Origin of the sequence: Rhizobium sp. IBUN, assembly GCF_000510625.1 — a bacterium.
Classification (GTDB): Bacteria; Pseudomonadota; Alphaproteobacteria; order Rhizobiales; family Rhizobiaceae; genus Rhizobium; species Rhizobium altiplani.
Genome location: NZ_AZNV01000022.1, coordinates 1 through 54,535, shown reverse-complemented (window position 1 = coordinate 54,535; position 54,535 = coordinate 1). Strand labels below are relative to the sequence as shown.

Sequence of the window (54,535 nt, the reverse complement as noted above, 5' to 3'; positions counted from 1 at the left end):
AAGCGTTCGGCTTGGTGTATTGGTCACGAGCGTTTGAAGATTGGGAAATGCCAGCATGAGTGAAGCCGCGCGCCTGATATCGGCCGAGAAACGAGGCGAAGACCTGGATGTGACGCTGCGGCCGCAGTCGCTGGACGAGTTCACCGGCCAGGCGGAAGCGCGCGCAAACCTGAAGGTGTTCATCGAGGCGGCGAAGAACCGTGGTGAGGCGCTGGATCACGTCCTTTTCGTTGGCCCGCCCGGCCTCGGTAAGACGACGCTCGCGCAGATCATGGCGAAGGAACTCGGCGTCAATTTCCGCTCGACGTCCGGTCCGGTTATTGCCAAGGCGGGCGATCTCGCCGCTCTACTGACCAATCTCGAAGAGCGCGACGTTCTCTTCATCGACGAAATTCACCGGCTCAACCCGGCCGTCGAGGAAATCCTCTACCCCGCGATGGAGGATTTCCAGCTCGACCTCATCATCGGCGAAGGACCAGCCGCGCGCTCTGTCAAGATCGACCTGTCGAAATTCACCCTCGTTGCAGCAACGACCCGCCTTGGCCTTTTGACCACGCCGCTTCGCGACCGTTTCGGCATTCCCGTCCGCCTGAGCTTCTATACCGTCGAGGAATTGGAGCTGATCGTTCGACGCGGCGCACGCCTGATGAACCTGCCCATGACCGACGAGGGTGCACGGGAAATCGCCCGGCGCGCTCGTGGAACGCCGCGTATTGCCGGTCGCCTGCTGCGGCGCGTGCGCGATTTCGCGGAAGTGGCGAAGGCTGAAGCCGTCACCCGCGAGATTGCCGATGAGGCGCTGACCCGGCTGCTCGTCGACAACATGGGCCTCGACCAGCTCGACAAGCGCTACCTCAACATGATCGCGGTCAATTTCGGCGGCGGCCCCGTCGGCATCGAAACCATCGCCGCAGGGCTTTCCGAACCACGCGACGCGATCGAGGACATCATCGAGCCCTACATGATTCAGCAGGGTTTCATTCAGCGCACCCCACGCGGCCGCGTCCTGACCGCGACGGCCTGGAAGCACCTCGGCATGCAGCCCCCAAAGGATCTGGAAGCGGCACAGTTTCGCTTGTTCCAGGAAGACGACTGACGCTTGCGGGTTGCCCGTCAAGAAACGGAGTTACCGATGCCGACTTTCGACCCATGCAGGACCACACGGAAGCTTGCGTACAACAATGCGCTTGCGAACTATCGCCTGCATGAAGCCTGCAGCAGGTTGAAGCCGGGAGAATTCGAGGCGGCACGCGCAAGCTTCTTCCCGTCGATCAAGGCAACGCTCAACCATATTCTGACCGTCGACTGGTTCTACGTCGATGCGCTCGAAGGCGGCACGCTTGGCCCTGCCGCCTGGGACGTCGAGGAGCCATTCGACGATATCGCGGCGCTTGCTGCCGAACAGGCGAAAGTCGATCGCAGGCTGGTCGCGCTTTGCGAGGCGGCAACGCCGGAAAAGCTGGCGTCGACGACCGAGATCCATCGTGCGGGGCGCATTCAGCGCGAGCGGATGGAAGACGTTTTGAACCACCTGTTCCAACACCAGACGCATCATCGCGGCCAGATTCATGCGATGTTGGCAGGAACGAGCGTACATCCACCGCAGCTCGATGAATTCATCGTTGCCGATGATGGTCGCTTCCGGAGCGGCGATATCGCCGCTCTCGGCTGGAGTGAAGAGCAGTTGATGCGCTAGCCTGGGGCGGCGCGACGCAGCCTAGTCCTGAAGCCGCGCCTTCAGCCCGTCGATGATCGTCTTGCTCAAGAGCTCATAGTTCTCATCGAAGTGGTGATCGCCGGCAAGGGCAATCACATCGGCACCGCTGTCCTTGAGATCAGGGCAGGCCACCTCGTCGTCATCTTCCTTTCCGTAGATGCACTGGACGATCTTGGGATCGACCTTCTTCAGGTCATCAACCGGATCGCCGCCCGCACCTTCCGTCTTCTGGCCGAGCCAGCCCATGACGGAGATCTGGTAATCGACTTCATGCGACAGGGACAGGAGCGACATCTGCGCGACGGTTGCCTTGGCGGCCGGCTTCAGGCGCGTAAACGCGGCAGGCACGACATCGGCGCCGAAGGAATAGCCGATCAGCAGAACGTGCTTCACCTTCCACTGCTTGCGATAAAGCTCGATAATCTTGCCGAGATCGTCCGCCGTCTGCTGCGGCTGGCGCTCCGACCAGAAGTAATGCAGCGAGTCGATGCCGACGACCGGCACACCCTGCTTCTGCAGCGCCGCACCAACCTCCTTGTCGATATCGCGCCACCCGCCATCACCGGAGTAGATGACCGCCATTGTGTCGAAAGCTGGCTTGGCATCGAGAATGGTGAGCGGGAGGCCGAGCGGATTGTCGGCACTGCCGGAGGCGTCGATCAGGTCCGAGAGCGTGTCGGCAAGCGTCGTCTGGGCATCGTCCCCGGAATCGCGGATATCGATGTCCGAGTGCTGCTTCTTGAGTTCTTCGACATGCGCACGGCCCTCCTTTTGTGCTGCCGCCGTAAACGAGGCGATGATCGGGTCCGGCAGCGATGTTTCGCTGAGCCCATAGATCATGCGGTCGCCGACCGTCTGCTTCTTCGCCGGCGTGCACAGTTCCTTGGTAAGCGGAATCCCGGCAACTGGATCGATCGCCAGCGTCTGGCCGATCGTCGCATCCGGGGTCTGCGCCGCGATCGCCAGCGCCAGCGCACCGCCCTCGCCGACGCCGGCAACGATCGGCAGATGGTATGCACTGTTGCCCGCCGCGCGCTGTACCTGCTGGCTCAGCGATTCAAGATCGGACACCATGTAGATGCAGCCGTCATTCTGGCTGACGTCGTAGTTTCTGAGCGCCTCCATATAGGCCACGAAGTCGATGCCAATGACGACGGCTCCCTGCTCGACGAGACGGTTTGCCTCTGCCTTCTCATTATCGCCCCAGCCGGCGCCATCCGAGATCAGCACAACGGCGCCTTTCACGTCGCCTTCGGGCAGGAAAATATGCGGCGAAGGAATGAGCCCGGTCTCGAAGCTCTGTGTCGTCTCGGTCGCCGCCATTGCCGCCGGAACGGACAGCGACAGGGCGCAGACGGCTGCAAGAAGGTGTCTTTTCATCATTTCCTCACTACCCCTCTCAATCCGCCGCCGATCAGGAATGTTGCGTCCATCAGAGCGATCATCGGATTGCCTCCACCCGAAACCGCAAGATACCGCGGATGCCAGTGCGGATGGAACTTTGATTTGAAGGCCCTGAGGCCCTTGAAGTTATAAAACCGCTCGCCGTGTTCGAAGACGGTGCTGCCGACGCGGTCCCAGACCGGCGCCATCTCGCGCTTCGACATGCCCGAAAGCGGCGCCATGCCGAGATTGAAATGCGCAAACCCCTGGTCGCGCAGATATTCCATGATCTGGACAAAGAGGAAGTCCATCGACCCTTTCGGCGCATCCGGGGAGAACCGCATCAGGTCGATGGTCCCCTCGTCCTTCGCGGCGGTGATCAGGATGTTGGCGAAGGCCACGATCCTGCCTTCCCGCTTCAGGATGCCGACGGGTTGGGCAACGATATAGTCTGGATCGAACGCACCGAGCGAGAAACCCTTCTCCTTGGCATTGTGATCCTCGAGCCACGCATTCGAAACCGAGCCAAGCTCATCCATTGCGGCGGGAACGTCTTCCGGCGCGATAACCTCGAATTCAAGGCCGTCGCGTTGCGCGCGGCTCGCGGTTTGCCGCAGGTTTGCCCACTTGCCGCCCTTCATCTCGAAGGTTTTCAAATCGGCAACGGCAAGCTCGCCGAGCTTGAAGGCACGCAGCCCTGCATCGGCACAATGCGAAAGAAGCGCCGGAGAGATCTGGTAAAAGACTGCGCGGCAGCCGGCGGCGCGTGCGGACTCCACGAAACGCCAGACCAGCTCTGGAATGGCGCTGCGCTCCCCGATCGGATCGAAAAGAGCGATCCAGGAGCGCCCCTGCCTTCCATACATGATGAAAGCGTCGCCTTTCTCCGAGAACATGATGCTCTTGTCGCCCATGCGCACCAGATTGGCGTCGGCAAAGCGCTGCTTCTCGACGATACCGACCGCCCGCTGCAACGCGTCGGTGGAAGCAGGTTCCGGCTTGACCGTCGCCGGACGGAGCAGACTGAAGATCGCAATCGCCGAGGAAATGATCGTAAGGCCGAGCACGGCGCGCAGACCGCGCGGGGCCTCGCCGGCAAATTCGAACTGCCACCAGAGCTCGTTGCTGTATTCGACGTCACGATAGACGAAGAGCAGGATCACGATCGCACCGACGCAGATCACGGCGATCGCCGTCAGCCATGAGGCCGTCAGCGTCTGGTTGAGAAGGGACGCATGTCTGCGAAACAGCCGGCGGCTGACGAACAGGCCGAAGATCAGGAAACCGAGGAAACAGGCCTCGACCAGTGCAATCGCCTTCAGCAGCGACAAGGTCAACGCCGCCGCGGCCGACAGGATCGACACCCACCAGGCACCGTCGAGCTTCTGGCCGAGACCGCGTGCCGCAACGACCAGTGTCAGCCCGAGCAGGCTGGAGAGGAAATGCGCCCCCTCGACGAGCGGCAACGGCAGGTAGTTCGCAAGAAACTCGAGATTCTGGTCCGGCGTCGGCGTCACGCTCGAAAAGATCAACATGACGCCGAGGAGGAGCGATAGGGTCGAAAGCAACTGCGGCATCAGCCGGATGCCGATCCGTCGGATGCCTGACGCAACCGGGTGATCGGCAAACCGGCGAAGCTCGGTTGCCGAGACGGCCAGCACAGCGATCAGCAACGGCAGAACGTGATAGATCAGGCGGTAGAGAACCAACGAACCAAGCACTGCGTCGATGTTCACTGCGCTGCCAAGCGAAGCGATGATAACGGTCTCGAACACACCGAGGCCGGCCGGTACATGGCTCAACACTCCAAGCCCAACCGCAATGGCATAGACAGCCAGGAATACCGGCCAGCTGATCGCGGCCTGTGGCAGCAAGACATAAAGGACGGTCGCCGAGGCGGCGATGTCGAAGGCGGTCACCAGGAACTGCCGCGACCATGTGCGCGAGTCCGGCAATCGGACCGAGACGGGACCGAGGTGGACTGCGCGCCCCTCGCGTCCCAGGAACATGATGACGCCGAGGCCGGCAATGACCACACCGGCCATCAGCCGCAGGGTCAGGCTGCCGACATTGATCAGAGGCGCGATTTCATCGGCGATGATCAGGAGCGAGATAGCGGCAACGCCCGCAAGCCCGAGGCCGAACGACAGCGTCACGAATGCGATGACCCGGCCAATCTCCTCAGGCGTCAGGCCGAGGCGCGAATAGGCGCGATAGCGGATTGCACCGCCGCTCAGCGCCCCGAAGCCCGCCGTATTGCCGACCGCATAGGCGCTGAAGGCGGTCAGCGCCACCTGCGGAAATGGCAGCTTGCGGCCAACATATTCAATGGCATTGACGTCATAGAAAACGAGGGCAAGAAAGCTCATGCCGGTGAACAGGAGGGCCAGAAAAATCGAGCTGACCTTGGTGTCGGCCAGCGCCTGAACGACGTCGTCATATCGCACTTCGTTCGTCAGTTGCACGATTGCGAAGCCGACGAGACAGAACAGCGCGAGCGTCGCCAGTGCTGTCAGGTGCGCACGGTAGCGCCTGAAGAATCCACGTACCGAAGATTCGTCGGCGTCTTCGATTTCTTCTAACTTGCCGTGTCCCGACATCTCGTACCGCCGCAATATTCCAGTTTGGTGGGAATCATGTCCGAAACACGTAACATGCGCGGCACGCAAGCTCTATGAGTGCGCAGCCTGCCCGACCCTGAACCGCCGATCTCGCCTGCTTCATCTCCAATTGGGGCAAATTTGGCGCAGGGCGCGCCGGCGCACATTGCAATTTCGTAACGTTGACAGGGTTGGAGCGGCAAAAAAGCACTGAACGAGGCTAGCCCGCTCCGATAAGCGAGTCCCGGATGCTACGCCGCGGGCTCATCTGAATTCGAGCGTTGCGAAAGATGGCGGGCGGCGGCTGCATGCGCCTCGGACTCGTGCCCTTCGCTCGAAACCTGCACCGTCGGCACAGCAAACTCGATGCCGTTTTCCTTGAAGGCGTTGCGGATCATGGCCAGGGCATTGCGTCGGATGACGAATTGCTCGCCGGGCTTGGTCATCATTGCCAGCCGGATGACAATCGCGAACTCGCCGAACTGTTCCACGCCCTTCATCTTCAGCGTCTCGATGATGTGCGGACTGTAGTCGGGATTATCCAGCAGTTGCTGTCCGATCTGCTTGATCACCTTCTTCGCCTTCACGAGGTCGGTGTCGTAGGTGACGTTCAGGGTAATCTTGTCGATCGTCCAGTCCCGGTTGAGGTTCCTGACCGCGCCGAGTTCGCCGAACGGCACCGTCGTCAGCGGCCCGCGGTGATGCCTCAGCCGCACCGAGCGCAGGCTGAAGGCTTCAACAACGCCCTTGTGGCTACCGCTCTCGATATACTCGCCGACACGGAAGGCATCGTCCCAAAGATAGAACATGCCGCTGATGACATCCTTCACGATGGTCTGTGCGCCGAAGCCCACGGCGACGCCGACCACGCCGGCACCGGCGATCAGCGGGCCAATTTCGACCCCGAGGCCCGACAGCACCATCAGCACAGCAATGACAGCAATGACCACGGCGAGGATATTGCGGAAGATCGGCAACAATGTCTGCAGGCGGGCGCGGCTGGCTTTTTCCTCATCCGTTATCCCGCCTTCGATCCTGGAGTCATCGAGCTTGCCGTTGATGTATGCGCGCGCCAGGTGCCACAACAGATCGGCAGCGAGCAGGATGACGATGCCGCCGATCGCGCCACGGGCAAGCCGATCGAGCATGGTCTCGCCGGCGGCCATGCGATCGGCCGCAAGCCCGATCATGCGGCCAAGCCAGAAAGCCGCGGCCGTGATGATAAGGGCTCGAACGCCACGGTCGAGAAGCACAGTCGCAATCCGGCGCCCGGCGAGAAAGCCCGCCTCGGCCTGGTGCAGGGAACGAACGGCCAGCGTTGCAACCGAGAGAGCACGCGGCAGGAGCACGGCATAGATCCCGAGCCAGAGCAGCAGGTTGAACCCTGAAACCCAGAGAAGCCAAAGGAAAGCGAAATAGAGCGTCAGCCCCCAGGAAACGGTGAAGCTGCGATGCTCTCCCTCCTCCACCGGACGGTGCCAGATCGCCTCCACTGCGATGGCGAAGAGCCCGATGCCGAGAATGTAGCCGACAAAGTAGCGCGCGCCCTCGGAAAAGCCGAGCGGCACCATCAGTTGGATCACCGCCCAGCCGAATGCGAAGTAGATCGCGAAGGTCGCGCAACGCCGGAACCAGAAAAGCCCCCTGGCGCGCGAAATCTGGCGCTCGCCATCCGCACGCGGCAAGGTAACGAGGGCGACCAGGAGCCGCCCGAGCGCGACGGTAAAGCGGGCGACGATGAGTGCGACTGCAATCGCGATGGCCATGGACCGCGTGATCGGAGGCCAGTTGAAAGCGAGCAAAGGCACCAGTGTCGCCATCGCAAAAACGATTGCGGGAACGACGCGATAAAGCAGATTTGCCGCAGCGTGGTGGGCAACGGTGACGACCTCGTCGTCGGTCCGTCGGATTCGCGGTTTCGGCACGATAAGACGGAACAGCAGCTCGACAATCGCTCCGGTGAGAAAAAGGGCAATGACCTCCGTCGTAATCAGCAGCCAGCCCGTCGGCGCGACCTCGCGTTCGACGACTTCAGACGCGGTCTCGACTTCGCCGGGAAACTCCATCGCCGCCCCGGAGACCATTTCGACATGGCGGCGCGCATGACCGACGAGTTCGGAGAGCGCCGACATTTCGCCGGCCTCCGTCAGGGTGGCTGTCGGCGCCGCCTTCATTTGCGTCGCCATCCACTCCTTCACCTGTGGCGTTTGCATCAGCTCGAGTATCTGCCGAACTTCCGCCGGCGGTTGAGCCGCACTAGTCGTGGGCGTGGAAGGCGGCGACGGCGGGTTGGCGGTCTGAGCCGCGGCGCTCGTGGCCACGGCGAGGGCGAATGCCATCGATATCAGTAGTTGCATCATGCCACGCGCGCCCCATTGCCAGACCCGTGATCCCTTGCCCTAAATGCAATCTCTCGACAATGTATCCCGTTGTATAGACAATATATCCCGCTGTATAAAAGGAAAGCCCGCACAGGCGGCGCTGCGCGGGCTTGGAAAACGAAAAGTTTCAGCCTAGCCCTTTGGCTTCTCGACGTGACCGCCGAAGCCCGCACGCATGGCCGACAGCACCTTGTTGGCGAACTCGTCGTTGTCGCGCGAGGAGAAGCGACCATGAAGCGCCGCACTCAGCACCGGCGTCGGGACGCTTTCATCGATCGCCGCCATGATCGTCCAGCGGCCCTCGCCGGAATCGGAAACACGGCCGGCATACTTGGTGAGGACCGGATCGACATGCAGCGCGTCGGCCGTCAGGTCGAGCAGCCAGGAGGTGATGACGCTCCCGCGACGCCACACTTCGGCAATATCAGGCAAGTTGAAATCGTAACGATAGTGTTCGGGATGCGCCAAAGGCGCAGTTTCGGCATCGACCGCATGCGTGGCCGCACCGACATTGGCATGTTTCAGAATATTCAGGCCTTCGGCATAGGCGGCCATCAGGCCATACTCGATGCCGTTGTGCACCATCTTGACGAAATGACCGGCGCCATGCGGACCGCAATGAAGATACCCTTGCTCGGCCGTGCTTTCCGGATGAGCAGTGCGCCCCTCTGAAGGAGCAATGACTCCCTGTCCCGGCGCCAGAGACGCGAAGATGGGCGACAGCGACTGGACGATTCCTTTCTCGCCCCCGATCATCAGGCAATAACCGCGTTCCAGGCCGAAAACGCCGCCGCTGGTACCGACGTCAACGTAGTGAATGCCCTTGGTGATGAGCTCGGCACCTCGCCGGATATCGTCGTGATAGTAGGAATTGCCGCCGTCGATGATGATGTCGTCGTCGTGCAGCAACGGCAGAAGCTGGGCGATGACCTTGTCCGTGATCGCCGCCGGCAGCATCAGCCAAACCGCGCGCGGGCGCGACAGCTTCGAAACAAACTCCTCGAGAGAGGCGCTGCCGACAGCGCCCTTGCCGACGAGATCAGCAACGCTTTCAGGCCTCGCGTCGTAGACGACGCATTCATGGCCATCGCGCATCAATCGCTGGACCATGTAGTTGCCCATGCGGCCCAAACCCACCATGCCAAGCTGCATCTCAAGTCTCCTGGAAATTAAATCGATAAGATGCGGAAACTAGCACTCGCAATACAGCAAGCAAGAGAAGTCTCTGTCACATTCGGAGCAACCGACAGGCATTGTCGTCGGCGGACCGCGGTCCGCCTATTCCATCGAGAATCTTCAATAGCGGATCACCGGAAAGCATTTCAGGATAGAAAGCGTCTACCACAACCGTATACAACCATAACGAGCATTATTGTAATGTTCGTTCAAAAGTTGTGATTCTGCGCTAACTGTGGCAATCTTTACTTTCAAAAGTGCTCCTGGGGAATTGTGGGGTCTGAGCGATGAAGTCTGCTGCCTTGCTGATCGGATTATGCCTCTATCCGGACAGCCTCATGGCGCAGTCATGTCCGCCGCAGGTCGTCTACCAGATGCAAATGCAGGGCGTCCCACCGCAGGGTCCGCGCGCGTGCGTCACGCAGTTTGGAATATGCCCGGGCTTCGGTCCGCCCTCCGCCTACTGCACCTGCAACGTCTATGGGCCCGGTCCAGGGAATACTTCAGTGAGGTGAGGGACATCGATCTGATCAAACTAAAGGAACTTATAGATCAACCGGAACACGCGACGATCACTGCCGAGAAATACGGCCCGTTTTTCTTCGCACTCGTCTTCATGTGTGTTATTCCGACCGGTCTCGTCTTCTTGTATCGATACCTGTTCTCCGCGACGAGCAACAGCGAGATCAAGAAGGTGCTCTACACCGATTTCGGATCTATTTTCATGTCGCAGTGGCGTGCGGAGTAATCTGCACCGTTCTCAGCACTGCTTGGTGGATCTATGCGAGTTATCGCTACAACGAACAGAGCCGCGAAGCCTTTGAGGGCCTGCGAAGCAACATTACCGCGCAGGAAACAGCTATAAACAATATGAAGAAAGAAGATGCGCTCCAAAGCTAAACCGCGATTGGCAGCATCGAGGATAATCCAGACCCCGATCTGCAATTCGACAACGTTTTGTTCGACCGCAAATCTACTTCACCAAATCGCCTTACGGAAGGAATAGCTGGATTTTTCTGATCATATCGAAAACGCCGCTAGTGGATCAGCAGATCAATAACTTCATGATCAAGCGACAGACGGCGGCCATGACCCCACCTGATTACTTATACGCCAGACTTCGCCTGGGACCTGGGGCCGGGATCGGGATGTACAAGATTGAGAAAGCAGACGGAAAGATATCCATCGTGCCCCAACAGCAGTAAGCGTGTACGGATTTTTGGGAAGTGCGATCCACGACAACCGATGGATGTTTACGATCCTGGGCGCCTACAAACGTAGGTGGGCACCGTGTGTCCAGGCCCACGAGCCTGGTCAGGGACAGCTCCCTTTGGATCGAGTATGGCCCCAGGGATTGTGGTTCCTGTCGAGAGGCGCAGACCGCACTCCGCTATATAAGGCCGATTTGGGCGCTGCGCCAGAGGGCCGGCGACGCCGCCCCTATTTAATTGAGTTCGGCGGGCGCACGGCCGTTCAGCTTGTCGGTGATGCTGCGGATACGGCTCGTCACCTCACCCAAGGCCGCCGCAAGGCCCTCCTCGGTGCGGGCGTTTGCCGCGAGAACGCTATCACTGCTGTTCCGCAACGAATCGAGTTCGGATTCAAGCCCGGCGACGCGGCGGGTGAGCTCCGAAATTTCGTCCATGACCATGATGCCAGCCATGACGGTGATGCGGAGGTCACCGATTTCGCCGAACTGCCCCTTGAGGTGCCCGACATAATTGTCGAAGCGCGTCGCGAGGTCCGTCAGGTGGTCTTCCTGACCCTCCTCGCAGGCCATGCGATAGGCCTTGCCGTCGATCGTTACCGTTACCTGCGCCATGTATCGCGCCTTTCTATCGGTCCAGAACCGCGCGGATCGTCTCCATGGCCGTCACCAGCCGCCGCGAGACCTCGCGATTGACTTCCTCGAGCCGGTTCGCACGGAATTCGGCCTGGTCCAGTTCCTGGGCAAGCTTCGAGCGATCGGCATGAATACGACGTACCTCGCCTTCGATTTCGCCCTGCTCCCGCTGGTGCTCGATGCGCATCTCGACTGCGTTTTCAAGCCCAGAGATGGCTTGCCTGAGCTCGTTGAGTGCTGCTTCCATTTTGCCTGTAGGCGTCATGTCTCTACCGGTTCCCCGCACAAGACCCGCGAATCGGCGCCCGAGACCGATCCAGTATTTCCAAAAGGATACGCACCTCGCCAACGGCACGTCAATAAAGCTGGCCCTGCGGCTGCAGACCTATTCTGTGGATGACGAAAATCAACTGCCGCCTCAGCGCCTATTCAACTTTTGTAAAAATCGATGATCAAATGTCTAAAATCGATTGGAGAGGCCTCCGGAGGGCCTTCCATTTGTTGACTTGGCCGTTCCAACTGCTATGTGTCACCCGCTCTCATGATGGTCTCCACAGGCTCGAGGCCATCCCCCGACACCCGGAACCCGTGGAATAGCCATGACCTCTCCTGAACAAAACGACCGGATGGCAAATGCGATCCGTTTCCTCGCCATGGATGCAGTCGAAAAGGCAAATTCGGGGCATCCCGGCATGCCGATGGGCATGGCTGACGTAGCGACGATTCTCTTCACGAAGTATCTGCGGTTCGACCCGAAGAAGCCGCATTGGCCGAACCGCGACCGCTTCGTGCTGTCGGCCGGCCACGGCTCGATGCTGCTTTACTCGCTGCTCTATTTGACCGGCTACCCCGACATGACGATCGAGGACCTGAAGCAGTTCCGCCAGCTCGGTTCGAAGACCGCCGGCCATCCCGAATACGGTCATGCGACCGGCATCGAAACGACGACCGGCCCGCTCGGCCAGGGCATTGCCAATGCCGTCGGCATGGCGATCGCCGAACGCAAGCTGCGCGACGAGTTCGGCTCTGAGCTTCAGGACCACTACACCTATGCCATCTGCGGCGACGGCTGCCTGATGGAAGGCATCAGCCACGAGGCGATCGCACTTGCCGGTCATCTGAAGCTGAACAAGCTCGTTCTCTTCTGGGATAACAACTCGATCACCATCGACGGCGCCGTCTCCCTGTCGGATTCCACCGATCAGGTTGCTCGCTTCAAGGCTGTTCATTGGAACACGATCGAAATCGACGGCCACGACCAGGCTGCCATTGCCGCCGCCATCGAAGCCGCTCACAAGTCCGACCGTCCGACCTTCATCGCCTGCAAGACGATCATCGGCTTCGGCGCTCCGAACAAGCAGGGCACTCATAAGGTTCACGGCAACCCGCTCGGCGCCGATGAAATCGCGGCGACCCGCAAGGCGCTGAACTGGGAATACGAACCCTTCGTCGTTCCTTCCGACGTTCTCGACGCATGGCGCGCAGCCGGCAGCCGCTCGGCCGAAACAGTCAAGACCTGGGAAGACGGCCTCGCCAAGTCCGCGCACAAGGCTGAGTTCACCCGCCGCTTCGCCGGCGACCTGCCGGAAGGCTTCGACGCCGCGATCAGCGCCTACAAGAAGAAGCTGATCGAAACCAAGCCGACGATTGCGACCCGCAAGGCATCGGAAGACGCGCTTGAGGTCATCAACGGCTTCCTGCCGGAAACGCTGGGCGGCTCCGCCGACCTGACGCCGTCGAACAATACCAAGACCAGCCAGATGCATTCGATCACGCCGACCGATTTCGCCGGCCGCTACATGCACTGGGGAATCCGCGAGCACGGCATGGCTTCGGCCATGAATGGTGTCGCGCTGCACGGCGGCCTTATCCCCTACGGCGGCGGCTTCCTGATCTTCTCGGACTATTGCCGACCGCCGATCCGCCTGGCCGCCCTCATGGGCATCCGCGTTGTCCACGTCCTAACGCACGACTCGATCGGCGTCGGTGAAGACGGCCCGACGCACCAGCCGGTCGAGCAGATCGCCGGCCTGCGCGCCGTTCCGAATCTACGGGTCTTCCGCCCGGCAGACCCGACTGAAACTGCCGAATGCTGGCAGATCGCCGTCAAGTCGAAGACACACCCGTCCGCGCTCGCGCTGACCCGCCAGAACCTGACGCCAGTGCGTACCGAGTACAGCGAAAAGAACCTTTGCGAACTCGGCGCCTACACGCTCGCCGGCAAAGCCGACGCCAAGGTGACGATCTTCGCTTCCGGCTCTGAAGTCGAGCTCGCCGTTGCCGCCCGTGCAACGCTCGAAGCCAAGGGCGTCAGCGTCCGTGTCGTTTCCGTTCCCTGCACCGAACTGTTCTTTGAGCAGCCGGAAGCATACCGCAAGGAAGTCATCGGCAACTCGCCAGTCAAGATCGCCGTGGAAGCCGCCGTCCGCGAAGGCTGGGATGCCTTCATCGGTCCGGAAGGCACGTTCGTCGGCATGAAGGGCTTCGGCGCGTCCGGTCCGGCAAAGAAGGTATTCGAGCATTTCGGCATCACCGCGGACGCCGTGGTCGCTGCCGCAGAAGCAAACCTCTAAGAGAGCGCTTCGGCGCTCTCCAACTCAATCCGCAAGCCCCATCTCTAGGGAGTGAATGCACATGACTGTAAAGGTTGCCATCAACGGCTTCGGCCGCATCGGCCGTAACGTTCTCCGCGCTATCGTCGAATCCGGCCGCACCGACATTGAAGTCGTTGCCATCAACGACCTCGGCCCGGTCGAGACCAACGCCCATCTGCTGCGCTACGACTCCATCCACGGCAAGTTCCCGGCCGAGGTGAAGGTCGAGGGCGACACGATCACTGTTGGCGGCGGCAAGCCGATCAAGGTGACCGCGATCAAGGACCCGGCAACGCTGCCGCACAAGGAACTCGGCGTCGACATCGCGATGGAATGCACCGGCATCTTCACCGCCCGCGACAAGGCTGCCGCGCACCTGACGGCCGGCGCAAAGCGCGTCATCGTTTCGGCTCCTGCCGACGGCGCCGACCTGACCGTCGTTTTCGGCGTCAACCATGACCAGCTCACCAAGGAGCATCTAGTCATCTCCAACGCATCCTGCACGACGAACTGCCTCGTGCCTGTTGTGAAGGTTCTCGATGATGCGGTCGGCATCGACCACGGCTTCATGACCACCATCCACTCCTACACCGGCGACCAGCCGACCCTCGACACCATGCACAAGGACCTGTACCGTGCCCGCGCCGCAGCCCTGTCCATGATCCCGACGTCGACGGGCGCCGCCAAGGCCGTTGGCCTCGTCCTTCCGCATCTGAAGGGCAAGCTTGACGGTACGTCGATCCGCGTTCCGACCCCGAACGTCTCGGTCGTCGACTTCAAATTCGTTGCCAAGAAGGCCACGACCGTCGGCGAAATCAACGAAGCGATCAAGGCTGCCGCAAACGGCAAGCTGAAGGGCATCCTCGGCTACACTGACGAGCCGCTCGTTTCCCGTGACTTCAACCACGACAGCCACTCCTCGATCTTCGCAACGGATCAGACGAAGGTCATGGAAGGCAACTTCGTGCGCGTCCTGTCCTGGTACGACAACGAGTGGGGCTTCTCCAGCCGCATGTCTGATACGGCTGTCGCTTTCGCAAAGCTCATCTAAGAGCGTCCCGACATGAATCGTCGAAAGCGGCTCGGGCGACCGGGCCGCTTTTCTTTTGAAGCCAAACTGACTAGCGTCATAGAGACAAGACAATGCCGGATGTTGGCTGGCGGACTCATCCATGAGAATTCTCATGACAATCATCGTTCTGCTCATGATTGCGAGCGTGCTGAGTCTCAGCCTTGTTGGCGGGCGCAACTCGAAGCAGATCGCCGAAGGGCAGCCGTTAATGGCGTCCACACGCGTCATGGGACCTCGATAGTCCGTTTGCCCGAACGATTAGACTGGCGCGCCGCAGCCGATCACCGTACTGTCCATCGAAGCTGGACGGCACAGAAGCGAAAGAGAATTTTGATGGACTACTTTACGATCGAGATCGGCGGACAGGCGATCGCAAGCTTTCGCTCCGAGAATGCCGATGATGCCGAGAATTTCTTCGAGGCCGAGGATTTCCGCGAGGATCTGACGGTTCTGCAATCGCAGGGCAAGCCGGTCTGGGACGGCGTCACGGAACTCAAGCTGCGCAAGGCGACCGCCGAAGAGGCAAGCGAAGTCGAGCACGCCTATGAGTTCGACGATGATCCGGAGCGAACGATTGACGATGAATTTGTCGTCTTTCTGATCCCGATTTCCGACATCGTCGATGACGAGGACGATGAGGACGAAGACGCCTGAGCAGCGCGATCGGGCAAGAAGCCGACGGTGCGCTTCTCCATGACCGCTCATTGATTGAGAGGAAACGCGCGAGAGCGCAACTTCTGCCCTCCTATCGCCCGATTTGCTCATACACTCGATTCATGCTCCTTCGTGAGCACTCACCCGGTTTTGCCGTCAGGCACGCCAAAACAGCAGCATGAAGCCGCAAAACAGCACGGGGTCGACCGCAAGGCCTACCCATCCTGTTTGTTTTGCCGTTTACTCATAGCGGGCTTGAGTGACCACGAAAGGGCGATTGGATGGACTGCGGGACCGGGGGCGGTCTGTATTGAATTGCGGGTAAGGGGACAGGCATGGAAGCGTTTTATATCGTCGTACTGGTATCGACGACGCTCGTGCTTCTCGCCGCATTCTCCAGCCTGCTCGCCTTCCGCTTCGGCGCCCCGCTCCTCCTGCTCTTCCTCGCGATCGGCCTGCTTGCTGGATCTGATGGCCTCGGGATCCAGTTCAGCAACAATTATCTGGCCTACTTCCTCGGCTCCATCGCGCTTGCCGTCATCCTGTTCGACTCCGGTTTCGGAACGCCGGTCCAAGCCTTCAAGCTTGCGGCGATACCCTCTCTGACGCTCGCCTCGGTCGGCGTTCTGATAACAGCGGCACTCATTGGTGTTGCCGCCATGTGGCTGCTGAACTTCACGTGGCTGGAAGGCCTGCTGCTCGGCTCGATCGTCTCCTCCACCGACGCTGCCGCCGTCTTCTTCCTGCTGCGCATCGGCGGCATCAATATTCGTGACAAGGTGCGCTCGACACTGGAGGTTGAATCGGGAACCAACGACCCGATGGCGATCTTCCTGACCATCGCCCTCGTAGAGATCCTTGCCAGCGGCGAGCGCTATCACGGCATCAACATCGGTATGCTCGCCATGTTCGTGCAGGAGATGGGCCTCGGCGTCATCCTCGGTCTGCTCGGCGGCATGATGATCTCGCTGATCGTCAGCCAGCTGGAAACCGATCGCGGCCTGACCCCGATATTCGTGCTGGCCCTGGCGCTGCTGGTCTTTTCGGCGACGGGCGCGGTCGGCGGCAGCGGCTTCCTTGCCGTCTATGTCGCCGGCATCTACGCGGGCAATCGCAAGCTGCAAGGCCATGCCTCTATCAAGCGCTTCCAGAGCGGCATGACCTGGCTTGCCCAGATCATTATGTTCCTGGTCTTGGGACTGCTTGCGATGCCGTCGCAGTTTCCGGCGATTGCCGTTCCCGCCGTGCTGCTCGCCCTGTTCCTGATCTTCATCGCGCGCCCGCTCGCCATCTGGCTCTCGTTGCTCCCCTTCGACTATACGCAGCGGGAGATCGGCTTTGTCGCGTGGGTCGGCTTGCGCGGCGCCGTTTCGATCCTGCTCGCCATCATGCCCATTCTCGGCGGCTTGGAGAACAGCCAGATCTATTTCAACACCGCCTTCATCATCGTGCTCGTCTCGCTTCTCGTACAGGGCTGGACGATCAAGCCGGTCGCCAAGAAGCTGGGGCTCATCATCCCGCCGCGCATGGGTGCCGTCGACAAGGTCGAAGTCGATCTGCCGGGTGCGGCAAACCACGAGCTCCTCTCCTACCGCGTTATCAAGGACAGCCCGGTGCTTCGCGGCGAACGCATCCCGCGCTGGGCGACGCCGTCGCTCGTCATCCGCGACGGCAAGTCGATGCGTTATCAATATGCGGGCCGGCTACGCGAGAACGACCTCGTCTATCTGTTCGTCGTGCCGTCCTACTCGCGGCTGCTCGACAAGCTCTTTGCCAGCCGCGCGCCGGTGGAAGAGGATGACGCCGATTTCTTCGGCTCATTCGCGCTGTCGCCCGCCCGGCCAGCGGCCGATCTCGACGCCGCCTATGGCCCCGGCCTGCTGAACGAATCCGAGAAAGGGCTGACGATCGCCGAACTGATGAAGCATCGTCTGGGCGGCAAGGCGGATTATGCGGACCGGGTCCGTCTCGGCTCGATCATTCTCATCGTCCGCGATCTCGATGATCAGGACCACATCACCTCGGTCGGCATGTCGCTGGAGGCTGTAGAGCCCGCCACCACCCTGCCGATCTTCCTCAATTTGCACGACATCATCGATCGCATCCGCGACCGCATCAAAGGTCGCAGAAGCCGGGAAGCAGCGGCTGCGGCGGCATCAGCCAAGGGCGATCAAAACCCGCAATGAGCGCCTTGCGTCTGCGATCATCCTTGCTATGGTCGCCGCATCTTTTGGGCAATAACGAACGGATTTTTCCATGCCTTCCTTCAAGACCCTCGACGACCTCAACGATGTTGCCGGCAAGCGCGTCCTCGTTCGCGTTGACCTCAATGTTCCGGTCAAAGACGGCAAAGTAACCGACACCACACGCATCGAGCGTGTTGCCCCGACGATCCTGGAGCTCTCCAACAAAGGTGCCAAGGTCATCCTGCTGGCGCACTTCGGCCGCCCTAAGGATGGCCCGTCGCAGGACCTTTCGCTGTCGCTGATCGCTCCGTCCGTCGAGGAGGTGCTGGACCACTCCGTGGCAACCGCCGGCGACTGCATCGGCGCAGCAGCAGCGGAGGCAGTTGGTGCGATGAAGAACGGTGACATCCTGCTCATGGAAAACACCCGCTTCCACAAGGGCGAAGAGAAGAACGACCCCGATTTCGTCAAGGCGCTTGCGGCGAACGGCGACATCTACGTCAACGACGCCTTCTCTGCTGCCCACCGCGCACATGCCTCGACGGAAGGCCTCGCCCATCATCTTCCCGCCCATGCGGGCCGCACCATGCAGGCCGAGCTTGAGGCCCTTGAGAGTGGTCTCGGCAACCCGGCCCGTCCTGTCGTCGCCATCGTCGGCGGCGCCAAGGTTTCGACCAAGATCGACCTCTTGATGAACCTTGTGAAGAAAGTCGATGCGCTGGTGATCGGCGGCGGCATGGCAAACACCTTCATTGCCGCCCGCGGCACGAATGTCGGCAAGTCGCTCTGCGAGCACGATCTTGCAGACACCGCCAAGCAGATCATGATCGAAGCGGCCACGGCCGGCTGCGCCATCATTCTGCCGGAAGACGGCGTCGTTGCCCGCGAATTCAAGGCAAACGCCGCCAACGAAACGGTCGCAATCGACGCGATCCCCAATGACGCTATGGTGCTGGACGTCGGCCCGAAGTCGGTCGAGGCGATCAAGGCATGGATCGAGCGCGCCAATACGCTGGTCTGGAATGGCCCGCTCGGCGCGTTCGAGATCGAGCCTTTCGACAAGGCAACCGTCGCGGCAGCGAAATTTGCGGCCGAGCGCACGAAGGCCGGCAAGCTCACCTCGGTGGCCGGCGGTGGCGATACGGTCTCGGCGTTGAACCACGCCGGCGTGGCCGACGATTTCAGCTATGTGTCGACGGCCGGCGGCGCCTTCCTTGAGTGGATGGAAGGCAAAGTGCTCCCCGGTGTCGCTGTGCTCAACAAGCACAAATAATTCAAGCGAACGAATTTAACAAATTTTACATGTAGATAGACCGCGGCGCGAAAGCTCCGCGGTCTTTTGCTCATTTGGAGTACAAAAGCCCAAACTTTCAAACGATTAAAAAAAATTCAAACGTTTCAGACAATTTTGCTGCCGTTTTCCCACCCATAAACTTCTGTTATCCGCGACCTATATCTACTGGTTGACGATTTTTTTGCTGTGGAGAGAAACGATATGAGCGAACGTTTGGAAGACATTGCCGTGCGTATGGTGGCTGGTGGCCGCGGGCTGCTTGCAGCAGATGAATCGACAGCCACAATCGGGAAGCGGTTCGACACGATCGGACTTGAATCGACGGAAACGAGCCGTCGCGACTACCGCGAAATGCTGTTCCGCACCGAAGACGCGATGCGTCAGTATATCTCCGGCGTGATCCTCTACGAAGAGACCCTCCACCAGAAGGCAGCAGACGGCACGCCCCTTGTCGACGTCATCCGTGCGGCCGACAGCATCCCGGGCATCAAGGTCGATATCGGCGCAAAGCCGATGGCAGCCTATCCCGGCGAAACCATCACCGAAGGCCTCGACGGCCTCGCAGACCGTCTTGCGAAGTATTATGAAGCCGGCGCCCGCTTCGCCAAGTGGCGCGGCGTTATCGCAATCTCCTCCACGCTGCCCACCTGGGGCTCCATGAAAGCCAACGCCCACGCCCTCGCCCGCTATGCCGCGCTGTGCCAGCAGGCCAACATCGTGCCGATCGTCGAACCGGAATGCCTGATGGACGGCAAGCCAGGCGACCACAACATCGATCGCTGCGCCGAGGTCACCGAATGGACGCTGCGCACCGTCTTCAAGGAATTGGCAGACGCCCGCGTCAGCCTCGAAGGCATGATCCTCAAGCCGAACATGGTCATCGACGGCAAGAACGCCCGCAAGGCTTCCGTCGCCGAGGTCGCCGAGCGCACGGTCGAGGTGCTGAAGCGCACCGTTCCGTCGGCCGTTCCCGGCATTGCCTTCCTCTCGGGTGGCCAGTCCACCGAAGAAGCGTCGGCGCATCTTTCCGCGATCAACTCCGGTTATGACCTGCCGTGGACTGTGACCTTCTCCTACGGCCGCGCACTGCAGGATACGGCACTGAAGGCTTGGGGCGGCAAGCAGGAAAACATTGCCGCCGGCCAGCGTGCCTTTGCCCACCGCGCCGAAATGAACAGCCTCGCCGCCAAGGGCAGCTGGAAGAAGGATCTGGAGAAGGCGGCCTAAGCCATCTTCTGATCGACAAGAAAAGCAAAACCGGTCGTCGCAGACGGCCGGTTTCTGCATTGTAAGGGCGACAACTTTCCGGCTTCTGCAGCCGGCGGATCGCCGGTAGAGATCGTGGTATCAGCCCTCTCGGAGCCGCCATGAGAACCGTTGCCTTCACGACAGTCGATGTCTTCACCTCTACTCGCTTCGAAGGCAACCCGCTCGCCGTGATGACGGACGCGCGTGGCCTGACGGACTCAGACATGCAGAATATTGCCGCCGAGTTCGGCTATTCGGAAGTCACCTTCGTGCTGCCGCCAGAAGATCCGGTAAATACCGCCCGTGTCCGCATCTTCACACCCACCATGGAGGTTCCCTTTGCGGGGCATCCGAACGTCGGGACGGCTTATGTGCTCGGCCAACAGCGCGAGGTCTTCGGACGGCCGGTCGGCGACAGCCTGCGCTTCGAAGAGAAGGCGGGTCTCGTCGAGGTCAACCTGAAGCGTGACGACGGTGAGGTGCTGTCGGCATCGATTCGTGCGCCGAAGCCGCTCACCATCGGCAACACGATATCCGAGGAAACCGTTGCGCGCTGTATAGTGATCGAGCCGCAGGAAATCCGGGTGGCGAAGCACCGACCGGTTGTCGCCTCCGTTGGACTGAGTTTCGCCGTCGCGGAACTGGCAGACCTTGCCGCCCTCGGTCGCGCCCGCCCGAACCTCACCTATTTCCAGGATGCCGCCGGCCCGACTGCCGAAGGCAATCACGATTTCTCGCTGTTCGTCTATGTGCGCTCCCAGGAAGAGCCGTGGACGATCCGCGCCCGGATGTTCGCGCCGCTCGACAACGTTCCGGAGGATCCGGCGACCGGCAGCGCCTCGGCAGCCCTCGGCGCCTACCTCGTTTCGCTGGAGCCGGATGCGGACATGAACGTTTCGCTCACCATCGAGCAAGGCGTCGAGATGGGACGCCGCAGCATCATCGGCATCGAAGCCGTCAAGAAGGACGGCATCGTTTCCGATGTGACGATCTCGGGCAGCTGCGCGCCGGTCATGCGCGGCGAAATCACGTACTAAACGAACAGATCGCGGCCAAGCAGTGCCACCGCCCAGACCCCAAACGCGATCAGGGCGATCTTCCAGAAATCCATGCGCCGCCGCAGCCCCGGAACGCCCAGTGGCTTGATCAGCTGAATCGCCATCGCCAAGATGAGCAGCAGAGCGATCAGCTTCGTCATGTCTTTATTTTTCCATCTCTTCTGAATGTCACAGGACGGACATTTTTTCACGTCACGACTGCATTTATTCATGCCGTAAAGGCATTTGGGGGCACAATCAATCATCTCGAGGCTGGGCGACACTCCGTGTTGCCATCTGTCTTTGCAATCAACGCATAGAGTCTGGCTATATGAAAAGAAATCTGCTGTCCGTCGCCTCGCTTCTCTTCGGGACGCTGTTTCTCTTCATGGGCAACGGGTTGCAGGGCATCCTGCTTCCGGTTCGCGGCAACCTGGAAGGCTACGCGACAACCACGCTCGGCCTGCTCGGCACGTCCTGGGCTGCCGGCTTCGTCATCGGTTGCCTCGTCGCGCCGAAATTGGTGCGCCGCGTTGGCCATGTCCGTGCCTTCTCCGGCTTCATTGCGATTATCGCGATCATCGCCCTGGTCAGCGGCATTATCATCCACCCCGTCTGGTGGGTGCTGCTGCGCGCCGTCACCGGTTTTGCGACCGCCGGCACCTCGATGATCATCGAGAGCTGGCTGAACGAGCGCGCCACAAACGAGAGCCGCGGCGCAATCTTCTCGCTGTATATCGCCATCACGCTCTTCGGCGTCGTGGCGGGTCAGATGATGATCCCGCTCGAGGATGTTCGCACGCCTGTCCTGTTCATGGTCTGCGGCATCTTCTACTGCATCGCGATGCTGCCGACGACGCTCTCGACCGCAGCCTCGCCGCAGCCGCTGAAGGCCGTGAAGCTGGATCTTCCGGCCCTTTACCGCAACTCCCCGGTCTCCTGCCTTGGCATTCTCCTCGTCGGCATCGCCAACGGCGCATACGGAACGCTGGGCGCTGTCTTCGGCGCAGGCTCCGGCCTGTCCGACACCAGCATCGCCATCATGATGAGCTCCACCATCTTCGCGGGCGCCGTGATGCAGCTGCCGGCAGGGCGGCTTTCCGACCGCATCGACCGGCGCTATGTGCTGGCAGCCATGTCGGCCATCGCGGCCTTCGCCGGCCTGTTGATCGCCATCCTGCAACCATCGTCACCCGCCTTCATCATCGGCCTCGTCGTCCTCTACGGCGCCGTTGCCAACACCCTCTATCCGATCGCGGTTGCGCACGCCAACGACTTTGCCTCGGCAGAGGATTTCGTAAAGGTTTCGGGCGGCTTGTTGCTCCTCTACGGCATCGGCACCATCATCGGCCCGACCATCGGCGGCCCCGTCATGTCGATGATCAATCCGCACGCCCTCTTCCTGGTGACGGCAATCGCCCATGTGTTGATCACCGCCTATGCCATCATCCGCAGCCGCATGCGCGCCGCCGTTCCCGCCGGCGATCGCGACGCCTTTACCACCATTCCGACGGCTACATCGCAGACGCTGACGCCCGAAAGCATGTCGCTTGCCGACCGCGGAACCGGCAAGACTCCCGAAACCGGCGATCCTGCCCTAAAATATAGCTGAGGCATACAAGGGAGGATAGCATATGAGCTTCATCGACGATGACCGGCCGCAGAAGAAGGTTGCCCACGAGATCGGGGCCGACCTCTCCACCCTATCGGTCGACGAGTTGAGAGCGCGCGTGGAGCTGCTCAAGGCGGAAATCGTAAGACTCGAGGCGGAAGCTGCCAGCAAGACATCGACAAGATCAGCGGCGGAGAGCCTCTTCCGCTCGTAATTCGTCGGCTGACTATTGCAGAAAGCTAACGACCGAAGAGTGTTAATCCGAGACAGGTTTAAGTGGCCATTAAGCTTTATAAGGTATTACTGTACTCATCCAGTTCTTCTCTGGATCTCAGACAGTTTTCCATGCGGTGAATTGGTCTGATTTTTCTCCCTGTTTTACCTTGAGAGCCGCTTTTGCGGCTCTTCTTTTTTTATTGCGCTGGGGACCATTTCCATGAAACTGTGGAAGTTAACCCTTTCTTAAGAAACGCCTTGCGCAATTCGGCTAAAGCTACCATCTTAAACGCATAAAGACTGGCCGAGGAAACTTTTTCCCTTCGACTGGCGTTACCTGACCATAAGTAGATGCGTGCAACAGGGACTGTTTAAATGTCAGAGCTTGGATTGAACACGATCAGTTTTGCAGGTCGCGCTGCCGCATCCTCGCAGTTCAAGACACTATATTCGGAAGGCATGTCGCTGGTTGAAGAAACCGCCGCCTATCTCGATGGCCAGGGCCGCGCTGCCTCCAAGGTTCTGCCGCGCATGGCATCCGTCCTCTATGCCGCTGAATCGATGCGCCTGACCACCCGCCTGATGCAGATGGCCTCCTGGCTACTGCTGCAGCGCGCCGTCAACAATGGCGAGATGTCGCGCGATCAGGTTCTGGCCGAGAAGAACAAGGTTCGCCTCGACGGCTTCAACGTCGACCGCAATGCGCCGGGCTGGGGCGATCTGCCGGAATCCTTCCGCGACCTGATCGAACGCTCGTTGCGCCTGCAGAACCGTGTCGCCCTGCTCGATCGCGAAATCTACCGTCCGGCGGAAGCCCCGATCGTTCCCGACAACCAGAACAGCGTACAGGCTCAGCTGAGCCTGCTGCAGACGGCCTTCGGCAACAACTGAACCGCCGCAACCTGAATTCACGAAACCGGCTGCGTCCCGCGCAGCCGGTTTTTCTTTGTGCGCACAACAACCACGCGACTCAGCGTAGTGGCGAGGCAGCAAATGCGTTGACGCAAGGAGGGAGACCTCCTGCCTCCTTCCGGCCCTTGCGGACCCGCGGGTTCCTGAATGGGAGGCTTTCGTATGCCTGACGGCACCCGAAACCCTAAACCATATCGGTCGAGGAGAACAGCTTTGCCCCGTCCGAAAAGCAGACGTTGGCGGCGACGACAGCTGGAGGTCGCGGTTGCCCCATGAACGTCATTCGCGCCGCACCCCGCAAAGGTCGTGAACCGACCCTAAGGGGTCACCCGTCAATTTCCACTTCCGCTTCGCAGTTTACAGGCGCATTCAAAGGGATGGCCATGCCGATGGACGAGCGGGCGTGGGCGCCAACGTCAGGGCCGTACGCTCCAGTATCAAATCGGAATAACCGTTTGTGACCAGCGGGGTCTCATTGAAACCCGGAGCAACATTCACCATGGCGAAGACGCGCAGCCACGCCGTAACCCGATCGAGGTTTCCGACTGCCCGCTTGAGGCTCGCGAGATGAGCCAGGGCAACGAGCCGCGCTGACGCGTAACCCTGCTCAGGCGAAACCTCGTCCCGACCTTGCCGAGGGGTTTCGCCAATGTCCCATCCCGGCTGCACGCGACGTGACCCGATATGTCGGCGCGGTTGCCGCGCACCCGGACCCAGGCGAAAGGCATACGCAGCCCCTCGCGAACTTTCAGAGGCTCGGGCAGTTCCAGACCCATAGCGGCCAGACGTTGTTCGATGATCGCCATAGCGCACCTCTGAGCCTGATTAGGGTACGATGTCGTCAAGTTCCGGCATCAGCACGACACTCTCGTTCGCTGCGGGGTCGTTGCGGGCAGCGAGGAACTCGGCGTTTTCCGTGCTGCGGTTCACGGCAAGATGCGGAACGCCGGCCGGAATGAACAGGTAGTCGCCGGGGAGGACCTTTTCGCATCGTTCAAGCTCGGCCCCCGACCAAATCTCGATCTCTTTGCCCGCGGTCATAAGCAGGGCCGTCTCGTGTCCCTGATGGCGATGGGCGCTGGTTCGTCGTCCTGCGGGTAGCGAGATCATCCCGAGCCACAGCATGCTGGATCCGACGCTCTCCGCCGAGACTCCCGAGCGATAGACAGATCCCTGCTCGGCGACATAGCTGTCACTGCCGCGTACGATTTTCGCGGTTGATGCATGAGCATTCTTCGCTTGCATTGTTTCGTTCTCCATCGTTCCCACCACTTCAACTGCTGCATGGAGCTGAATCTGCGCGCGGAGCCGGCGCAAGTCCTGAACGAAGGCCGAAAAATTCCGAAAACTGCGAAATCGGGCGTATCATTCCCAAGTCATGAACACCCAGCACCTTGTATTCGGCCCCTTCGAGTTCATTACCGAGAACGGATGCCTTCTCCGTGATAACAGGCCTGTCGCCATCGGCGCCCGCGGCGCTTCGCTGCTTGCCGTTCTGCTCGCGGCAGATGGGCGCATCGTCGCCAAGTCGGCGCTGATGGATGCTGTTTGGCCTGGCCTCGCCGTCGAGGAGAGTAATCTTTCCGTTCAGATTGCTGCCCTTCGCAAGCTGCTCGGCCCGGCATCAGACGGCGGCGACTGGATCGTTACGGTCCCACGGGTGGGATACAGATTTTCCGGTCCGGTGGAGAGCCGGACCGACGGACCCGGTAGCGAAGGGCATGCGGAGGCGAGATCCAGCCCCGCGATCGCAGTACTGCCTTTCGAGGATCTTGGCGGAGATGCCGAGAGACAATATCTGGCCGACGGTATCGCCGACGACCTGATCGTGGCGCTCGCCCGGTTCCGATGGTTCCGCGTCGCGTCGCGTGGGGCGAGCTTCGCAATGAGGAATGGCCCGAGGGATCCGAAGTCTATCGCGCACGAACTTGGCGTTGATTTTCTGGTGGATGGAGCCATCCGGCATACCTGCGATCGGATGCGGATATCGGTTTACCTTGCCGACGCAATGAAGGATGTCACTGTCTGGTCCGAACATTACGATCTTCAGGTGGCCGAGGTATTTGCAGTGCAGGACGCCATCGCCGAGCGGATTGCAGCGGCGGTCGAGCCGGAACTGCTGTTGCGGCATGGACTTCAGGTTGCTCCGCACACCGGCAACGTGACCGCATGGGACCTTGTACGGCAAGGTACATTCAATTTTCACAAGGTAACGCAGCCAACCCATCTTCTCGCAAGGCGATTCTTCCGGGAGGCCGCGGAGCTCGATCCCATGCTTCCAGAGGCGCAGATCTGGCGGGCACGGGTCAACGCAGGCCTCATCGCCTATGGCTGGACAGAAAATCCCGCCGCGGACGGGAAGGAAGGTCTCGATGCGGCCTTGCGGGCGATATATCTCGACGCCCGAAATCCGTATGCGCACTATGCGCTGGCGATTGTGTCGGCCTACACAGGCAGGGCTGACCAGGCGATCCTCGCAGCCGAGCGGTCCATCGAACTCGGTCCTAGCTTCGCCTTGGGGTATCTCGTCCTCGGCATGGCCCGCCTTTTCGTGGGCGATGCGGCCGGCGCGCGAAAGCCACTGGCTCGGGGCCTCGAACTCAACCCCCATGATCCGCAGAATGCGGCCTGGTTCAGTTTCTTGATGCTTGCGCTGTTCTTTTCGGGCGACGTCGAGGGCGCACTTGACACGGGACGAATGGCGCTAAAGGCGCGGCCTGACTGGCCGGCGCTGCTCCGCATTCAGGCGTGCTGCCACACGGCGTTGGGACATAGTCAGGAGGCTCGCCGTTTCTCCGCCGCTGTAGGCGATCTCCCGGAGCCTGCCGGCGATGCGCTTGGTCCGTTCAGAGATAGCAACAAGGAATGGGCGACCCGTCTCGAGGGCCTGCTGCAAGAGGCAGAACATCAAACGACCGGTTCCGGTCGTAACGCCATCTTTCCTGAAGACTAGGCAAATGACCGCTTTCCACCCTCTCGCGACGTTCCTGCCGAGCGGCGGCAATAACGAAGCAGGTCAGCTCGAGACCTCAATCCGGATCGTTGAATGTCTGCTATCGCTTTTCCCATGCCAGAAACGCGCAGCGGGTTCGTTCTCCGGCCACAAGTCGGTCGCCCGTCACGAGCGTGTCGAAGTCCACTCACGGCGCAAAGCTGCCGTGGTGGATGCTGGAAATCGGCTTGGTGCTATTTCCTGAGCAATTCCACAAAAAAGCCCCGCCGAAGCGGGGCTCTTACAAACTCTGCCAAGCGACAGCGATTAGAGGCCGAGGCCGCCGAAACGCTTGTTGAACTTGGAAACGCGACCGCCGCGGTCCATGAGCTGCTGGTTGCCACCAGTCCATGCCGGATGCGACTTGGAGTCGATTTCGAGGTTCATGACTGCGCCTTCAGAACCCCAGGTCGAGCGGGTTTCGTATTCGGTGCCGTCGGTCATGACTACCTTGATCGTGTGGTAGTCGGGATGGATATCTGCCTTCATAACAATCTTCCTGCCATGCAACGTCCAATTTGACGCATATTCGTTGCGACAAGAGGACCGATTGAATAAATGAAGCCGCAGACGCAAAAGGCTACGGCTTCCCATTAGGATGGGCTGCCTATACATGAAGGCCGGCAGGATAACAAGAGCCATCAGCCGCGGATGAGCGGTGTCGAAGGCGATCGGAGACGAATTGGCATACGCAGGGCAACCCGAGGAAAAGAAGTCTCGTTCGCTGAAGCCGCTCGGCAGGTTGACACCCTACGTGATGCACTATCGCGGCATGGTCACAGGGGCGCTTGCCGCCCTGGCACTTGCCGCTGTCACTTCGCTTGCTCTGCCGCTCGCCGTCCGCCGCATGATCGACCATGGCTTCACACAGGCCGACGGCAGTTTCATCAACAGCTATTTCCTGATGCTGATGATCATGGCGATCGTGCTCGCCATCGCGAGCGCCCTTCGCTACTACTTCGTCATCACCCTTGGTGAGCGTGTGGTATCCGATTTGCGCCGCGATGTTTTCAATCACGTCACGCGCCTGTCTCCCTCGTTCTTCGACGTCAACCAGTCCGGCGAGATCGTCTCGCGCCTGACGGCGGACACGACGCAGATCAAGTCGGCTGTCGGCGCGACGGCCTCCGTCGCCCTGCGCAACCTCATTCTCTGTCTCGGCGCGATGGGCATGATGATCGTGACGTCGCCAAAGCTGTCCAGCCTGGTGATCGGTGCGATCCCGTTGATCGTCTTTCCGTTGGTCGGCTTCGGCCGCTCCGTCCGGAAGCGCTCGCGCTCGGCTCAGGATACGCTGGCCGACGCCTCTGCTTTCGCCAACGAAACGATTGCGGCCAGCCGTACCGTCCAGGCCTTCGGGGGCGAGGATGCCGCCGCCTCGCGTTACGGGATGGCCGTCGAAACCGCCTATGACGCTGCCCGGGCCGCAATTCGCTCGCGCGCCCTGCTGACCGGCATCGCCATTACCCTCATCTTCGGCAGCGTCGTCGCCGTTCTCTGGGTCGGCGCCCATAACGTCCTCGCCGGCACGTTGTCGCCAGGCACTCTTGGCCAGTTTCTTCTCTACTCCGTCATTGCCGCAGGCTCGCTCGGCGCACTCTCCGAGGTATGGGGCGAGCTCTCGCAGGCCGCGGGAGCGGCCGATCGGCTGACGGAATTGCTCGACGAGGTTTCCCCGATTTCCGCACCGGCTGCGCCCGTTGCCTTGCCCGCTCCGGCGCAAGGCCGTGTCCAGTTTACCGACGTGCATTTCGCCTATCCCTCACGGCCGGAGCGATCCGCGCTGCATGGCTTGAATTTCGGCGTCGCTCCCGGCGAAACCGTCGCGATCGTTGGCCCCTCCGGCGCCGGAAAAAGCACCGTCTTCTCGCTGCTGCTGCGCTTCTATGACCCGCAGAAGGGCGCCGTGATGATCGACGGAGTGGATGCACGCAGCAGCGACCCCGACGAACTGCGCAAGCGCCTAGCGATCGTGCCCCAGGACGTCACGATCTTTGCGGCTTCCATTCACGACAACATCGCCTTCGGCCGTCCCGAGGCAAGCCGCGAAGAGGTGCGGGCCGCCGCGATCGCTGCACAGGCCGACGAATTCATCGCTCGTTTGGAGAAGGGATACGACACCGAGGTGGGAGAGCGCGGCATCACGCTTTCCGGCGGTCAACGCCAGCGCATCGCCATCGCCCGCGCCATCCTCAAGGACGCACCGGTCCTGCTTCTCGACGAAGCGACGTCGGCCCTGGACGCCGAAAGCGAAACGCTTGTGCAGAAGGCCCTCGACGAGTTGATGACCGGCCGCACCACGCTCGTCATCGCCCATCGCCTTGCGACCGTGCTGAAGGCCGACCGTATCCTCGTCATGGATCAGGGACGCGTTGTCGAAGAGGGAACACATCAGAGCCTCATCAGGGAGGGCGGCATATACGCCAAGCTTGCGAGGCTGCAGTTCGAAACCGGCGCCGGGGACTTTCTCGCCGCCGCAAGATGATTGCCTGACCACACGCTCTTCCTCGACCCCCGGCCTCCGCCGGTTGCAACGGCGTGTAATCTTTGCGTGTATATTGGCATAATGCACGCAAAGATTACACCCGATTTATGGGTGAACGCCATGTCGTCGCGTTTTGAGGGGAGGCTCAGTTGAACTCGATAAGCTTTGCCGAGATGCTAGTCGTACTCGTCGCCGTAGCCGTCGTCATATCGATGCTGCTGTGCTATCGCTCGCTGCGGGAGGCCCGGGATTGGTCGCTCACCGATGCCTTGTCGGAGGAAGTCGCCTTGACTAAGACTGATACGGCCGGAAACGCCATTGATGCCGCCGGCAATGCGCTCGCAGCAGGGCAAGTCCCTCTCACCGTCACGATGATGAAGGCGAGCTCGAGCCGCTTTATCGCGCTTGTCGGAACCGTCGCGATCCTGATGCTCTATGTCGGCTTTGGCCTTGCCTGCCTCCATCGCTTCGCCAGCGGCAACGAGATCCCCGATATGACGAAGGGCGCCAACTTCTTCTATTCCGGCCTGGTGCTCTTTGCGCCCTACCTGATCAACAAGTTTTCGTCGGTCTTCTCGAACATCAGGGGCGTATGTCGTCCCTGACGGCCCGTCAGTCGCGTCGGTTGCAAAGCGCGCAAATATCCCGATGGAATAGTTGCGTTTTTTGTTCTAGGCTGCACCTGCAGATAGGACAACATCCTGATTCCGGGAGAAAAATCGATGTATAAGTTCGAAGTTTACAAGGACAAGGCTGGCGAGTTCCGTTTCCGTTTCAAAGCTCCGAATGGCGAAGCCATGTTCGGATCCGAAGGCTATAAAGCCAAGGCATCGGCGCTCAGCGCCATCGAATCCATCAAGAAGAATTCTCCCGGCGCAGAAGTCGTCGACACGACGAAGGCTGAGGCCTGATCACATAAGGCGGCGCCACAAACGCCGCCTTTAAACTGCCCGCCCGGCTACCCTGGCGGAAAAGATGCAGCCGCCGAGGAAGGTTCCCTCGAGCGCATTGTATCCGTGCATACCTCCACCACCAAAACCCGCCACTTCACCCGCCGCATAAAGCCCCGGAACCGGATCGCCACCATGGCCGATCACGCGCGCGGATAGATCCGTCTCCAGACCACCGAGCGACTTGCGTGTCAGGATGTGCAGCCGCACGGCAATGAGCGGCCCGGCCCTGGGGTCAAGCAGTGCATGCGGCCTGGCCGTCCGCATCAAGCGATCCCCGAGATAGCGCCGCGCCCCGCGAATGGCGACCACCTGTGCGTCCTTGGCAAAGGGATTGGCGATCTCCCTGTCGCGCGCCTCGATCTGCGTCCTGAGGCGGCTCGCATCCACACGTTTTTCACCCGTCAACCCGTTCATGCCGTCGACAAGCGATTCCAGCGTGTCGCGAACGACGAAATCCTCGCCTTTGTCCATGAACGCACGAACCGGCCCCGGCGGCTCCTTGCCCAACCGCTTGAGAAGCAGGCGGATATCCTTGCCCGTGATATCGGGATTCTGCTCGGAACCGGAAAGGGCAAACTCCTTCTTGATGATTGCCTTGGTCAGGATGAACCAGCTGTGGTCCTGCCCGGTTGCGCAGATCGCCTTCAGGGTCCCCAGCGTATCGAAGCCGGGCATCGCTGGCGGAGTAAAGCGGTTACCCCAGGCGTCGCACCAGAAGGAGGAGGGACCCGGCAGGATGCGTATGCCGTGATTGCGCCAGATCGGGTCCCAATTCCTCACGCCCTCCGTGTAGTGCCACATCCGATCCGAATTGATCTCCCGCCCGCCAGCACGCTCGGCGATCTCGATCATTCGACCGTCTACATGGGCGGGCACGCCGGCGACCATTTCGGCCGGGGGCCGCCCCAACCTATCGACCGGCCATCTCCGGCGCACCGCGTCGTGATTACCCCCGATACCCCCTGATGTGACGATCGTCGCGCCGGCCCGAACCTCGAAGAGCGCCGAAAACATACGGTTTGTCTCCCGCCCTCGCACGGAAGCATCGGGCTGAAGGACCGAGCCGCGGGCGCCGCAGACCACGCCGTCCTGAACGAGAAGATCATCCACCTGATGCCGGAACAGAAGCGTAACAAGGCCCTTCGCTTCCGCTTCGCGCACGCGGCGAACAAAGGGGGCAAGCACAGCCGGCCCGGTTCCCCAGGTCACATGAAAGCGCGGTACGGAGTTTCCGTGGCCATGCGCCAAGCCGCCTCCCCGCTCGGCCCAACCGACCACCGGGAACCAGCGCATTCCCTGCTGATAAAGCCATGAACGCTTTTCGCCTGCGGCGAACTCCAGATAGGCCTCTGCCCAGCGACGCGGCCAATAGTCTTCCGGCCTGTCGAATGACGCGGACCCCATCCAGTCCTGTCGCGCCAGGCCGAGGTTGTCGCGAATGCCCAGCAGCCGCTGTTCAGGGCTGTCGACGAAGAACAGCCCGCCCAGAGACCAGAATGCCTGCCCACCGACGCTCTGTTCGCCCTCCTGCTCGACGATGCAGACCTTCCGTCCGCGCTCCGCTGCCTCCGCCGCAGCCACAAGCCCGGCAAGTCCTGCGCCGATGACCAGCACATCACACTCAATCAAAGCATTCTCCCCCAAACGCCACGAGCCTACGCGGAGACCCGCCCGGCGACAACGCCACTTTTCCGCCGTGAAATTTTTTTGGCCGGATGTCGAAATGAGCCAACGCCGAGTCTCATTCTCTCGGAACGGTCTACCGCCGATCCCCCAAGCGTTGCAGCATTCTGCTTTTGGTTCTTAGATGCCTGCACGCCGGTCAATACAACCATTCTGGAGGAATACACATGCAATACGCGCTCATCGTTCGCGAATCGTCGCGGGATTTTGCCCGCCGCGCCGATCCCACCTACCGCGACGGCTGGATCGCCTACACGCAGGCTCTGATCCAAGCCGGCATCATGACCGGCGGCGCCGGCCTGACCGCGCCCGAAACCGGCACGGTGGTGCGGCGCAAGGGCGAGGACCACGACGTGCAGGATGGTCCATACCCTGAGGGCAAGGAGCAGTTGGGAGGCTTCTATCTGATCGACGTACCGGACTTCGATACGGCGCTCGAATGGGCGACCCGGGTTCCGGTCTCCGCAGAAGGTTCGGTCGAAGTGCGCCCTCGCCTTCAGATGTGAGGCGGACATGACGGTCGAAGCCGAACGCGTCGCCGAAAGGGTGGCGCGTCAATCCTATGGCAAGCTGGTCGCCTTCCTGGCGGCCCGCTCCCGCGATCTGCCGGCCGCCGAGGATGCGTTGTCACAAGCGCTCGTCGATGCTCTGCGGGTCTGGCCGGAACACGGCATCCCCGACAGGCCGGAGGCGTGGGTGCTGGTCGCTGCGCGGCGCAACCTCATGCGAGCTGCACGCCATCGATCCGTTCGCGAGAATGCGCGACCAACGATCGTCCTGGCCTTCGAGGAGGCCGAGGCGAGGATGAACGAAGTGGCCACCGACGCGTTGCCCGACGAACGCCTGAAGCTGCTTTTCGCCTGCACTCATCCGCAAATCGACAAAGGCATTCACACGCCGCTGATGCTGCAAGTCGTGTTGGGCATCGACGCAAAAGCAATCGCGCAGGCCTTCGTGGTTTCGCCTGCCGCCATGGGCCAGCGGTTGGTCCGGGCCAAGGCGAACATTCGCGATACCGGCATCGGGTTTGCCATACCCGATCGACACTCGCTGCCCGAGCGTCTGTCCGCCGTTCTTTCCGCAATCTACGCGGCCTACGGGCTTGGTTGGGACAATCTCGATGGCGCCGATGGCGGTCGCAGTGGCCTTTCCAGCGAAGCCATCTGGCTCTGCCGGGCGCTGCTTTCAATGCTTCCCGAAGAGCCAGAGGTGATCGGTTTGCTTGCCCTGATGCTCTATTGCGAGGGTCGACGTGCCGCGCGGCACAATGCCGAGGGCGAGTACATCGCGCTCGACAAGCAGTCGACGGATCGCTGGAATGCGATCATGCTCGCCGAAGCCGACACGCTGCTCCGCAAGGCCGGCGCCGCCAACCGCTTCGGTCCGTTCCAGTGCATGGCCGCCATTCAATCCGTTCATGCCGCCCGCCGGCTGACAGGCCTGACGGACTGGGACGCTCTCGTGATCTTGTATGATGCGCTGCTGATGATGCAGCCGACGATCGGCGCCCGCGTCAGCCGTGCCGCCGTCCTCGGTCGCACGAAGGGACCCAAAGCTGGGCTGGCGTCTCTCGACGCCATGGACGCAAAGGAAATCAGAGCCTACCAGCCCTATTGGGCCGTTCGCGCGCACTTGCTGACGGAAGTTGGAGACTATCCGGCGGCAGAGGCCGCCTACCTTTCAGCAATCGGCCTCAGCGACAGCCCGGCGGTGCGCTGTTTCCTGATGGATCGCCTCACCGACGTTCGGTCGGGCGTCGCGTAACCCTACTTCTCGGTCAGCTTGAGCTCGATACGACGGTTGGTTGCGCGCGCCTCGGGCGTGTCGCCTGGTGCGATCGGCTGGAACTCGCCGAAGCCGGCGGCGACGAGACGGTCGGCCGGCACGCCGTGGGAAATCAGGAACTTGACGACCGAGATCGCACGTGCGGACGACAGCTGCCAGTTATCGACATATCGTCCGGTGCCCGCGAGCGGCACATTGTCCGTATGCCCATCGACACGCAGTACCCAGTTGATCTCAGGCGGAATTTCCTTGGCAACGTCGAGGAGCGCCGTCGCAAGCTTTGCCATCTCGACCTGCCCGTCCGGATTGAGATCCGCACTGCCCGAGGGAAACAGCACTTCCGACTGGAAGACGAAGCGGTCGCCGACAATCCTGATATTCTCGCGGTCGGACAGGATCTCGCGCAGGCGCCCGAAGAAGTCTGACCGGTAGCGGTTGAGCTCCTGCACGCGTTGCGCAAGAGCGACGTTCAGGCGCCGTCCGAGATCGGCGATCTTCGCCTGCGAACTCTGATCCTTCTGCTCGGAAGCCTGCAGAGCAGCTTCGACAGCGGCGATCTGGCTGCGCAAGGCGGCGATCTGCTGGTTGAGAAGCTCGACCTGGCTCATCGCCCGGTCACTCATTTGCTTCTGTTCGTCGAGTTCCTTCGTCAGGTTGCCGACACGTGCTTCCGCAGCGCTTTGTCCGCCCGACCCAGCATCAAGGAGCGCCTTCAGGCGGGATCTTTCGCTCTCGGCGGACGCTAGGGAGGCCTGCAGATTGGCGACGCTATCCTCGAGGTCCTGCTTGCTTCCCTTCTCCAGGGCGAGAAGCTGCGTCAATTCGTTGATCTGGCTGTTCAGCCGATTCAACACCTCGTCCCGGCCCGTAATCTCACGGCTCAGGATATATTGTCCGACCACGAAGACGGTCAGCACGAACATGATGGAGATCAGCAGTGTCGATAGTGCATCAACGAAACCTGGCCAGTAGTCCACCGCGCGTTGGGGGCGACGATTGCGGGCAAGAGCCATGGCTTACTTGCCCTCGGTCTTTTCGGGTTGCTGCATGCGTTGAGAGCGTTCGCCTGAGCCGTGCTTTTCCTGCGAGCCGATCCTCTCAGCCAGGCGATCGAGCGTGCGCCGCATCGCCTTCGTCTCGTCCTGCTGCGCCTCGATCCAGTCGCGAAGCATCTGCTGTTCATTGCGCATGTTCTTGACTAGGCCCTGAATGCCTTCGGCAAGGTTTGCCATTGCCGCAACCGACCTCTGGGTGCCGCCGCTGCCTTCCTCTGAGATCCGGCGCATATATTCGGAGAGCGCCCGAACGTCGTCCGGTGAGACCGCCGAGTTGGGATTGATGGTCGGGATCGCCACATCGGAGCCGACGTCGGTCACTGACGAAAGCCAGTTCTCCAGCTCCATGTAGAAGCGGTTCTGAGCACGGCCTGCCTGCAGATCAAGGAAACCCAAGATGAGCGAGCCGGACAAGCCAAGCAGCGACGACGAGAATGCCTGGCCCATGCCCGAAAGCGGCATCGAAAGCCCCTCCTTCAGCGCTCCGAGAACATCGGTCGAACCGTTCGAACCCGCGTCGAGCGTCTGAATAACCGAGCTGATCGAACCGATCGTGCCGATAAGACCCCAGAACGTACCAAGCAGGCCGAGAAAGACGAGGAGGCCGATCAGGTAGCGCGACACGTCGCGCGATTCATCGAGGCGGTTGGCAATGGAATCGAGAATGGAGCGAAACGCCGCCGTCGAGATTCCCGCCGAAGCGCTGCGGCTGCCGATCAGAGTCCGCATCGGAGCAAGCAGCTTGGGATTGCGGCCGACCTTGTCGGCGCTGCCTGCAGCGCGGAACGAATTGAACCACCGTACTTCCGGGCGCAACGACAGCACATGGCTGAAGACGAGGATGATACCGACCGCCAATACGCCGAGGATCAAACCGTTAAGGCCCGGATTGTGCATGAAAGCGGTCTGCGTCTGCCGGAAAAGAATGGCTGCGATGAACCCGACGATGATCAGAAACAGCACCATCGTCCAAAGAAACGGCATCGGACTGGAAAGTTTATAGCTGTAATTACCCGTGGTTTTTTCGGTCGAGCCGAACTCAGCCACATTCACATTTTCCATAGGTTCCGCAGCCTCCGGATTCATTTCAGCCGGAGACTAGAGCAACATTGTGCCGAATTGAAGTATGCGCGGAACGAAAACCGTGCCTTTACAACAGCGATTTACCGAGCCGGGATCGGGCGCTTGGCGACTTCAAGCAATGCCTTCTGGATATACTCGTTGCCTGCAACCACCGAGCCCGTCTCGAGAATGGACGAGCCGCCTTCCCAATCGGACACGTAGCCGCCGGCTTCGCGGATGAGCAGGATGCCCGCAGCGATATCCCAGGCCGACAACGCAGTTTCCCAATAGCCATCAAACCGACCGGCAGCCACATAGGCGAGATCGAGCGACGCCGCGCCCATGCGACGAATCCCGGCAACTTCGCCCATGACGTGCCGGAGTTCAACGAGGAATTTGCCGTGGTTTCCGCGGCCGAGGTGCGGTACGCCGCAGGCAATGACGGAATCAGACAGCACGCGGCGTGCGCCGACACGCAGACGGCGATCGTTCAGGAAGGCGCCGCCGCCGCGTTCAGCGGTGTAGAGTTCGTCCGTCGCAGGATTGAAGACGACACCAGCCACGACTTCATTGTTGCGCTCGAGCGCGATCGATACCGCAAACATCGGGATGCCGTGCAGGAAGTTTGTCGTGCCGTCGAGCGGATCGACGATCCAGCGATGCGCTCCGTCCGTGCCCTTGATTTCCTCGCTCTCTTCGCCGAGGAAGCCATAGGTCGGGCGGGCCTTCAGCAGTTCGTCCTTAACGATCTTTTCGGCCTTGCGGTCGGCATTCGAGACGAAATCGCCCGGGCCTTTCACCGAGACCTGCAGGTTCTGCACTTCCCCGAAATCACGTCCCAGCGACTTGCCTGCCTTGATGGCAGCCTGAACCATGACATTGAGGAGAGCTGAACGAGCCATGTGAGCACTTTTCCTTGAGCGGTAAACGGTATGCGCTGTCAGGGTGGGAAAGGTCCCTGATCGCCGGAGAAGGCGGCGCTCGATAAGATTGGCCGCCTCAAGACCACAAAATCGGGAAAATTTCAAGAGGAGACCGTAGAACCACGACGCCGACGGAAAAATGCGACTCAAATATTTCTGGACAGATTGATCCGGAATTGCTATTTGCGTGTCCATGGCAAGGCACAAGGAATTCGACAAAGACAATGCTCTCGACGCTGCGATCGGCGTCTTCTCCCAGCATGGCTATGAGGGCAGCTCCACCGACACCCTGCTTGCGGCGATGAAGATCAGCCGGCAGAGCATGTATGATACCTTCGGCGACAAGCGCAGTCTCTACCTCCAGGCTCTGAAGCGTTACAATACCGACAGTATTCTGCGCATCATCGCGGACATGCAAAACGGCGCGCAACCGCTTGATGCCCTGGAGGCTGCCCTGTTCGCCTTCGCATCTCGACCTGCCTCGGAGGCGTCGAAGGGCTGCCTCGGCGTCAGCGCGATTTGCGAGTTTGGCCGCACCGACGCAGATGTGGCGACCTTGACTGACAGCGCCTCGGCAATGCTTGCCAAGGCAATCTTCACGCTGCTGAAGGATGGCCAGAGGAAAGGCCAGCTATCGGCGGAAATCGATCCCGAAGCCGCCACCCAGTTTCTCGGTGCCACCCTATCCGGCATGAAAGTCAGCGCCCGCAACGGCGCAAGCCCCGAAACCCTGCGCACCATCGCCAGTCTCGCAATCCGCAGCCTTCGATAACAGCCCAATCGAAGAGCGCTGATTTTCCGCACCCGATTCTAGATTAAACAGTCCAATAAGGAGAAATAAAAATGACGAAACCACTTGAAGGAAAGGTCGCAATCGTGACCGGCGGCTCACGCGGCATCGGCGCGGCGATCGTTCGCAGGCTGGCGATGGATGGCGCCACAGTCGCCTTCACCTTTGCCAATTCCAAGGAGAAAGCTGAAGCAATCACAGCTGAGATCGAGTTGAAGGACGGCAGGGCACTTGCCATTCAAGCCGACAGCGCGGATGCCGCAGCACTGCAGCGAGCCATCGACAAGGCTGCCGATCACTTTGGCTCCATCGACATTCTCGTCAACAACGCAGGAATCCTGTTGTTGAATAGCTTGGAAACCTTCCCTCTGGAGGACTTCGACCGCATGTTCGCCGTCAATGTGCGGGCCGTCTTTGCCGGCACGCAGGCCGCAGCGAAACATATGCATGAAGGCGGTCGGATCATCACCATCGGCAGCGTGACCGCGGAACGCAGCGGCTTTCCGACATCCGCTGTCTACAGCATGACCAAGGGCGCAGTCGCTGCGATGATGCGCGGCCTCGCGCGCGATCTCGGCCCGCGCGGCATTACCGTCAACACGATCCAGCCCGGACCTACCGAGACGGACATGAATACCGATCCGCATGCCAATGAGATGTTGAAGGGGTTGATTGCCCTCGGTCGCATGGGAAAAGACCGCGAGATTGCAAGCCTTGCGGCCTATCTCGCAAGTTCAGAAGCGTCCTTCATCACCGGCGCCAGCCTGACGATCGACGGCGGCTATCTCGCCTGAGACAGAAAGCCGGCGGCACGAGCCGCCGGTCCATTCAGAGCCTTTCAGGGGTTAAATCACTGAAGGCGGCGGAATTTGTTGGCAGCATCGATGGCCGCCTTCTGCTGGTCGTCCTCAATGCCGAGATAGAAGTCTTCAAGTTCCGGGTCGGGCAGACCGGCGCGGCGCGACAGGACATACCATTTCGCGGCCTCGACAGGATCCGGCTTGGTTCCAAGCGCGTTGATATAGAGGTGCGCGAGCTTGTTCTGCGCAACGACGTTGCCACGATTGGCGGCAAGCCTCAGCCACTGGAAACCCTTGACGAAATCGCGCGGGCCGTTTTGACCGTTGACCAGCCAGATGCCAAGATCGACTTGGGCGGTGTCGAAGCCGGCATGCGCAGCACGTGCCATCCATTCGCGCGCCAGCTCCTTCTTTTCCTCCGGCAAGTCGGGCAGCGAGGCGTAAATCTCCGCCACCGCATACTGCGCGTCGGCGATGCCCTGTTCGGCAGACTTCTCATAATAAGGCAGGGCAAGCTTCAATCCCTTGTCGCCGGGATTGTCGGTCGTGAGGATCTGGCCCCAGTTGAATTGCGCCGAAGCATTTCCGCCATCGGCCGCCTTGTGCATGTATTCGTCGGCCTTGGCCTTGTCGCGCTTGACGTACCGGCCCTCGATCAGCATCAGCGCGTATTTGAACATTGCTGCAGCGTCGCCGCCTTCCGCACCGTTGCTGTACCAGAAGGCCGCGTTCTTCATGTCGCGTTTGACGCCCAGCCCGTCCGCCAGAAGCTCACCCATAAGCGTCTGCGCTGCCGGATCGCCGAGTTGTGCCCGGGCCAGAGCCTTTTCCATCGCCGTCAGATAGTAGCCGCGCTGATAGGCGCCGTAGGCCTCATCGACAACGCCCTTATAATCCTTTTCCGGCGGCAGGTCCGGCAACTTCGCGCCCATGCGGTCGAAAACGCCAACGCCCGTCGAGGGTCCCGTGCCATCGGTCTGCGGCCGCCCGGCTTTGAGCGACTCTGGGGCGGTCGCCAGTGGCCGTGTCACGACATTGTCGACAACCTGGGCCGAAGCGCCATGGGTAAATCCCACCAAAATGGCGACAGTAAAGGCAGCGGACAGGCGCAGATGACGGGCTAGGATCGGCATGAGCGCGATATCAATCCTCAAACCGTGGCGCTTTTTCGTCCAAGAGCGCATTGATCTCGGCGACGATGGACGGCGCACGCCCGGCTTCCGCGAAAACCGCCAGCCGCAGCGCGACGAACTCCGCGCCGGTTTCGGCAACGGCCAGTGCGGAAGCTGGATCCGTACCGCCCATCACGATGCACGGGATCTCGATCATCGAAGCCCACCACTCGCCGAGCGCGAGGTTCTTGGGGTGCGCCTCCGGCTTGATGTCGCCGTCGAGCTTGCCGAAGAAGATGTAGTCCGGTCGCTCCTCGCCGATCTCAAGCGCATGGTGGCGATCAGCGGCATTGCCGCCGCCGACGATCAGCTTGTCGGCATACTTGTCGATCGCTTCGGAAATTTCGCTCGCCGGACCGGTCAGATGCAGGCCATCCGCCTTGCTGCGCCCGACGACGCGGCTGTCGCCCGCTAGCAGTGCGGCCGCACCTGACTCCTGAATGATGGGAACCAGCTTCTCGGCGTGCTTCTGGAACTCGCCGTCATTGAGGCTGTATTGCGGTACGATCACCGAGGCGACGTCACCGCCCTTCAAGGCGTCACCGACGATCTTCGCCTGCTCGTCGACATCGGCAATGTCGGGCGCGATCAGAACTAGGCGGCAGCGGTTTTCCGGTTCGGTCATGAACTCTTTCCATTTACAGCAGGACAGGTCGTTTTGCGGCCTATCTGCACTCGTCTCGTGTGAGTAGTTCCGTTAGACGGGACTGGCAAGTGGAGGATTTCAAAAGCATGCCGATGGACTTGTCATTTTACTACGCCGCCGTTCCTGCTGTCATCCTCGTCGGATTGGCGAAAGGCGGCATGGGTGATGCCTTGTCGCTGATCGGATTGCCGTTTCTCGCTCTCGTCGTCTCGCCCGTTCAGGCCGCCGCGATCCTGCTCCCGATCCTCGTTTTCATGGACATGATCTCGCTCGTGATCTGGCGCGGACACGGCGACTGGACAACGCTGAAGATCATGCTGCCGGGCGCATTGTTCGGCATCGGGCTCGGCTGGGCGACTTCGGCGCTCGTTCCAGGCAATGCGCTTCGCGTCGTCATCGGCGCGGTCACCATCCTCTTTTGCCTTCGTTACTTCTGGAACAACTTCGGCCCAGCAGCCGGAAAGCATACGCCACCTCGAGCCCAACGGCCGCTGCTTGCGACGACGTGGGGAAGCCTGTCCGGCTATGGCAGCTTCGTCGCTCATGCCGGCGGAGCACCGTTCCAGATCTATGCCTTGCCGCTGCAGATGCAGCCACGGGAGTATACGGGAACCAGCGTCCGCTTCTTCGCAATTCTCAACGCCGTCAAGCTCATACCCTACTTCGCGCTCGGCCAGCTCGACACGCAGAACCTCTCCACATCGGCCACGCTGCTGCCGTTCGCGCCGCTTGCGACGATTGCCGGCGCCTGGTGCGTGCGCCGGATGAAGCCCGCGATCTTCTACCCTTTCATGTACGCCATGGCGCTCATTGCCGCCGTCCTGATCGCGAAGGAAGGCTTGGGTTTCTGACAATTTTGGGTTTCGTTGCGTCGCACAATTTCCTTGCCCGATTGCGCCGTTTGACGTAGCGTTTTCGCTATGTCGAACGTGGATCCCTTCACCGCGATAGCCGACCCTCACCGGCGCTTCCTGCTGGAGGAGTTGCGACGCGCGCCGAAGACCGTGAGCGAACTTGCCGAGGGGTTGCCGATCAGCCGCCCCGCCGTCTCCCAGCACCTCAAGGCGCTGCTGGACTGCAATCTGGTTTCGGTGACCGCAGAAGGCACCCGACGCATTTATGCGGTCAACAATCGCGGCTTCGACAGGCTCAATCTCTGGCTCGATCAGTTCTGGGCCTAGCCCGACCGCTCAAACGAAGGACGCCGGCTCGCGACTTTCCGTCGGAGCCGGCGCCATAACCGCCTGTCGAGCACGAACTGGTCTAAGCTTTTGGTGAAATTGGAGTTTTGCCCTCCTCGCCTAGGGCCGCGTTCGTTGATTTATTGCATCCTACTCAATGGAAGGATGATTTAAGGCGCTCAATCTCGTCCTTGATCCGCAATTTTCTGCGTTTGCACTCAGCTACTTCATTATCGTTTCGGGAGGGGGATGTCATAAGCGAATGCAACTCCTCCTCGAGAGCAACATGCTTTTTCTGGAGTGACTCAAGATGAGCTTGAACAGTCATTTGACCCTTCCTTCCTCTTACCTCTCCCCGGCCAACACCGCCGGAGATCCAAGGCGTCAACCCTTCGACTGTGACATATTTTTGAAGCCTTGTCGAAGGTGAAAGCAAGGAGAACACGTGGCAAAATCATGACGAACAGCCGCTAGCCGTTACCTCCAATTGGTGATAGGAGCTTGCGGAAATTATCGGCAGAACGGACGATGTCCGAAGACGGTTATGGGGAATGCAAAATGGCCGATCAGGAACAGGCGGAAATCAGGCTCATGGTCGCAAGACTGCGCCAGGAGCACGAGGATTACGACGCCGCCATCAACGCCATGATTGCCACAGGATGCGACGCATTGCGCATCCAGCGCATGAAGAAGAAGAAATTGGTCATCAAGGACAAGCTGTCCAAGCTGGAAGACCAGATCATCCCTGACATCATCGCCTGAAGGGAACGCCGTGACGATGACAGACAGACCATCCGTTGCCATCATCATGGGAAGCCAGTCCGATTGGGAGACCATGAAGAACGCCGCCGACACGCTGGAGGCGCTCGAAATTCCCTATGATGCGCGCATAATATCGGCCCACCGCACACCGGATCGCCTGGTGAACTTCGCAAAGTCCGCCCGCGATGAAGGCTTCAAGGTGATTATTGCTGGCGCCGGCGGCGCGGCCCACCTTCCCGGCATGGCCGCAGCCATGACGCCGCTGCCAGTTTTCGGCGTCCCGGTCCAATCCAAGGCACTGTCAGGTCAGGACAGTCTTCTTTCCATCGTCCAGATGCCGGGCGGCATCCCGGTCGGCACGCTTGCCATCGGCAAGGCGGGTGCGATCAACGCTGCTCTTCTGGCAGCAGCCGTACTGGCATTATCGGACGAAGAGATTGCCGACCGGCTCGACGAATGGCGCGAGCGCCAGAGCGCCGCGGTAGCCGAATATCCGATGGACGACCTATGACAGTAAGAACGATCGGCATCATTGGCGGCGGCCAGCTCGGCCGCATGCTTGCCATGGCCGCTGCACGACTGAACTTCCGCACCGTCGTCCTGGAACCGCAGGCCGACTGTCCAGCAGCGCAGGTCGCCAACGGACAGATCGTCGCCGCCTACGACGATCCTGCAGCGCTGGCCGAACTTGCGAAGGCTTGCGACGTCGTTACCTATGAGTTCGAGAATGTTCCGGTAACCGCCGCCGAAACCCTTGCAAGTAAGGTCCCGGTCTATCCACCACCGAAGGCGCTCGAGGCCGCACAGGATCGGCTGGTCGAAAAGCGCTTCATCAATGGATGCGGCATCCCGACGGCGCGCTTCCATGCGGTCGACAGCCAGGCCGATCTCGAAGTGGCCCTGAAGGACTTCGGCGGACGCGGCGTCCTCAAAACCCGCCGCCTCGGCTATGACGGCAAGGGACAGAGAGTATTCCGCTCCGCAGCCGATGCGCCGGATGGCGCCTTTGCAGCACTCGGCAACGTGCCGCTCATTCTCGAGAGCTTCGTTGCCTTCGAGCGCGAGATCTCGATCATCGCGGCGCGCGCGGCCGACGGCACCGTCGCCTGCTACGACCCAGCCGAAAACATTCACCGCAATGGCGTCCTGCACACGTCGACCATACCCGCGTCCATCGCTGCGGAAACGGCAGCCGCCGCCAGCGAAGCCGCCGAGAAGATCCTGGCGGCGCTCGGCTATGTCGGTGTCATCGGCATCGAATTCTTCGTGCTCGCGGACGGCAGCCTGATCGCCAATGAAATGGCGCCCCGTGTCCACAACTCCGGTCACTGGACGGAAGCCGCTTGCGTTGTCTCGCAATTCGAGCAGCATATCCGTGCCGTCGCCGGCATGCCGCTCGGCAATGCCGACCGCCACTCGGACTGCGTCATGCAGAACCTGATCGGTGACGATATTCTGGCCCTGCCCGACTGGCTGCAGCGACCCGACACGCTGGTCCACCTCTACGGCAAGACGGAATCCCGCCCCGGCCGCAAGATGGGCCACGTCACCACGTTGACCGCAAAATTGCCGGTTTTTCCCTGACAAAAGCCGCTTCGGCCACGGGAAAAACACCGTCATGTGGTTGACACAGCGGAACCGTCGGGTTATCTGCACGCCCAACCTGAAGAGCGCGCCCTGAGCGCGCTTTTGAATGTAATAGATACGGGCGAATGTGAATTCCCCCTCAAACATCGCGGATCAAAACAATGAAGATCAAGAATTCGCTCAAGTCGCTCAAGGCTCGTCATCGTGACAACCGCCTGGTTCGCCGCAAGGGCCGCATCTACATCATCAACAAGCTGAACCCGCGCTACAAGGCTCGTCAGGGCTGATATAGCGCGCCTGTACGGCTTCGTGGCATTCTGCGCCCGCCGTCCGGGGATTGCTTCTGCAATCAAATCAAATTGTTTTGATCTTCAGCGATGGCGGGCTACTATGTCCGCCATGCGCTTTTTTGCTATGACCTGCGCGGCGTTGCCGCTGTCCCTTATCTTGTTCGCTCCTGTTTTCCCTGCCGCAGCTGCGGACAAGGATGTCATCGTCGAGCAGCCGGGCGCAAACCTCTCACCCAAGCAGCATGTGAATCAGCTCTTCGAACAGCTGAAGCGCGAGCGCGACCCTGACAAAGCAAGCGGTATCGCCGATGAAATCCGTACCGAGTGGAACGACTCGGGCAGCGCGACCGTCAATCTCCTGATGCAGTGGGCCGACAAGGCGATCCAGGAGAAGCGCACCGCCGCCGCCCTCGACTTCCTCGATCAGGCGATCGCCCTCAAGCCGGATTACGCAGAGAGCTGGAATCGCCGGGCGACGCTCAACTACGCCAATGACAACTATCGCAAGTCCATGTCCGACATCGAGCGCGTGCTTGACATCGAGCCCCGCCACTTCGGCGCGCTCTCCGGCATGGCCGCCATTCTAATGGAAACGGGCAACGACGCGCTGGCCCTGAAAGCCTGGGAACGTTTCCTGGCGATCTATCCTGCCAATCGAAGCGCCCAGGAGCAGATGAATACACTCTCCGAAAAGCTGGCCGGCAGCCGCACCTGATCTTGACGGCGGCGCGCGCAGCCCAATCTTAGCCTCGGTTACGTGATTTCAGCAGATATTGCCATGCTTGCCGAAGCTTCCGCTTTCATTGCCTCTGTTGCCGCCGCTGTTGGCTACTCCATCTACATGGAACGGCAGTTCGAGGCCAATTATCCCAATATTGGCGAACTTACCGATATCGGCGGTTACCAGCTGAATGCCGTCCATGTTCCACGTCCCGAAACCGCCGATCTACCGCCGCTGGTCTTTATCCACGGAGCAGGCGGCAATCTGCTCGATCAAGTCGGCGCCTTCCTGGGATCGCTAGAGGGCCGTGCAGAGATGCTGTTCGTCGACCGGCCGGGTCATGGCTACTCGGAACGCGGCGGCCCCGAGAATGCCCTGCCGTCCGGACAGGCGGACGCGATCGCAACGCTGATGGAGAAGCGGGGAATCAAACGGGCTATCATCGTTGGCCACTCCTTCGGCGGCGCCATCGCGGCCGCCTTCGGCGTGCGCCATCCCGACAAGACGGAAGGCCTGCTCTTTCTCGCCCCCGCGACTCATCCCTGGCCGGGCGGCATCGATTGGTATTATCACCTGGCTGCAATGCCCATGCTCGGCTGGCTCTTTACCCACGCCATTGTCGTGCCGCTAGGTTTGCGACGGCTGGAGCAGGCGACGATGAACGTCTTCCGTCCCAATCCGCGCCCGGAAGACTATATCGCGAAGACAGGCCCCACCTTGGCGCTACGTCCGCGCGCCTTTTACAACAACGCCATCGACTGCACCCGCCTGCTGGCTTACCTCAAGGCGCATTCTCCGCAATATTCCAGGATCACCGCACCTGCTGTCGTCATCACCGGTGACAGCGATGCCATCGTCTGGGAACATATTCATTCGCAAGGACTGGCCCGCGATATCGCCGGCTCCGAACTAGTGAGGATACAGGGCCTCGGCCACAAGCCGGATTATGTGGTCACCGACGTCGCCATTGCCGCCATGGAGAAGATCAGTGGCGCGACCCGCGACCTTCAGGCCGCCGCCCGCCAGGCCGAGCACCGCTTGGTGCACCAAAAGCCCGCGCGGCCGCCAGACATTGCCGCGCCCTTCGGCGATCCAGCGAGCCTGTCCGGGCCCGTCGCAACCGAAAACTAACCTTTCAGTAACGGAACACACCACTGCTGAGCGCAGTGCATTGCCGAGCGCTCGTTGCGTCCCATATCCATCGCACCGTCATGCTTTGAGGGAAGTCATGGATCAGCCCAACATCAGAATATTCGCGGTTGCCGCCGCACTGTCGCTCTCACTTGCACCGTCGGCGTTCGCCGCCTCGCCCGCGCCCGTTGAAGCCGAACATGGCATGGTGGTGACCGCACAGCATCTGGCGACCGATGTCGGCGTCGGTGTCCTGAAGAACGGCGGCAATGCCGTCGATGCCGCGGTTGCGGTTGGCTACGCCCTCGCGGTCGTCTATCCGACGGCCGGCAACATCGGCGGCGGCGGTTTCATGACGATCCGGCTGAAGGACGGGAAGACGACATTTCTCGATTTCCGCGAGCGCGCGCCGCTCGCAGCCACCAAGACGATGTATCTCGATGCGAAGGGCGATATCGTTCCCCGCGCCAGCCTCGACGGCTATCTCGCCGTCGGCGTGCCCGGATCCGTGATGGGCTTCGAGACGGCGCGAGAAAAGTACGGCACGAAGTCGCGACAGGATCTGCTGGCGCCGGCCATTCGCTACGCCAAGGAAGGCTTCACGCTGGAACAAGGCGACGTGGCCAACATTTCCGGCAGCGCCAAGAGGCTTGCGAAGGATGAAGCCGCTGCAAAGATCTTCCTGAAAGCAGAAGGAAAGCCATACGCCGCAGGCGAAAAACTGGTGCAACCCGACCTCGCCGCCGTTCTTTCCAGCATCGCCGACAAAGGGCCCGACGCTTTCTATAAGGGCATGCCGGCCGACGCGATCACCAAGGCGAGCCAGGCGAAGGGCGGCATTCTCGCCAAGGAGGATTTCGAGCAGTACGCGGTGCGTGAACTGAAGCCCGTCGAATGCAGCTACCGCGGTTATGACATCATCTCTTCGCCTCCCCCCTCCTCCGGTGGCGTCATCATCTGCGAAATCCTCAACGTGCTCGAGGATTACCCGCTCTCCTTCCTCGGCTACGGTTCTGCTGAGACGGTTCACCTGATGGTAGAGGCGATGCGCCATGCCTATGTCGACCGCAACGCTGCCCTCGGCGATCCCGACTTCGTGGAGAACCCGATGTCGACATTGCTCGACAAGAGCTACGCCAAGGCGATCCGCGCCAAGATCGATCCCTATAAATCCAGCACGTCGGCCGACCTGAAGCCGCTCGGAGCCAAGGAAAGCGTCGAGACCACGCATTATTCCATCATCGACGACGAAGGAAATGCCGTCGCGGTCACCTATACGCTGAATGGTTCCTTCGGCGCTGGCGTTGTCGCGCCCGGCACCGGCATCCTGCTCAACAACGAGATGGACGACTTCACCTCGAAGCCTGGCGTTCCGAACCTCTACGGTCTCGTTCAGGGCGAGGCCAATGCGATTGCACCGAAGAAGACGCCGCTCTCCTCGATGAGCCCGACGATCGTGACCAAGGACGGCAAGCCCTTCATGGTCATCGGCAGCCCCGGTGGATCGCGCATCATCACCATCACCCTCGAGGCGATCCTCAACGTCATCGATTTCGGCATGGACATCAGCCAGGCGGTCAACGCCCCACGCATTCACCACCAATGGCAGCCTGACAAGATCTATCTCGAGCCCTACACGCTCTCGCCTGATACGATCCGGGCGCTGATCGCCATGGGCCATACACTGGATGACGGCAGCGGCCCACCGCAATGGGGGCAGGCCGCCGGCGTCCTTGTCGGCGGAAAGAGCCTCGCCGATATCGAGAAGGGTGGCGGCGCACGCTACAACGGCGCGATGGACAGCCGCGCCTCCGAGGGCTCCGCCGGCGGATACTGATTATCGGATGCGAGCGCGGAGGTAGTCGCCGTTGATGCTGGCGCGTAGTATGGCGCTTTTCGTGTCACGGTGACAAAGTCGTCGTTCACAAGCATCACGTGTAGCCTTATGCAGGGGCATACCGTCATTCGAAAGAGTCTCCATGACCAGCATTGAAATGATCGTTGCCGCCCGCGCCCGTCTGCGCGGACATACGCGCCGCACGCCCCTTCTCTCCTCTCCCTTCATCGACGAGCTTGCCGGACGGCGGGTATTCGTGAAGGCCGAGTGCCTCCAACATACCGGCTCCTTCAAATTCCGCGGCGGCTGGTCCGCCGTTTCCGCACTCGATCCGGCCGTACGCGCGCACGGTGTCATCGCTTTCTCGTCAGGCAATCACTCGCAGGGTGTGGCGCTCGCCGCCAAGCTTCATGGCGTGCCTTCGGTGATCATCATGCCGTCGGACGCCCCGAAACTGAAGATTGCCAACACCCGCGCCCTCGGCGCCCAAGTCGTGCTCTACGACCGCGCCACACAGGATCGCGACGCCATCGGCGCCAAGCTTTCGGGCGAACACAAGTTGACCCTGATCAAGCCGTTCGACGAGCCCCAGGTGATCGCCGGCCAGGGCACGACGGGTCTCGAGATCGCCGAACAGGCGGAAGAGGAAGGCATCATGGCTGCCGAGGTGCTGGTGCCCTGCGGCGGCGGCGGCCTGACGTCGGGGATCGCGCTTGCGCTCGAGGCTAGCGCGCCTGCGTTCCGCGTGCGTCCCTGCGAGCCTGAAGGCTTCGACGATACGACACGGTCGCTGGCCTCAGGCAAGATCGAGCGCAACGCGGCGATGACCGGCTCCATCTGCGATGCGATCATTACCCCGCAGCCCGGCAATATCACCTTCCCGATCCTGCAGCGCCTTGCCGGCCCCGGTATCGTCGTGACAGACGAGGAGGCGCTTCGCGCCATGGTGATAGCCTTTGTGCGACTGAAGATTGTCGTCGAACCGGGCGGCGCGGTCGCCCTTGCCGCAGCGCTGTTCCACGGCGATGAGATGGAGGAAGACAACGTCGTCGTCGTCACCTCGGGAGGCAACGTCGACGCCGATATCTTCGCCGGCGCACTGGCCCGGCACGGGTAGAGGCAGAACAAGCCTGCCCACCCCGTCTCTTACGCTACGCAGCCTTGTAGCGCGCCGCGGGTGCCGACCGTGACAGGTTCGGCATCAGCGCCTGGCGTGCATCCTCGTAGGCCTTCAGCAATCCGGCATCCTCGAGCGCCGGGATCGTCGCGAATTCACCTTGGTCAAAGCCGGAAAGAGACGCATCCACCATGTCTTCCGCCTGCATGACGATCTCGGTCGGCAGGTGTTCGACCGGCGTACCGGCAATGCCCCAGAATTCGGTCGCCGTCGCCCCCGGCAGCACCGCCTGAACGCGGATATTCTTATCCGCCAGCTCGTGCTTCAGCGATTGGCTGAAAGCAAGAACGAACGCTTTGCTTGCCCCATAGACCCCATTCAGAACTTCAGGCGCGATCGCCACGATCGACGCAATGTTGATGATCGAGCCGCCGCCGCGGGCCGTGAAACCGGGCACGACTGCGTAGGTCAGCCGCATCAGCGCTGTAACGTTGAGATCGACCATCGCCTGCATCTTGTCGACATCGGAGGCCAGCAGCGGCGCGGTGCCGCCGACGCCGGCATTGTTGACCAGAAGGGTGATGCTGCGGTCGTTCTTCAACACCGCCTCGACACGCGCCAGATCAGCCTTATTGCCGAGATCGGCAGGCACCGTTTCAACCGTCCTGCCCGTCTCCCGGGTCAACTTGGTCGCAAGCTCGGAAAGGCGCTCGGCATTGCGCGCGACTAGAATGAGATCGTAACCCCGCTTTGCGAGCCGGTGGGCGTAGATGGCGCCGATCCCCGATGATGCGCCCGTAACGAGTGCGGTTCCTTTGTGCTGCTCGGTCATTGTCGTTCTCCGTGTTGGGCAACAGCGCCTGCTGTTGGCCTGAGGAGAGTCTTACGCCTGATTGCCAATGTCTTGAATGTCATATAAACAACCTTTTAGGACAAACGGAGTTTCGAGCCATGCAGCGCATTGCCGTCCTGCTCTTTCCCGGCTTTCAGATGATGAGCCTCGCCGCCATCTCCGCCTTCGAGTTCACCAACCTCGAACTCGGCGAACAGGTCTACGACATCGCCTATCTCTCCGAGACCGGTGGGCCGGTGCGCGGCTCCTTCGGCGTCACGATGGAGACGACGCGGTTCGACGACCCCACTTTCGATACTCTGCTGGTGTCGGGCGCCGTCGGCATCAAGCTGCCGACCCCACGAGAAGGCGAATTCATCCGCAACGCGCTTGCCGCCTCCCGCCGCGTCGCCTCGATCTGCACCGGTGCATTTCTGCTTGCCGACGCGGGTGTGCTGGACGGCCGGCGCGCCACGACGCATTGGCTGCTCGCTCGAGAGCTGCAATCGCGCTACCCCAAGGTCAGGCTCGAGGAGGATCGCATCTTCATCATCGACGGCTCTGTCTGGAGCTCGGCGGGCATGACAGCCGGGGTCGATCTGGCACTTGCCATGGTCGAGAAGGATCACGGCGCCGACATCGCCCGCGCCGTTGCCCGCAAGCTCGTCGTCTACCACCGCCGGGCCGGCGGCCAATCGCAGTTTTCCGCGCTGTTGGAACTGGAACCCAAATCGGACAGGATCCAGAAGGCGCTGGCCCATGCGCGCAGCAACCTGAAGAACACGCTATCCGTCGAAGAACTGGCAGAAGCAGCGGCGCTCAGCCCCCGCCAGTTCAGTCGGACCTTCCGCGCCGAGACAGGGCAATCGCCCGCAAAAGCGGTGGAGAACCTGCGCCTCGAGGCGGCCCGGCTGATGATGGAACAGGGCCGGCATCCGATCGACGTCGTTGCCACGGAGACAGGCTTCGCGGATCGTGAGAGGATGCGACGCGCATTCCTGCGCGCTTTCGGCCAGCCACCGCAAGCGATCCGCCGCAACGCGCAGCGCGAATATCAGGCATAGGCTCTTGCCGCCGGGCGGACCGCCTGCGGCACGACATCAGCAACGGCCTCCCGCACCGATTGCAGCATGATGGACGCAAGCCGCGCCGTCGCCGGCCCAGGCTCCGCCTCGGCGCGATGCAGGACGAGACCGAGCGAGGGAAGCTCCGGCAAGCCGGCTGCGTCGGCGACAATCGGCTTGACCTTTCGCGGCAGCCCGATCGGTGTGCGAATGGTAATGCCGAGGCCAGCGGCAGTCGCCGCCCACAATCCGCCGAGGCTCGGACTGACGAACGCAAGCCGCCACGGAATGCCCGCCACGTCGAGCGCCTTGGTTGCCGCGGAGCGCAACAGGCACGGGGCTTCCAGCGAGGCGAGGGGCATCGGCTCGCCGCCGCCGAGGCTCCAGTCAACAGCCCCTTCCGCCGGCCCGATCCATCGCATCGGCACTTCGGCGATCTGCTCGCAATGCGGCGTCAACGTGCCATCACTCCACGCCAGTGCCAGATCGAGCTTTCCTGACGTGACGCGCTCGATCAGTTCGACATTGCGCACCACGCGCGCCTCGATGCGGACCTTTGGATGCGCGCGCGCAAAGCGGCCGAGCACGTCGGGCAACAGGGTCTCGCCGAAATCCTCCTGCAGCCCGAGCCTGACCCAGCCCTCCAGCTCGATGCTCTGCACGGCTGCGGCCGCTTCGTCGTTGAGTTCCAGCAACCGCCGCGCATAGGCCAGCATCGTCTCGCCGGCATCGGTGAGCGCAAGGCCGCGCCCTGCCTTGCGGAAGATCGGCGTGCCCGCCTGCTCTTCCAGCTTCTTCAACTGAGCGCTGACCGCCGAGGTCGAGCGGCCAAGCCGGTCGGCCGCTCGCGCGAAGTTGCCGAGCTCCATTCCGGTCGCAAAGGTTCTCAGAACATCGAGATCGAAGATCGTCCGTCGCATCACAATAGTCCCATTTTTAAGGATCATATGTTCAATTAATTCTGATTTTCCGCAATATCGTGGCGTGCGATGCTTCTTCTGTCAAGAATTCACCGAAGGAGGCCGTCATGCCCTTTGTTCGTATCTCTCTGCTACGCGGCAAGTCGCCGGAGTATCTTCGCGCCGTTTCAGACAACATTCATCGCGCCATGGTCGAGACGTTCAATGTGCCGCCTGCCGACCGCTTCCAGGTCATCCACCAGCATGAACCGGGCGAACTGATCTTCGACCGGAACTATCTCGCCGGACCGCGTTCCGACGACTTCGTGCTTTTCGCCATCACCGCCGGAAAGCCGCGCTCGACCGAGACCCGCCAGGCATTCTTCAAGCGCGCGGCCGAGCTTCTCGGACAGTCGCCGGGCATCCGGCCGGAAGACATCATGATCGTCGTCACCACCACATCACCGGATGAGTGGTCGTTCGGCGATGGAAAGGCGCAGATGAGCGAACCCGGCTGGGAAGCCCGCGCCTTCGGGAGTGCGGGATGATGGGCAACCCTGAACGCATGACGATCCAGCGTCCGGGCAATGCCGTCCGCTCGCCCGTCGATATTGCCACCGCGCCCTTCTGGGTGGAGATGCTGTTGGAAGGAAGAGCCGGCGGCGAGAACACGGCGATGCGGGCAAGCCTCGATCCCGGTACGATCACGCGCTGGCACACGCATCCGCGCGGGCAGCTGCTCCATGTTCTAACTGGTAGAGGCCTGGCGCAACGCGAGGGTGGCGCGGTCGAAGAGTTGCGGACCGGCGATGCTATATGGTTCACCGCCGGCGAGAAGCATTGGCGCGGCGCCGGACGCGACAACCCGTTCAGCTACATCAGCCTCCAGGCAACCGAAGCCGGCCGCAACGTCGACTGGCTGGAGCCGGTGGAGATCCGTTCATGATGGCGATGCAGTACAGCTTTACCCTGCCGGCCGAATATGACATGTCGATCATCGACCGGCGCATCCGCGACAAGGGACCGATGCTGGACGGATTTCCGGGTCTCGGCTTCAAGGCATATCTAAGCGCCCGCAAGGGTGAATTCGGATCCCGCGAAAACCTCTATGCGCCCTTCTATCTCTGGCACCAGCCGGAGCGCGCCAGCGACTTTCTTATCGGCCCTGGCTTCGAGGGAGTGACACAGTCTTTCGGCTGGCCCGGTGTGAAGACCTGGATCCTATGGCAAGCGGAAACCGGCTCCGCGGTCGCAGAGGCGAAATTTGCTGTCGAAGAGATAGTCGCCATCGAGCCCTATTCCCCGCTCACCGAGATCAGAGACGTGGAGGTCAGGCAGGCGCAACGAGAAGCACGACAGGTCGACGTCCTGGCCTCGGTTTCGGCCTTCGAGCCTACCAACTGGACGCTGGTGCGCTTCAGCTTGCGCCGATCGGCGCCGCTTATTGCAGGTTCAGGCCAGATCTATCGCGTCGGGCACGTATCCCTGCCCTAGGGCCCTTCACTGGGGTATGCCCTTCGCCAATCGCCCCTGCCCTGTCGAAAACCTGCTCCGGCAGAACGCTTCATTTAACTCTGAAAGGCTCTAGACCGTCGCCCGACGATAGAGCGCAAGCGAACCGGCCAGGGCAAGCAGCGCGGCGCCGCAGGCGCGCTCAAGCCCCAACGCGCCGTTCGTCTTGAGGAATCGGACGGCCTGCACGCCGAACACGGCATAGGCCAGCATGATCATGAAATCGAGGGAGGCGAACACCAGTGCTAGCACGCCATACTGGGTTGCCTGCAGGGTGGTCGGATCGATGAACTGTGGCAGGAAGGCCGAAAAGAAGAGATAGCCCTTCGGATTGGTGACTGCGACCATGAAGCTGTTCAACGCGATCGAAACCGGCGTCCCGCCCGCATCCGCCGCCCCCTGCCTCAACGCCGCATCGATCGTGCCTTTCGACCGCAGCATCATGATCCCGAGAAACGCCAGATAAGCTGCCCCAACGTACTTCAGGGCCGAGAACCAGAATTCGGAAGCCGCGAGCAGTGCCCCGAGACCGATCGCAACGGCGCCGATCAGGACAAAATCCGAGAGCACCGCTCCAACCATGCCGGCAGCGGCACGCCTGACGCCGTAGCGGGAGCCGTTGGTCATTGCCAGGAGTACGGTCGGCCCCGGCGTGGCAATACCCACGAAGGAAACGACTGCGAACGCAAGAAGTGTGACTGTTTGCATGGTGCCCTCCCGATCTCTGCAGGGGAAACTTGCATGTGCATCGGCCATACACAAGGGGCGTCGGGCTGACTGAAATCGGCATAGGGGGCGATCGATGTGATCGCACCCCTGCCACACCACCCGGCATGTGGGTCCGCACCGGGCGGTTCGAGAGATTGAGGTTAGACGAGCCTGGGCATTCCAAGTTGGTCAGCCCATCTAATGGTGAGGGTGGCGTTAAGGAGCTTGCCGCTGTTGCGCCACCAGCGACCGGCATTTGCTGCCACTTGCTGGGCCACCCCAGGTTTCGCTCCCCTTGCCATCATNTCCCGAAAGATCGTCCTGCCGTGCTTCCATTGCTTGAGCTGGATTNCCCTCACACGATGGCGCATCCACTCGTCCAGCGCTTGCCAGACCCGAGGTGTTTGCGCCAGCCGGAAGTAGGCTTTCCATCCGCGCACGAAGAGGCGCAGCCGTTCTGCCACCGCTTTCAGGGATCGACCCGTCACGCGCGGTGTCAGTTCGCGAATGCGCTCCTTGAACGCCTTGATTGCCTTGTCGGCAACCCGTCTCTTGACCACCCGCCCTGGTGCTTTGAAGAAAGCATAGCCGAGGAATTTGCGGCCGAAGACGGTGGCAACGGC

At 61.1% G+C, this 54,535-nt stretch carries 57 protein-coding genes, 1 other RNA gene and 1 pseudogene; 37 read left to right on the top strand and 22 right to left on the bottom strand.

All coding sequences use genetic code 11. The features are described 5' to 3' along the window. Positions 1 to 55 precede the first annotated feature (55 nt). Together ruvB and RHIBUN_RS0119785 are read left to right on the top strand one after the other, a co-directional pair. Positions 56 to 1,096, top strand: coding sequence for a Holliday junction branch migration DNA helicase RuvB (gene ruvB / locus RHIBUN_RS0119790; protein WP_007527359.1), 1,041 nt, complete (start codon positions 56 to 58; stop codon positions 1,094 to 1,096). 36 nt (positions 1,097 to 1,132) lie between these two features. Next, positions 1,133 to 1,696, top strand: coding sequence for a DinB family protein (locus tag RHIBUN_RS0119785; protein WP_025660891.1), 564 nt, complete (start codon positions 1,133 to 1,135; stop codon positions 1,694 to 1,696). 21 nt (positions 1,697 to 1,717) lie between these two features. Here RHIBUN_RS0119785 and RHIBUN_RS0119780 read toward each other — a convergent pair whose 3' ends face one another. The 4 genes from RHIBUN_RS0119780 to gnd all read right to left on the bottom strand — a co-directional run bounded on the left by RHIBUN_RS0119780 (position 1,718) and on the right by gnd (position 9,233). Next, entirely contained in the window at positions 1,718 to 3,100 is a 1,383-nt protein-coding gene (locus tag RHIBUN_RS0119780; RefSeq protein WP_025660890.1) for an AcvB/VirJ family lysyl-phosphatidylglycerol hydrolase, read from the bottom strand. Beyond that, entirely contained in the window at positions 3,097 to 5,700 is a 2,604-nt protein-coding gene (mprF, locus tag RHIBUN_RS0119775; protein WP_025660889.1) for a bifunctional lysylphosphatidylglycerol flippase/synthetase MprF, read from the bottom strand. The genes RHIBUN_RS0119780 and mprF overlap by 4 nt, the downstream gene beginning before the upstream one ends. Before the next feature lie 251 nt (positions 5,701 to 5,951). Continuing rightward, a complete protein-coding gene (locus tag RHIBUN_RS0119770) occupies positions 5,952 to 8,060 on the bottom strand; it encodes a mechanosensitive ion channel family protein (protein ID WP_025660888.1) in 2,109 nt (702 codons plus the stop codon). Positions 8,061 to 8,213: 153 nt separating this feature from the next. Continuing rightward, positions 8,214 to 9,233, bottom strand: coding sequence for a phosphogluconate dehydrogenase (NAD(+)-dependent, decarboxylating) (gene gnd, locus RHIBUN_RS0119765; protein WP_018858858.1), 1,020 nt, complete (start codon positions 9,231 to 9,233; stop codon positions 8,214 to 8,216). A 535-nt stretch (positions 9,234 to 9,768) separates the two neighbouring features. Here gnd and RHIBUN_RS0119760 point away from each other — a divergent pair. Next, positions 9,769 to 10,005, top strand: coding sequence for a hypothetical protein (locus RHIBUN_RS0119760; RefSeq protein WP_156932731.1), 237 nt, complete (start codon positions 9,769 to 9,771; stop codon positions 10,003 to 10,005). A 478-nt stretch (positions 10,006 to 10,483) separates the two neighbouring features. Here the strand turns inward: RHIBUN_RS0119760 and ssrS are convergent. The 3 genes from ssrS to RHIBUN_RS0119745 all read right to left on the bottom strand — a co-directional run bounded on the left by ssrS (position 10,484) and on the right by RHIBUN_RS0119745 (position 11,365). Continuing rightward, positions 10,484 to 10,642: non-coding RNA, 6S RNA (ssrS, locus tag RHIBUN_RS35520), on the bottom strand. A gap of 59 nt (positions 10,643 to 10,701) precedes the next feature. Further along, a complete protein-coding gene (locus RHIBUN_RS0119750) occupies positions 10,702 to 11,079 on the bottom strand; it encodes a cell division protein ZapA (RefSeq protein ID WP_018858861.1) in 378 nt (125 codons plus the stop codon). A 13-nt stretch (positions 11,080 to 11,092) separates the two neighbouring features. Then, complete coding sequence (locus RHIBUN_RS0119745; protein WP_025660886.1) at positions 11,093 to 11,365, bottom strand: DUF4164 domain-containing protein; 273 nt, start codon at positions 11,363 to 11,365, stop codon at positions 11,093 to 11,095. Between the two features lie 334 nt (positions 11,366 to 11,699). On the opposite strand from RHIBUN_RS0119745, the gene tkt reads away from it, so the two are divergent. From tkt to RHIBUN_RS0119705, 8 genes are all read left to right on the top strand, one after another. Next, complete coding sequence (gene tkt / locus RHIBUN_RS0119740; RefSeq protein WP_025660885.1) at positions 11,700 to 13,673, top strand: transketolase; 1,974 nt, start codon at positions 11,700 to 11,702, stop codon at positions 13,671 to 13,673. A 61-nt stretch (positions 13,674 to 13,734) separates the two neighbouring features. Further along, entirely contained in the window at positions 13,735 to 14,745 is a 1,011-nt protein-coding gene (gap, locus tag RHIBUN_RS0119735) for a type I glyceraldehyde-3-phosphate dehydrogenase (RefSeq protein ID WP_018858863.1), read from the top strand. Between the two features lie 133 nt (positions 14,746 to 14,878). After that, positions 14,879 to 15,007, top strand: a complete 129-nt coding sequence (locus tag RHIBUN_RS37925; protein ID WP_018858864.1) for a hypothetical protein — start codon at positions 14,879 to 14,881, stop codon at positions 15,005 to 15,007. Between the two features lie 92 nt (positions 15,008 to 15,099). Then, on the top strand, positions 15,100 to 15,420 hold the full coding sequence (locus tag RHIBUN_RS0119725) for a hypothetical protein (RefSeq protein ID WP_018858865.1): 321 nt from the start codon (positions 15,100 to 15,102) through the stop codon (positions 15,418 to 15,420). Between the two features lie 335 nt (positions 15,421 to 15,755). Continuing rightward, a complete protein-coding gene (locus RHIBUN_RS0119720) occupies positions 15,756 to 17,606 on the top strand; it encodes a potassium/proton antiporter (protein WP_025660884.1) in 1,851 nt (616 codons plus the stop codon). A 70-nt stretch (positions 17,607 to 17,676) separates the two neighbouring features. Beyond that, complete coding sequence (locus RHIBUN_RS0119715; protein WP_018858867.1) at positions 17,677 to 18,879, top strand: phosphoglycerate kinase; 1,203 nt, start codon at positions 17,677 to 17,679, stop codon at positions 18,877 to 18,879. Between the two features lie 222 nt (positions 18,880 to 19,101). Next, positions 19,102 to 20,127 carry a class I fructose-bisphosphate aldolase gene (locus RHIBUN_RS0119710; RefSeq protein ID WP_018858868.1) on the top strand — a complete coding sequence of 342 codons (1,026 nt, stop codon included), beginning with the start codon at positions 19,102 to 19,104 and terminating at the stop codon, positions 20,125 to 20,127. A 140-nt stretch (positions 20,128 to 20,267) separates the two neighbouring features. Continuing rightward, on the top strand, positions 20,268 to 21,185 hold the full coding sequence (locus RHIBUN_RS0119705; RefSeq protein ID WP_025660883.1) for a PhzF family phenazine biosynthesis protein: 918 nt from the start codon (positions 20,268 to 20,270) through the stop codon (positions 21,183 to 21,185). Here the strand turns inward: RHIBUN_RS0119705 and RHIBUN_RS36895 are convergent. Continuing rightward, a complete protein-coding gene (locus RHIBUN_RS36895; RefSeq protein ID WP_018858870.1) occupies positions 21,182 to 21,346 on the bottom strand; it encodes a hypothetical protein in 165 nt (54 codons plus the stop codon). The two genes, RHIBUN_RS0119705 and RHIBUN_RS36895, sit on opposite strands and share 4 nt — an antisense overlap. Before the next feature lie 170 nt (positions 21,347 to 21,516). Between RHIBUN_RS36895 and RHIBUN_RS0119695 the strand changes: the two genes are divergently transcribed. The 3 genes from RHIBUN_RS0119695 to RHIBUN_RS0119685 all read left to right on the top strand — a co-directional run bounded on the left by RHIBUN_RS0119695 (position 21,517) and on the right by RHIBUN_RS0119685 (position 23,904). Then, positions 21,517 to 22,797, top strand: coding sequence for an MFS transporter (locus RHIBUN_RS0119695; protein ID WP_018858871.1), 1,281 nt, complete (start codon positions 21,517 to 21,519; stop codon positions 22,795 to 22,797). Between the two features lie 22 nt (positions 22,798 to 22,819). Next, positions 22,820 to 23,011: a DUF1192 domain-containing protein gene (locus RHIBUN_RS0119690; RefSeq protein WP_018858872.1), complete on the top strand. Its 192-nt coding sequence runs from the start codon at positions 22,820 to 22,822 to the stop codon at positions 23,009 to 23,011. Positions 23,012 to 23,388: 377 nt separating this feature from the next. Further along, on the top strand, positions 23,389 to 23,904 hold the full coding sequence (locus tag RHIBUN_RS0119685; protein ID WP_018858873.1) for a DUF1465 family protein: 516 nt from the start codon (positions 23,389 to 23,391) through the stop codon (positions 23,902 to 23,904). A gap of 346 nt (positions 23,905 to 24,250) precedes the next feature. Here RHIBUN_RS0119685 and RHIBUN_RS35515 read toward each other — a convergent pair. Both RHIBUN_RS35515 and RHIBUN_RS0119680 read right to left on the bottom strand, forming a co-directional pair. Then, positions 24,251 to 24,731 (bottom strand): annotated as a pseudogene (locus RHIBUN_RS35515) (RidA family protein). Positions 24,732 to 24,750: 19 nt separating this feature from the next. Next, the gene (locus RHIBUN_RS0119680) at positions 24,751 to 25,185 is read right to left on the bottom strand and encodes a cupin domain-containing protein (RefSeq protein ID WP_025660882.1); all 435 of its coding nucleotides are present in this window, start codon (positions 25,183 to 25,185) and stop codon (positions 24,751 to 24,753) included. 118 nt (positions 25,186 to 25,303) lie between these two features. Between RHIBUN_RS0119680 and RHIBUN_RS0119675 the strand changes: the two genes are divergently transcribed. After that, complete coding sequence (locus RHIBUN_RS0119675) at positions 25,304 to 26,878, top strand: winged helix-turn-helix domain-containing protein (protein ID WP_018858876.1); 1,575 nt, start codon at positions 25,304 to 25,306, stop codon at positions 26,876 to 26,878. 4 nt (positions 26,879 to 26,882) lie between these two features. Continuing rightward, a complete protein-coding gene (locus RHIBUN_RS37110; protein ID WP_018858877.1) occupies positions 26,883 to 27,122 on the top strand; it encodes a hypothetical protein in 240 nt (79 codons plus the stop codon). A gap of 62 nt (positions 27,123 to 27,184) precedes the next feature. On the opposite strand, the gene rpmE is transcribed toward RHIBUN_RS37110, so the two are convergent. Then, entirely contained in the window at positions 27,185 to 27,406 is a 222-nt protein-coding gene (gene rpmE, locus RHIBUN_RS0119665) for a 50S ribosomal protein L31 (protein ID WP_007527409.1), read from the bottom strand. A 193-nt stretch (positions 27,407 to 27,599) separates the two neighbouring features. Here rpmE and RHIBUN_RS0119660 point away from each other — a divergent pair, with 193 nt between their 5' ends. The 3 genes from RHIBUN_RS0119660 (at position 27,600) to RHIBUN_RS0119650 (ending at position 30,313) form a co-directional block, all read left to right on the top strand. Continuing rightward, positions 27,600 to 29,402, top strand: a complete 1,803-nt coding sequence (locus RHIBUN_RS0119660; protein ID WP_025660881.1) for an ABC transporter transmembrane domain-containing protein — start codon at positions 27,600 to 27,602, stop codon at positions 29,400 to 29,402. 149 nt (positions 29,403 to 29,551) lie between these two features. Next, on the top strand, positions 29,552 to 30,007 hold the full coding sequence (locus RHIBUN_RS0119655) for a hypothetical protein (RefSeq protein ID WP_025660880.1): 456 nt from the start codon (positions 29,552 to 29,554) through the stop codon (positions 30,005 to 30,007). A gap of 117 nt (positions 30,008 to 30,124) precedes the next feature. Further along, on the top strand, positions 30,125 to 30,313 hold the full coding sequence (locus RHIBUN_RS0119650; protein WP_018858881.1) for a YegP family protein: 189 nt from the start codon (positions 30,125 to 30,127) through the stop codon (positions 30,311 to 30,313). Between the two features lie 30 nt (positions 30,314 to 30,343). On the opposite strand, the gene RHIBUN_RS0119645 is transcribed toward RHIBUN_RS0119650, so the two are convergent. After that, positions 30,344 to 31,984, bottom strand: a complete 1,641-nt coding sequence (locus RHIBUN_RS0119645) for an FAD-binding dehydrogenase (RefSeq protein WP_018858882.1) — start codon at positions 31,982 to 31,984, stop codon at positions 30,344 to 30,346. A 221-nt stretch (positions 31,985 to 32,205) separates the two neighbouring features. Between RHIBUN_RS0119645 and RHIBUN_RS0119640 the strand changes: the two genes are divergently transcribed. Next, entirely contained in the window at positions 32,206 to 32,544 is a 339-nt protein-coding gene (locus tag RHIBUN_RS0119640) for a YciI family protein (RefSeq protein WP_025660879.1), read from the top strand. Positions 32,545 to 32,551: 7 nt separating this feature from the next. Next, the gene (locus RHIBUN_RS0119635) at positions 32,552 to 33,802 is read left to right on the top strand and encodes a DUF6596 domain-containing protein (protein WP_025660878.1); all 1,251 of its coding nucleotides are present in this window, start codon (positions 32,552 to 32,554) and stop codon (positions 33,800 to 33,802) included. A gap of 2 nt (positions 33,803 to 33,804) precedes the next feature. Here RHIBUN_RS0119635 and RHIBUN_RS0119630 read toward each other — a convergent pair whose 3' ends face one another. The 3 genes from RHIBUN_RS0119630 to RHIBUN_RS0119620 form a co-directional block, all read right to left on the bottom strand. Continuing rightward, positions 33,805 to 34,836, bottom strand: coding sequence for a peptidoglycan -binding protein (locus tag RHIBUN_RS0119630; RefSeq protein ID WP_025660877.1), 1,032 nt, complete (start codon positions 34,834 to 34,836; stop codon positions 33,805 to 33,807). Positions 34,837 to 34,839: 3 nt separating this feature from the next. After that, entirely contained in the window at positions 34,840 to 35,940 is a 1,101-nt protein-coding gene (locus tag RHIBUN_RS0119625) for a hypothetical protein (RefSeq protein WP_018858886.1), read from the bottom strand. 101 nt (positions 35,941 to 36,041) lie between these two features. After that, positions 36,042 to 36,842 (bottom strand): inositol monophosphatase family protein, encoded by an 801-nt coding sequence (locus RHIBUN_RS0119620; protein WP_025660876.1) that lies wholly within the window; start codon positions 36,840 to 36,842, stop codon positions 36,042 to 36,044. A gap of 214 nt (positions 36,843 to 37,056) precedes the next feature. Here RHIBUN_RS0119620 and RHIBUN_RS0119615 point away from each other — a divergent pair, with 214 nt between their 5' ends. Then, on the top strand, positions 37,057 to 37,635 hold the full coding sequence (locus tag RHIBUN_RS0119615) for a TetR/AcrR family transcriptional regulator (protein ID WP_025660875.1): 579 nt from the start codon (positions 37,057 to 37,059) through the stop codon (positions 37,633 to 37,635). Between the two features lie 71 nt (positions 37,636 to 37,706). Next, a complete protein-coding gene (locus RHIBUN_RS0119610; RefSeq protein ID WP_025660874.1) occupies positions 37,707 to 38,447 on the top strand; it encodes a 3-oxoacyl-ACP reductase family protein in 741 nt (246 codons plus the stop codon). A gap of 56 nt (positions 38,448 to 38,503) precedes the next feature. Here the strand turns inward: RHIBUN_RS0119610 and RHIBUN_RS0119605 are convergent, their stop codons facing one another. Both RHIBUN_RS0119605 and RHIBUN_RS0119600 read right to left on the bottom strand, forming a co-directional pair. Continuing rightward, entirely contained in the window at positions 38,504 to 39,586 is a 1,083-nt protein-coding gene (locus RHIBUN_RS0119605) for a tetratricopeptide repeat protein (RefSeq protein ID WP_025660873.1), read from the bottom strand. Between the two features lie 10 nt (positions 39,587 to 39,596). Further along, on the bottom strand, positions 39,597 to 40,250 hold the full coding sequence (locus RHIBUN_RS0119600; RefSeq protein WP_025660872.1) for a thiamine phosphate synthase: 654 nt from the start codon (positions 40,248 to 40,250) through the stop codon (positions 39,597 to 39,599). A gap of 107 nt (positions 40,251 to 40,357) precedes the next feature. On the opposite strand from RHIBUN_RS0119600, the gene RHIBUN_RS0119595 reads away from it, so the two are divergent. Together RHIBUN_RS0119595 and RHIBUN_RS0119590 are read left to right on the top strand one after the other, a co-directional pair. Beyond that, positions 40,358 to 41,122, top strand: a complete 765-nt coding sequence (locus RHIBUN_RS0119595; protein ID WP_025660871.1) for a sulfite exporter TauE/SafE family protein — start codon at positions 40,358 to 40,360, stop codon at positions 41,120 to 41,122. 69 nt (positions 41,123 to 41,191) lie between these two features. Then, positions 41,192 to 41,452, top strand: coding sequence for a metalloregulator ArsR/SmtB family transcription factor (locus tag RHIBUN_RS0119590; RefSeq protein WP_018858893.1), 261 nt, complete (start codon positions 41,192 to 41,194; stop codon positions 41,450 to 41,452). 154 nt (positions 41,453 to 41,606) lie between these two features. Here RHIBUN_RS0119590 and RHIBUN_RS35510 read toward each other — a convergent pair whose 3' ends face one another. Continuing rightward, positions 41,607 to 41,780 carry a DUF465 domain-containing protein gene (locus RHIBUN_RS35510; RefSeq protein ID WP_018858894.1) on the bottom strand — a complete coding sequence of 58 codons (174 nt, stop codon included), beginning with the start codon at positions 41,778 to 41,780 and terminating at the stop codon, positions 41,607 to 41,609. Positions 41,781 to 42,010: 230 nt separating this feature from the next. On the opposite strand from RHIBUN_RS35510, the gene RHIBUN_RS0119580 reads away from it, so the two are divergent. The 8 genes from RHIBUN_RS0119580 (at position 42,011) to RHIBUN_RS0119545 (ending at position 48,897) form a co-directional block, all read left to right on the top strand. Continuing rightward, positions 42,011 to 42,214: a DUF465 domain-containing protein gene (locus tag RHIBUN_RS0119580; RefSeq protein ID WP_025660870.1), complete on the top strand. Its 204-nt coding sequence runs from the start codon at positions 42,011 to 42,013 to the stop codon at positions 42,212 to 42,214. 16 nt (positions 42,215 to 42,230) lie between these two features. Beyond that, complete coding sequence (gene purE, locus RHIBUN_RS0119575; RefSeq protein ID WP_018858896.1) at positions 42,231 to 42,725, top strand: 5-(carboxyamino)imidazole ribonucleotide mutase; 495 nt, start codon at positions 42,231 to 42,233, stop codon at positions 42,723 to 42,725. Then, positions 42,722 to 43,798 (top strand): 5-(carboxyamino)imidazole ribonucleotide synthase, encoded by a 1,077-nt coding sequence (locus RHIBUN_RS0119570; protein ID WP_025660869.1) that lies wholly within the window; start codon positions 42,722 to 42,724, stop codon positions 43,796 to 43,798. Before purE ends, RHIBUN_RS0119570 begins: the two co-directional genes overlap by 4 nt. A gap of 164 nt (positions 43,799 to 43,962) precedes the next feature. Then, positions 43,963 to 44,088: a type B 50S ribosomal protein L36 gene (gene ykgO, locus RHIBUN_RS0119565; RefSeq protein ID WP_003582204.1), complete on the top strand. Its 126-nt coding sequence runs from the start codon at positions 43,963 to 43,965 to the stop codon at positions 44,086 to 44,088. Positions 44,089 to 44,191: 103 nt separating this feature from the next. After that, positions 44,192 to 44,806 carry a hypothetical protein gene (locus RHIBUN_RS0119560; RefSeq protein WP_025660868.1) on the top strand — a complete coding sequence of 205 codons (615 nt, stop codon included), beginning with the start codon at positions 44,192 to 44,194 and terminating at the stop codon, positions 44,804 to 44,806. A 63-nt stretch (positions 44,807 to 44,869) separates the two neighbouring features. Beyond that, complete coding sequence (locus RHIBUN_RS0119555; RefSeq protein WP_025660867.1) at positions 44,870 to 45,943, top strand: alpha/beta hydrolase; 1,074 nt, start codon at positions 44,870 to 44,872, stop codon at positions 45,941 to 45,943. Between the two features lie 97 nt (positions 45,944 to 46,040). After that, a complete protein-coding gene (gene ggt, locus RHIBUN_RS0119550; RefSeq protein WP_025660866.1) occupies positions 46,041 to 47,780 on the top strand; it encodes a gamma-glutamyltransferase in 1,740 nt (579 codons plus the stop codon). 142 nt (positions 47,781 to 47,922) lie between these two features. Then, the gene (locus RHIBUN_RS0119545; RefSeq protein WP_025660865.1) at positions 47,923 to 48,897 is read left to right on the top strand and encodes a threonine/serine dehydratase; all 975 of its coding nucleotides are present in this window, start codon (positions 47,923 to 47,925) and stop codon (positions 48,895 to 48,897) included. 34 nt (positions 48,898 to 48,931) lie between these two features. Here RHIBUN_RS0119545 and RHIBUN_RS0119540 read toward each other — a convergent pair whose 3' ends face one another. Further along, a complete protein-coding gene (locus RHIBUN_RS0119540) occupies positions 48,932 to 49,729 on the bottom strand; it encodes an SDR family oxidoreductase (RefSeq protein ID WP_025660864.1) in 798 nt (265 codons plus the stop codon). Positions 49,730 to 49,848: 119 nt separating this feature from the next. Between RHIBUN_RS0119540 and RHIBUN_RS0119535 the strand changes: the two genes are divergently transcribed. Beyond that, positions 49,849 to 50,793, top strand: a complete 945-nt coding sequence (locus RHIBUN_RS0119535; protein ID WP_025660863.1) for a GlxA family transcriptional regulator — start codon at positions 49,849 to 49,851, stop codon at positions 50,791 to 50,793. Here the strand turns inward: RHIBUN_RS0119535 and RHIBUN_RS0119530 are convergent. Then, entirely contained in the window at positions 50,784 to 51,713 is a 930-nt protein-coding gene (locus tag RHIBUN_RS0119530) for a LysR substrate-binding domain-containing protein (RefSeq protein ID WP_025660862.1), read from the bottom strand. The two genes, RHIBUN_RS0119535 and RHIBUN_RS0119530, sit on opposite strands and share 10 nt — an antisense overlap. Before the next feature lie 107 nt (positions 51,714 to 51,820). On the opposite strand from RHIBUN_RS0119530, the gene RHIBUN_RS0119525 reads away from it, so the two are divergent. The 3 genes from RHIBUN_RS0119525 to RHIBUN_RS0119515 are packed head-to-tail and all read left to right on the top strand — an operon-like array spanning position 51,821 to position 53,186. Continuing rightward, entirely contained in the window at positions 51,821 to 52,240 is a 420-nt protein-coding gene (locus RHIBUN_RS0119525; protein WP_025660861.1) for a tautomerase family protein, read from the top strand. Then, positions 52,237 to 52,638, top strand: coding sequence for a cupin domain-containing protein (locus tag RHIBUN_RS0119520; protein ID WP_025660860.1), 402 nt, complete (start codon positions 52,237 to 52,239; stop codon positions 52,636 to 52,638). The genes RHIBUN_RS0119525 and RHIBUN_RS0119520 overlap by 4 nt, the downstream gene beginning before the upstream one ends. Continuing rightward, complete coding sequence (locus tag RHIBUN_RS0119515) at positions 52,635 to 53,186, top strand: DUF4865 family protein (RefSeq protein ID WP_025660859.1); 552 nt, start codon at positions 52,635 to 52,637, stop codon at positions 53,184 to 53,186. The genes RHIBUN_RS0119520 and RHIBUN_RS0119515 overlap by 4 nt, the downstream gene beginning before the upstream one ends. A gap of 90 nt (positions 53,187 to 53,276) precedes the next feature. Here RHIBUN_RS0119515 and RHIBUN_RS0119510 read toward each other — a convergent pair whose 3' ends face one another. Together RHIBUN_RS0119510 and RHIBUN_RS0119505 are read right to left on the bottom strand one after the other, a co-directional pair. Next, positions 53,277 to 53,912 (bottom strand): LysE family translocator, encoded by a 636-nt coding sequence (locus tag RHIBUN_RS0119510; protein ID WP_025660858.1) that lies wholly within the window; start codon positions 53,910 to 53,912, stop codon positions 53,277 to 53,279. 161 nt (positions 53,913 to 54,073) lie between these two features. After that, positions 54,074 to 54,535 (bottom strand): group II intron maturase-specific domain-containing protein (locus RHIBUN_RS0119505; RefSeq protein ID WP_025660857.1); only part of this gene is annotated, 462 nt, incomplete at its 5' end.

What these genes read in the sequence shown, in the direction of transcription:
- ruvB (WP_007527359.1), top strand. Translation starts at nt 56, where the DNA reads ATGAGTGAAGCCGCGCGCCTGATATCGGCCGAGAAACGAGGCGAAGAC.
- RHIBUN_RS0119785 (WP_025660891.1), top strand. Translation starts at nt 1,133, where the DNA reads ATGCCGACTTTCGACCCATGCAGGACCACACGGAAGCTTGCGTACAAC.
- RHIBUN_RS0119780 (WP_025660890.1), bottom strand. Translation starts at nt 3,100, where the DNA reads ATGATGAAAAGACACCTTCTTGCAGCCGTCTGCGCCCTGTCGCTGTCC.
- mprF (WP_025660889.1), bottom strand. Translation starts at nt 5,700, where the DNA reads ATGTCGGGACACGGCAAGTTAGAAGAAATCGAAGACGCCGACGAATCT.
- RHIBUN_RS0119770 (WP_025660888.1), bottom strand. Translation starts at nt 8,060, where the DNA reads ATGATGCAACTACTGATATCGATGGCATTCGCCCTCGCCGTGGCCACG.
- gnd (WP_018858858.1), bottom strand. Translation starts at nt 9,233, where the DNA reads ATGCAGCTTGGCATGGTGGGTTTGGGCCGCATGGGCAACTACATGGTC.
- RHIBUN_RS0119750 (WP_018858861.1), bottom strand. Translation starts at nt 11,079, where the DNA reads ATGGCGCAGGTAACGGTAACGATCGACGGCAAGGCCTATCGCATGGCC.
- RHIBUN_RS0119745 (WP_025660886.1), bottom strand. Translation starts at nt 11,365, where the DNA reads ATGACGCCTACAGGCAAAATGGAAGCAGCACTCAACGAGCTCAGGCAA.
- tkt (WP_025660885.1), top strand. Translation starts at nt 11,700, where the DNA reads ATGACCTCTCCTGAACAAAACGACCGGATGGCAAATGCGATCCGTTTC.
- gap (WP_018858863.1), top strand. Translation starts at nt 13,735, where the DNA reads ATGACTGTAAAGGTTGCCATCAACGGCTTCGGCCGCATCGGCCGTAAC.
- RHIBUN_RS37925 (WP_018858864.1), top strand. Translation starts at nt 14,879, where the DNA reads ATGACAATCATCGTTCTGCTCATGATTGCGAGCGTGCTGAGTCTCAGC.
- RHIBUN_RS0119725 (WP_018858865.1), top strand. Translation starts at nt 15,100, where the DNA reads ATGGACTACTTTACGATCGAGATCGGCGGACAGGCGATCGCAAGCTTT.
- RHIBUN_RS0119720 (WP_025660884.1), top strand. Translation starts at nt 15,756, where the DNA reads ATGGAAGCGTTTTATATCGTCGTACTGGTATCGACGACGCTCGTGCTT.
- RHIBUN_RS0119715 (WP_018858867.1), top strand. Translation starts at nt 17,677, where the DNA reads ATGCCTTCCTTCAAGACCCTCGACGACCTCAACGATGTTGCCGGCAAG.
- RHIBUN_RS0119710 (WP_018858868.1), top strand. Translation starts at nt 19,102, where the DNA reads ATGAGCGAACGTTTGGAAGACATTGCCGTGCGTATGGTGGCTGGTGGC.
- RHIBUN_RS0119705 (WP_025660883.1), top strand. Translation starts at nt 20,268, where the DNA reads ATGAGAACCGTTGCCTTCACGACAGTCGATGTCTTCACCTCTACTCGC.
- RHIBUN_RS36895 (WP_018858870.1), bottom strand. Translation starts at nt 21,346, where the DNA reads ATGACGAAGCTGATCGCTCTGCTGCTCATCTTGGCGATGGCGATTCAG.
- RHIBUN_RS0119695 (WP_018858871.1), top strand. Translation starts at nt 21,517, where the DNA reads ATGAAAAGAAATCTGCTGTCCGTCGCCTCGCTTCTCTTCGGGACGCTG.
- RHIBUN_RS0119690 (WP_018858872.1), top strand. Translation starts at nt 22,820, where the DNA reads ATGAGCTTCATCGACGATGACCGGCCGCAGAAGAAGGTTGCCCACGAG.
- RHIBUN_RS0119685 (WP_018858873.1), top strand. Translation starts at nt 23,389, where the DNA reads ATGTCAGAGCTTGGATTGAACACGATCAGTTTTGCAGGTCGCGCTGCC.
- RHIBUN_RS0119680 (WP_025660882.1), bottom strand. Translation starts at nt 25,185, where the DNA reads ATGGAGAACGAAACAATGCAAGCGAAGAATGCTCATGCATCAACCGCG.
- RHIBUN_RS0119675 (WP_018858876.1), top strand. Translation starts at nt 25,304, where the DNA reads ATGAACACCCAGCACCTTGTATTCGGCCCCTTCGAGTTCATTACCGAG.
- RHIBUN_RS37110 (WP_018858877.1), top strand. Translation starts at nt 26,883, where the DNA reads ATGACCGCTTTCCACCCTCTCGCGACGTTCCTGCCGAGCGGCGGCAAT.
- rpmE (WP_007527409.1), bottom strand. Translation starts at nt 27,406, where the DNA reads ATGAAGGCAGATATCCATCCCGACTACCACACGATCAAGGTAGTCATG.
- RHIBUN_RS0119650 (WP_018858881.1), top strand. Translation starts at nt 30,125, where the DNA reads ATGTATAAGTTCGAAGTTTACAAGGACAAGGCTGGCGAGTTCCGTTTC.
- RHIBUN_RS0119640 (WP_025660879.1), top strand. Translation starts at nt 32,206, where the DNA reads ATGCAATACGCGCTCATCGTTCGCGAATCGTCGCGGGATTTTGCCCGC.
- RHIBUN_RS0119635 (WP_025660878.1), top strand. Translation starts at nt 32,552, where the DNA reads ATGACGGTCGAAGCCGAACGCGTCGCCGAAAGGGTGGCGCGTCAATCC.
- RHIBUN_RS0119630 (WP_025660877.1), bottom strand. Translation starts at nt 34,836, where the DNA reads ATGGCTCTTGCCCGCAATCGTCGCCCCCAACGCGCGGTGGACTACTGG.
- RHIBUN_RS0119625 (WP_018858886.1), bottom strand. Translation starts at nt 35,940, where the DNA reads ATGGAAAATGTGAATGTGGCTGAGTTCGGCTCGACCGAAAAAACCACG.
- RHIBUN_RS0119620 (WP_025660876.1), bottom strand. Translation starts at nt 36,842, where the DNA reads ATGGCTCGTTCAGCTCTCCTCAATGTCATGGTTCAGGCTGCCATCAAG.
- RHIBUN_RS0119615 (WP_025660875.1), top strand. Translation starts at nt 37,057, where the DNA reads ATGGCAAGGCACAAGGAATTCGACAAAGACAATGCTCTCGACGCTGCG.
- RHIBUN_RS0119610 (WP_025660874.1), top strand. Translation starts at nt 37,707, where the DNA reads ATGACGAAACCACTTGAAGGAAAGGTCGCAATCGTGACCGGCGGCTCA.
- RHIBUN_RS0119605 (WP_025660873.1), bottom strand. Translation starts at nt 39,586, where the DNA reads ATGCCGATCCTAGCCCGTCATCTGCGCCTGTCCGCTGCCTTTACTGTC.
- RHIBUN_RS0119600 (WP_025660872.1), bottom strand. Translation starts at nt 40,250, where the DNA reads ATGACCGAACCGGAAAACCGCTGCCGCCTAGTTCTGATCGCGCCCGAC.
- RHIBUN_RS0119595 (WP_025660871.1), top strand. Translation starts at nt 40,358, where the DNA reads ATGCCGATGGACTTGTCATTTTACTACGCCGCCGTTCCTGCTGTCATC.
- RHIBUN_RS0119590 (WP_018858893.1), top strand. Translation starts at nt 41,192, where the DNA reads ATGTCGAACGTGGATCCCTTCACCGCGATAGCCGACCCTCACCGGCGC.
- RHIBUN_RS35510 (WP_018858894.1), bottom strand. Translation starts at nt 41,780, where the DNA reads ATGACTGTTCAAGCTCATCTTGAGTCACTCCAGAAAAAGCATGTTGCT.
- RHIBUN_RS0119580 (WP_025660870.1), top strand. Translation starts at nt 42,011, where the DNA reads ATGGCCGATCAGGAACAGGCGGAAATCAGGCTCATGGTCGCAAGACTG.
- purE (WP_018858896.1), top strand. Translation starts at nt 42,231, where the DNA reads ATGACAGACAGACCATCCGTTGCCATCATCATGGGAAGCCAGTCCGAT.
- RHIBUN_RS0119570 (WP_025660869.1), top strand. Translation starts at nt 42,722, where the DNA reads ATGACAGTAAGAACGATCGGCATCATTGGCGGCGGCCAGCTCGGCCGC.
- ykgO (WP_003582204.1), top strand. Translation starts at nt 43,963, where the DNA reads ATGAAGATCAAGAATTCGCTCAAGTCGCTCAAGGCTCGTCATCGTGAC.
- RHIBUN_RS0119560 (WP_025660868.1), top strand. Translation starts at nt 44,192, where the DNA reads ATGTCCGCCATGCGCTTTTTTGCTATGACCTGCGCGGCGTTGCCGCTG.
- RHIBUN_RS0119555 (WP_025660867.1), top strand. Translation starts at nt 44,870, where the DNA reads ATGCTTGCCGAAGCTTCCGCTTTCATTGCCTCTGTTGCCGCCGCTGTT.
- ggt (WP_025660866.1), top strand. Translation starts at nt 46,041, where the DNA reads ATGGATCAGCCCAACATCAGAATATTCGCGGTTGCCGCCGCACTGTCG.
- RHIBUN_RS0119545 (WP_025660865.1), top strand. Translation starts at nt 47,923, where the DNA reads ATGACCAGCATTGAAATGATCGTTGCCGCCCGCGCCCGTCTGCGCGGA.
- RHIBUN_RS0119540 (WP_025660864.1), bottom strand. Translation starts at nt 49,729, where the DNA reads ATGACCGAGCAGCACAAAGGAACCGCACTCGTTACGGGCGCATCATCG.
- RHIBUN_RS0119535 (WP_025660863.1), top strand. Translation starts at nt 49,849, where the DNA reads ATGCAGCGCATTGCCGTCCTGCTCTTTCCCGGCTTTCAGATGATGAGC.
- RHIBUN_RS0119530 (WP_025660862.1), bottom strand. Translation starts at nt 51,713, where the DNA reads ATGCGACGGACGATCTTCGATCTCGATGTTCTGAGAACCTTTGCGACC.
- RHIBUN_RS0119525 (WP_025660861.1), top strand. Translation starts at nt 51,821, where the DNA reads ATGCCCTTTGTTCGTATCTCTCTGCTACGCGGCAAGTCGCCGGAGTAT.
- RHIBUN_RS0119520 (WP_025660860.1), top strand. Translation starts at nt 52,237, where the DNA reads ATGATGGGCAACCCTGAACGCATGACGATCCAGCGTCCGGGCAATGCC.
- RHIBUN_RS0119515 (WP_025660859.1), top strand. Translation starts at nt 52,635, where the DNA reads ATGATGGCGATGCAGTACAGCTTTACCCTGCCGGCCGAATATGACATG.
- RHIBUN_RS0119510 (WP_025660858.1), bottom strand. Translation starts at nt 53,912, where the DNA reads ATGCAAACAGTCACACTTCTTGCGTTCGCAGTCGTTTCCTTCGTGGGT.